At 41.1% G+C, this 48,143-nt stretch carries 48 protein-coding genes and 2 tRNA genes (1 of these 50 cut by a window edge); 23 read left to right on the top strand and 27 right to left on the bottom strand.

Going from position 1 to position 48,143, the window contains the following annotated elements:
* Positions 1–199: 199 nt before the first annotated feature.
* The 7 genes from BACPLE_RS19395 to BACPLE_RS00855 all read left to right on the top strand — a co-directional run bounded on the left by BACPLE_RS19395 (position 200) and on the right by BACPLE_RS00855 (position 4,544).
* Complete coding sequence (locus BACPLE_RS19395; RefSeq protein WP_007558000.1) at positions 200–364, top strand: hypothetical protein; 165 nt, start codon at positions 200–202, stop codon at positions 362–364.
* A 201-nt stretch (positions 365–565) separates the two neighbouring features.
* Complete coding sequence (locus BACPLE_RS00880; protein WP_007557998.1) at positions 566–1,867, top strand: reverse transcriptase domain-containing protein; 1,302 nt, start codon at positions 566–568, stop codon at positions 1,865–1,867.
* 1 nt (position 1,868) lies between these two features.
* A complete protein-coding gene (locus tag BACPLE_RS00875) occupies positions 1,869–2,357 on the top strand; it encodes a hypothetical protein (protein ID WP_040312291.1) in 489 nt (162 codons plus the stop codon).
* Between the two features lie 254 nt (positions 2,358–2,611).
* Positions 2,612–2,920 carry a hypothetical protein gene (locus BACPLE_RS00870; protein WP_007557993.1) on the top strand — a complete coding sequence of 103 codons (309 nt, stop codon included), beginning with the start codon at positions 2,612–2,614 and terminating at the stop codon, positions 2,918–2,920.
* On the top strand, positions 2,920–3,378 hold the full coding sequence (locus tag BACPLE_RS00865; RefSeq protein WP_007557990.1) for a phage holin family protein: 459 nt from the start codon (positions 2,920–2,922) through the stop codon (positions 3,376–3,378). The genes BACPLE_RS00870 and BACPLE_RS00865 overlap by 1 nt, the downstream gene beginning before the upstream one ends.
* Positions 3,375–3,968 carry an N-acetylmuramoyl-L-alanine amidase gene (locus BACPLE_RS00860; protein ID WP_007557988.1) on the top strand — a complete coding sequence of 198 codons (594 nt, stop codon included), beginning with the start codon at positions 3,375–3,377 and terminating at the stop codon, positions 3,966–3,968. Before BACPLE_RS00865 ends, BACPLE_RS00860 begins: the two co-directional genes overlap by 4 nt.
* 6 nt (positions 3,969–3,974) lie before the next feature.
* Positions 3,975–4,544: a DUF6549 family protein gene (locus tag BACPLE_RS00855; protein ID WP_007557986.1), complete on the top strand. Its 570-nt coding sequence runs from the start codon at positions 3,975–3,977 to the stop codon at positions 4,542–4,544.
* Positions 4,545–4,581: 37 nt separating this feature from the next.
* On the opposite strand, the gene BACPLE_RS00850 is transcribed toward BACPLE_RS00855, so the two are convergent.
* From BACPLE_RS00850 to BACPLE_RS00765, 18 genes are all read right to left on the bottom strand, one after another.
* Positions 4,582–5,088, bottom strand: coding sequence for a VRR-NUC domain-containing protein (locus tag BACPLE_RS00850; protein ID WP_007557985.1), 507 nt, complete (start codon positions 5,086–5,088; stop codon positions 4,582–4,584).
* A 291-nt stretch (positions 5,089–5,379) separates the two neighbouring features.
* The gene (locus BACPLE_RS00845) at positions 5,380–5,811 is read right to left on the bottom strand and encodes a YopX family protein (RefSeq protein WP_007557983.1); all 432 of its coding nucleotides are present in this window, start codon (positions 5,809–5,811) and stop codon (positions 5,380–5,382) included.
* A gap of 2 nt (positions 5,812–5,813) precedes the next feature.
* Positions 5,814–6,227 carry a DUF551 domain-containing protein gene (locus BACPLE_RS00840; protein WP_007557982.1) on the bottom strand — a complete coding sequence of 138 codons (414 nt, stop codon included), beginning with the start codon at positions 6,225–6,227 and terminating at the stop codon, positions 5,814–5,816.
* A 115-nt stretch (positions 6,228–6,342) separates the two neighbouring features.
* Entirely contained in the window at positions 6,343–7,008 is a 666-nt protein-coding gene (locus tag BACPLE_RS00835) for a DUF3560 domain-containing protein (protein WP_007557980.1), read from the bottom strand.
* Between the two features lie 10 nt (positions 7,009–7,018).
* The gene (locus tag BACPLE_RS19235; protein WP_007557978.1) at positions 7,019–7,165 is read right to left on the bottom strand and encodes a hypothetical protein; all 147 of its coding nucleotides are present in this window, start codon (positions 7,163–7,165) and stop codon (positions 7,019–7,021) included.
* Complete coding sequence (locus BACPLE_RS00830; protein WP_007557976.1) at positions 7,162–7,590, bottom strand: SH3 domain-containing protein; 429 nt, start codon at positions 7,588–7,590, stop codon at positions 7,162–7,164. The genes BACPLE_RS19235 and BACPLE_RS00830 overlap by 4 nt, the downstream gene beginning before the upstream one ends.
* A gap of 23 nt (positions 7,591–7,613) precedes the next feature.
* Positions 7,614–8,144 carry a sigma-70 family RNA polymerase sigma factor gene (locus BACPLE_RS00825; protein WP_148374646.1) on the bottom strand — a complete coding sequence of 177 codons (531 nt, stop codon included), beginning with the start codon at positions 8,142–8,144 and terminating at the stop codon, positions 7,614–7,616.
* A gap of 10 nt (positions 8,145–8,154) precedes the next feature.
* Entirely contained in the window at positions 8,155–9,831 is a 1,677-nt protein-coding gene (locus BACPLE_RS00820; RefSeq protein ID WP_007557972.1) for a DEAD/DEAH box helicase, read from the bottom strand.
* A 51-nt stretch (positions 9,832–9,882) separates the two neighbouring features.
* Positions 9,883–10,488: a hypothetical protein gene (locus BACPLE_RS00815; RefSeq protein WP_007557971.1), complete on the bottom strand. Its 606-nt coding sequence runs from the start codon at positions 10,486–10,488 to the stop codon at positions 9,883–9,885.
* 171 nt (positions 10,489–10,659) lie between these two features.
* Positions 10,660–11,085, bottom strand: a complete 426-nt coding sequence (locus BACPLE_RS00805; RefSeq protein WP_007557967.1) for a hypothetical protein — start codon at positions 11,083–11,085, stop codon at positions 10,660–10,662.
* 21 nt (positions 11,086–11,106) lie between these two features.
* A complete protein-coding gene (locus tag BACPLE_RS00800; RefSeq protein WP_007557965.1) occupies positions 11,107–11,763 on the bottom strand; it encodes a PD-(D/E)XK nuclease-like domain-containing protein in 657 nt (218 codons plus the stop codon).
* Positions 11,763–12,965: a hypothetical protein gene (locus BACPLE_RS00795; protein ID WP_007557964.1), complete on the bottom strand. Its 1,203-nt coding sequence runs from the start codon at positions 12,963–12,965 to the stop codon at positions 11,763–11,765. Before BACPLE_RS00795 ends, BACPLE_RS00800 begins: the two co-directional genes overlap by 1 nt.
* Before the next feature lie 18 nt (positions 12,966–12,983).
* Entirely contained in the window at positions 12,984–13,943 is a 960-nt protein-coding gene (locus tag BACPLE_RS00790) for a recombinase RecT (RefSeq protein ID WP_007557962.1), read from the bottom strand.
* A 10-nt stretch (positions 13,944–13,953) separates the two neighbouring features.
* Positions 13,954–14,184: a hypothetical protein gene (locus BACPLE_RS00785; RefSeq protein WP_007557960.1), complete on the bottom strand. Its 231-nt coding sequence runs from the start codon at positions 14,182–14,184 to the stop codon at positions 13,954–13,956.
* Positions 14,181–14,483, bottom strand: coding sequence for a hypothetical protein (locus BACPLE_RS00780; RefSeq protein WP_007557958.1), 303 nt, complete (start codon positions 14,481–14,483; stop codon positions 14,181–14,183). The genes BACPLE_RS00785 and BACPLE_RS00780 overlap by 4 nt, the downstream gene beginning before the upstream one ends.
* Before the next feature lie 75 nt (positions 14,484–14,558).
* Entirely contained in the window at positions 14,559–14,945 is a 387-nt protein-coding gene (locus BACPLE_RS00775) for a helix-turn-helix transcriptional regulator (RefSeq protein ID WP_007557955.1), read from the bottom strand.
* Complete coding sequence (locus BACPLE_RS00770) at positions 14,923–15,183, bottom strand: helix-turn-helix domain-containing protein (protein ID WP_007557953.1); 261 nt, start codon at positions 15,181–15,183, stop codon at positions 14,923–14,925. The genes BACPLE_RS00775 and BACPLE_RS00770 overlap by 23 nt, the downstream gene beginning before the upstream one ends.
* Before the next feature lie 113 nt (positions 15,184–15,296).
* On the bottom strand, positions 15,297–15,659 hold the full coding sequence (locus BACPLE_RS00765) for a hypothetical protein (protein ID WP_007557952.1): 363 nt from the start codon (positions 15,657–15,659) through the stop codon (positions 15,297–15,299).
* A gap of 184 nt (positions 15,660–15,843) precedes the next feature.
* Between BACPLE_RS00765 and BACPLE_RS00760 the strand changes: the two genes are divergently transcribed.
* The 6 genes from BACPLE_RS00760 (at position 15,844) to BACPLE_RS00735 (ending at position 19,355) form a co-directional block, all read left to right on the top strand.
* Entirely contained in the window at positions 15,844–16,236 is a 393-nt protein-coding gene (locus BACPLE_RS00760) for a helix-turn-helix domain-containing protein (protein ID WP_007557951.1), read from the top strand.
* A 12-nt stretch (positions 16,237–16,248) separates the two neighbouring features.
* On the top strand, positions 16,249–16,605 hold the full coding sequence (locus tag BACPLE_RS00755) for a hypothetical protein (protein WP_007557950.1): 357 nt from the start codon (positions 16,249–16,251) through the stop codon (positions 16,603–16,605).
* Positions 16,606–16,632: 27 nt separating this feature from the next.
* The gene (locus BACPLE_RS00750; protein WP_007557949.1) at positions 16,633–17,070 is read left to right on the top strand and encodes an HI0074 family nucleotidyltransferase substrate-binding subunit; all 438 of its coding nucleotides are present in this window, start codon (positions 16,633–16,635) and stop codon (positions 17,068–17,070) included.
* A gap of 1 nt (position 17,071) precedes the next feature.
* The gene (locus BACPLE_RS00745) at positions 17,072–17,380 is read left to right on the top strand and encodes a nucleotidyltransferase domain-containing protein (RefSeq protein WP_007557948.1); all 309 of its coding nucleotides are present in this window, start codon (positions 17,072–17,074) and stop codon (positions 17,378–17,380) included.
* A 132-nt stretch (positions 17,381–17,512) separates the two neighbouring features.
* Complete coding sequence (locus tag BACPLE_RS00740; RefSeq protein WP_007557947.1) at positions 17,513–18,427, top strand: hypothetical protein; 915 nt, start codon at positions 17,513–17,515, stop codon at positions 18,425–18,427.
* A 286-nt stretch (positions 18,428–18,713) separates the two neighbouring features.
* Positions 18,714–19,355 (top strand): helix-turn-helix transcriptional regulator, encoded by a 642-nt coding sequence (locus BACPLE_RS00735; protein WP_007557944.1) that lies wholly within the window; start codon positions 18,714–18,716, stop codon positions 19,353–19,355.
* Positions 19,356–19,360: 5 nt separating this feature from the next.
* Here BACPLE_RS00735 and cysK read toward each other — a convergent pair whose 3' ends face one another.
* The 3 genes from cysK to BACPLE_RS00720 form a co-directional block, all read right to left on the bottom strand.
* Positions 19,361–20,308: a cysteine synthase A gene (cysK, locus tag BACPLE_RS00730; protein ID WP_007557943.1), complete on the bottom strand. Its 948-nt coding sequence runs from the start codon at positions 20,306–20,308 to the stop codon at positions 19,361–19,363.
* A 114-nt stretch (positions 20,309–20,422) separates the two neighbouring features.
* A tRNA-Met gene (locus BACPLE_RS00725) sits at positions 20,423–20,495 on the bottom strand.
* A gap of 15 nt (positions 20,496–20,510) precedes the next feature.
* Positions 20,511–20,583, bottom strand: a tRNA-Met gene (locus tag BACPLE_RS00720).
* Positions 20,584–20,824: 241 nt separating this feature from the next.
* Here BACPLE_RS00720 and BACPLE_RS00715 point away from each other — a divergent pair.
* From BACPLE_RS00715 to BACPLE_RS00705, 3 genes are all read left to right on the top strand, one after another.
* Positions 20,825–21,433, top strand: a complete 609-nt coding sequence (locus BACPLE_RS00715; protein ID WP_007557942.1) for a TetR/AcrR family transcriptional regulator — start codon at positions 20,825–20,827, stop codon at positions 21,431–21,433.
* 16 nt (positions 21,434–21,449) lie between these two features.
* Positions 21,450–22,196, top strand: coding sequence for a 3-oxoacyl-[acyl-carrier-protein] reductase (gene fabG, locus BACPLE_RS00710; RefSeq protein WP_007557941.1), 747 nt, complete (start codon positions 21,450–21,452; stop codon positions 22,194–22,196).
* Positions 22,197–22,278: 82 nt separating this feature from the next.
* Positions 22,279–22,950 carry an RluA family pseudouridine synthase gene (locus BACPLE_RS00705; RefSeq protein WP_007557940.1) on the top strand — a complete coding sequence of 224 codons (672 nt, stop codon included), beginning with the start codon at positions 22,279–22,281 and terminating at the stop codon, positions 22,948–22,950.
* 290 nt (positions 22,951–23,240) lie between these two features.
* Here BACPLE_RS00705 and BACPLE_RS00700 read toward each other — a convergent pair whose 3' ends face one another.
* The 6 genes from BACPLE_RS00700 to BACPLE_RS00675 all read right to left on the bottom strand — a co-directional run bounded on the left by BACPLE_RS00700 (position 23,241) and on the right by BACPLE_RS00675 (position 31,879).
* The gene (locus BACPLE_RS00700; RefSeq protein ID WP_007557939.1) at positions 23,241–24,593 is read right to left on the bottom strand and encodes a sigma-54-dependent transcriptional regulator; all 1,353 of its coding nucleotides are present in this window, start codon (positions 24,591–24,593) and stop codon (positions 23,241–23,243) included.
* 40 nt (positions 24,594–24,633) lie between these two features.
* A complete protein-coding gene (locus BACPLE_RS00695; protein ID WP_007557938.1) occupies positions 24,634–27,162 on the bottom strand; it encodes a hybrid sensor histidine kinase/response regulator in 2,529 nt (842 codons plus the stop codon).
* Positions 27,163–27,165: 3 nt separating this feature from the next.
* Entirely contained in the window at positions 27,166–28,491 is a 1,326-nt protein-coding gene (locus BACPLE_RS00690; RefSeq protein WP_007557936.1) for an MATE family efflux transporter, read from the bottom strand.
* Entirely contained in the window at positions 28,488–29,726 is a 1,239-nt protein-coding gene (locus tag BACPLE_RS00685; RefSeq protein ID WP_007557934.1) for a M16 family metallopeptidase, read from the bottom strand. The genes BACPLE_RS00690 and BACPLE_RS00685 overlap by 4 nt, the downstream gene beginning before the upstream one ends.
* A 12-nt stretch (positions 29,727–29,738) precedes the next feature.
* On the bottom strand, positions 29,739–30,578 hold the full coding sequence (locus tag BACPLE_RS00680) for a peptidylprolyl isomerase (RefSeq protein WP_040312289.1): 840 nt from the start codon (positions 30,576–30,578) through the stop codon (positions 29,739–29,741).
* 383 nt (positions 30,579–30,961) lie between these two features.
* Positions 30,962–31,879 carry an aspartyl protease family protein gene (locus BACPLE_RS00675; RefSeq protein ID WP_007557928.1) on the bottom strand — a complete coding sequence of 306 codons (918 nt, stop codon included), beginning with the start codon at positions 31,877–31,879 and terminating at the stop codon, positions 30,962–30,964.
* A gap of 464 nt (positions 31,880–32,343) precedes the next feature.
* Here BACPLE_RS00675 and BACPLE_RS00670 point away from each other — a divergent pair, with 464 nt between their 5' ends.
* The 7 genes from BACPLE_RS00670 to BACPLE_RS00640 form a co-directional block, all read left to right on the top strand.
* The gene (locus BACPLE_RS00670; protein ID WP_050792043.1) at positions 32,344–35,118 is read left to right on the top strand and encodes a ligand-binding sensor domain-containing protein; all 2,775 of its coding nucleotides are present in this window, start codon (positions 32,344–32,346) and stop codon (positions 35,116–35,118) included.
* Positions 35,119–35,393: 275 nt separating this feature from the next.
* A complete protein-coding gene (locus tag BACPLE_RS00665; protein WP_007557922.1) occupies positions 35,394–37,670 on the top strand; it encodes a family 20 glycosylhydrolase in 2,277 nt (758 codons plus the stop codon).
* A gap of 181 nt (positions 37,671–37,851) precedes the next feature.
* Complete coding sequence (locus BACPLE_RS00660; protein ID WP_007557920.1) at positions 37,852–40,185, top strand: GH92 family glycosyl hydrolase; 2,334 nt, start codon at positions 37,852–37,854, stop codon at positions 40,183–40,185.
* A gap of 2 nt (positions 40,186–40,187) precedes the next feature.
* Positions 40,188–40,982, top strand: coding sequence for a basic secretory protein-like protein (locus BACPLE_RS00655; RefSeq protein ID WP_007557918.1), 795 nt, complete (start codon positions 40,188–40,190; stop codon positions 40,980–40,982).
* Between the two features lie 16 nt (positions 40,983–40,998).
* Positions 40,999–43,314, top strand: a complete 2,316-nt coding sequence (locus tag BACPLE_RS00650; RefSeq protein WP_007557916.1) for a GH92 family glycosyl hydrolase — start codon at positions 40,999–41,001, stop codon at positions 43,312–43,314.
* Between the two features lie 35 nt (positions 43,315–43,349).
* A complete protein-coding gene (locus tag BACPLE_RS00645; RefSeq protein ID WP_235777879.1) occupies positions 43,350–46,649 on the top strand; it encodes a SusC/RagA family TonB-linked outer membrane protein in 3,300 nt (1,099 codons plus the stop codon).
* 11 nt (positions 46,650–46,660) lie between these two features.
* Positions 46,661–48,143 carry the 5' portion of a RagB/SusD family nutrient uptake outer membrane protein gene (locus BACPLE_RS00640; RefSeq protein WP_007557913.1) on the top strand. 473 nt of this gene lie beyond the right edge of the window, so the window shows 1,483 of its 1,956 coding nt (coding positions 1–1,483); the start codon lies at positions 46,661–46,663; its stop codon lies off the right edge, out of view.

Raw genomic sequence — 48,143 nt, 5'->3', positions numbered from 1 at the left:
CGGCTCGCGTCTGGCCTTCCGCGGTCGGCTCGTCAAGGCGGAAAGCGTGGAAGCATATAAGGCGTTGTCCGAAATAGCTTAATCGAAAGCGGGAGCGAAGCGACAAAGCGAAAAGCGGCTTCGTTCTCGCTTATGTGAAGTGATGCAAAATAAAAACGGGCGTAAGCCCGTCGAAAATATTATTTAAAACAGTTTTCAGATGAAAAGTAATACCTTTGTAATTAAAAAGGTGGAGTTTCCTATAAGCCGTGTGGTTTATCGTGGGTACAACAATGCGAATGCGAATGGTGGTGTATCGAATGCGAATACGAATAACGATGCGTCGAATTCGAATACGAATGTCGGTTCCCGTCTGGAAATCTAATAAATCGGCGTACAGCACGGGGACGTGTCCCCAAGGCGGAGCCGAGGGAAACAAGCCGCAGCAATAGCACCTTTAAAGGTGGAAAGCTGAAAAATCACGCGTCGGGTGGAGTTTGGTAGGCTGTTATCAGTTCGAAGAAGTCAGACCCGGGGAAAGGAAGGCCCTTATCTTCCATGTTTATTAACCAATAGCTGAATTTGTATGCGCAGGGAAGGATATATCATCGAGGAAATTATCGAATACTCCAATATGTCGGAGGCATTCGATACAGTACTGCGTGGTACAAATCGTAAAAGGTCAAAGCAAGGACGATATTTACTCGCTCATAGGGAGGAAATAATCATTGAACTTACGACTGCTATTGCGGATGGTTCATTCCAGCTTGGCGGTTACCATGAAAGAGAGATTGAGGAGTACGGTAAGAAACGTACTTTACAGATACTTTCCATGAAAGACCGTATTGCTGTGTTTGCCGTAATGAATGTTGTAGACCGTCATTTGCAGAAACGCTATATTCGGACAACCGGAGCAAGTATCAAAAGGCGTGGCACACATGACCTAATGAATCGCATACGTGCCGATCTGCAAAAAGACCCGGAAGGCACGTTATATGCTTACAAGTTCGACATCCGTAGGTTTTACGATAATGCGCGGCAGGACTTTGTTATGTGGTGCTTCCGCAGGGTATTCAAGGATGAAAGGCTGTTGGTGCTGCTGGAGCGGTTCGTGACATTGCTGCCGGAAGGTATCAGTTTCGGACTGCGCAGTTCACAGGGGGCGGGAAACTTGCTCCTGTCTGTATTTTTAGACCACTATTTGAAAGACAAGTACGGTATCCGATATTACTATCGCTATTGTGATGACGGATTAGTACTCGGTAAAATGAAAGCGGAATTGTGGAAGATTCGTGATGTTATTCATGAGCAAGTAAAGAAAATAGATTTGGAAATCAAGCCTAATGAACGGGTATTTCCGGTAGAGGAAGGCATTGATTTTCTCGGCTATGTTATTCGCCCTAACTATGTAGGATTGCGGAAACGCATCAAACAGAAGTTTGCTCGGAAGATGCACGAGGTAAAAAGTAGAAAAAGAAGGCGGGAACTGATTGCTAGTTTCTACGGCATGACGAAACACGCCGATTGTAATAAGTTGTTTAAAAAATTAACAGGCAAAAAAATGAAATCATTTAAAGATTTAAATGTCGCTTACAAGCCGGAAGACGGTAAGAAGCGATTTTCGGGTACGGTGGTAAGTATCCGTGAGTTGGTAAACCTTCCTATCATAGTCAAGGATTTTGAGATGGGAATAAAGACGGAACAAGGCGAGGACCGTTGTATTGTGGCTATAGAACAGAACGGCGAACCCAAGAAGTTCTTTACCAACAGTGAGGAAATGAAGAATATCCTCAAACAGATTGAAGAAATCCCTGACGGTTTTCCGTTTGAGACCACCATCAAGACGGAAACTTTCGGGAAAGGTAGAACCAAGTATGTATTCAGTTAAGATGAAAAGAGTAGAAGGTACAGCCGATGTGAAACTGATAGAATGCGTCAGTCCGGCAAAGAATAAATGGCGTGTCCGTTGGGATATCCAAGAACATGAAGACGGTTCCGCCGACTATATGGAAGCGGAGTTTCTGAATGGCAGACCGTCAGATGAAGTAGTTAAGGCTTTGATTATGGATTGGTATAACCAGAAGGTGGACGAAACTATTTTGAAAGGATTTTCATACGAGGGTGTGCAGGTATGGCTTTCAAGAGAAAATCAGTTCAACTACAAAGCTGCATACGATTTGGCCGTACAGACAAATGGTGCAACCCTTCCGGTTGTATTCAAGTTTGGTACAGATGAAACGCCCGTTTATCGGAAGTTTTCGGCATTGAACGAATTGACAGACTTCTATACCAAAGTCATGTTACATATCCAAAAAACGCTTGCTGACGGTTGGAAAAAGAAAGATACGTTCAGTCTGAATAAATATCAAGTTGAATAGTATGTGAATATTCCTTTTTGGGGGAAGGAAAGAAAAAAGCCCCCGGCCTGTTAAAAATCATCTCACCTACTTTTAACACATAACGAGCGAACCCGAATGACCGGGGGCAAATGCCACCGTTCTCAGGTTCGCTTTCATGTGTTGTAAGTGAGATGTTGCAAAGATAATCATTAAAAGTTAAAGCAGTCGAATTCCGGCTGCTTTTTTTATGCTTCAATTTCTCTCTTGGCTTATATTTTAGGAGAAAAGAGTTTATGAAAGCGAGTAATGATTTGGTAGAAAAGTATGGCTGGGATAAAATTATCCACGGCTTGGTTGGTCTCTTGATTGTGGCTATTTGTGTGTTGGTTGCTGTATTCTTGTTTGGAAATAAGTTTGTTCCGGTATTGGCTGGTGCTGCTATTGGTACAGGATGCGCTTATATTGTAGCAAAATGGAAAGAAGCGCAGGATGATATTCCTGATGAGAAAGATGTCAAGGCGACTTTACGTGGCGCTTATTTAGCAGACCTTATTATTGGTGTTGTTTATGTTTTTTCATGGATAATTAATACTGTATTCTAATGGTCGAAGTGATTGAACAGATAGGCGGGATAAAGTTTGCAGACTTACGTTTGTATGCAATCGTATTGTTTACATGCTGTATCTTTATTGTCGTTTCTTCATTCGTGGATATGTGGAGTGGCATTGATGCAGCAAGAGTAAATAAAGAAAAAATTGACAGTAAGGGGTTAAGAAGAACTGTAGCTAAAGTGGTTGATTATTTCCGCGTATTGATATTCGGTACAATGGTCGATGTCTTGGGACTGTTCATTTCCTGGTATGTAGCTCCTTATTGCATGATTTTGATAACGGTGGGTATTATTTGCATAGAAGGTCGCTCTGTGTTGGAAAACAGCCGCAAAAAGAAGTCTCATGCTGCCGATGTAGCCGATATGGCACAAAAGATAGTAAAATGTATTAGCAGTAAGGATGCAGAAGATTTAATTGAACAGATTAAAACTAAAGTTGAAAGAAAATGAAAGTACTAATTGATAACGGCCACGGTGAGAATACAAAGGGCAAGCGCTCTCCTGATGGAAAATTGCGGGAATATGCTTGGACTCGTGAAATCGCAGATATGCTTGTTCTGGAATTAGGCAAAATGGGTATTGATGCTGAAAGGGTTGTAAAGGAGACAATAGATGTTCCACTATCAGAGCGATGCCGGCGTGTGAATGAGATTTGTGGCAGATTGGGTACATCTAATGTAATCTTGATTTCCATTCATTGTAATGCTGCAGGTTCTGGAATAGATTGGATGCAAGCAAGAGGCTGGTCTGCTTACACGAGCAAAGGAAGTACAAAAGCCGATGTATTGGCATCATGTCTGTACGCATCGGCTGCTGAATGCTTTCCGGCCGGGATAAAAATACGCAGCGATTGGTCGGATAAAGATCCTGACTGGGAAGAAAACTTCTACATCTTGCAGAAAACGAAATGTCCGGCAGTTCTTACCGAAAACTTTTTTCAGGATAATAAGGAAGATGTTGAATTCTTACTTTCCGCTGATGGGAAAGCGCGAATTGTAAAGGCTCATGCCATTGGAATAGCTAATTATCTTAAGGTCTAAGATTATATGAAAAAATGGTTGTTTATAGGTTTAGTAGCACTGGTATCTGTTACTATTGGCTTGATTAAATCTAATCGGAAGCTGCAAAAGGAATGTGAGCGTCAATCCGGTAATATTGCAGTCTTAATGAAAGACATAAAGTCCTATAAAATTCGGGATAGTTTAAATGCAGTTTCTGTGTCGGCATTGAACTTGACTATTGATGAGCTGAAAGAGTATCGTGCCGATGATGCTCAAACAATAAAAGAACTCGGCATTAAAAACAAACATCTTGAGGCTTTGGTTAAAACCGGGATTCATTCAACAGAAACAATCTATGCAGACCGTTGGCATCCACTTCCGGACAGGCCGGATTGTTTAGAGGTTAATAGCAAATGGTCTCATGTGATAGCTTGCTTCAAGGATTCTACGGTTTATTATAATATTCGTGATAGTTTGGCGGCTGTTGTTCATCGAATACCAAAACGAAAATTCTTGTGGTGGAGTTGGGGCACAAAGGGGTATAAACTGGAATTGGTTAATTTTAATCCCAACACAAAGATTGATTACAATGAATTTATAAAAGTCTCAAAATAGCAGTGAGGGGGTCTCGTGAATAGCGACCCCCTCATCTTTATAGCAGATACTCCTTTAGTGCGTCAATGCCTTGTTTGACACTGCGGGCAATAACATACTTATTTCGGCAGTTTTCCGCTTGCCTCTGAAATTCTTTTTGTTCTTCCGATTGGATGCCTTTCTTTGTCTTAAACTCTATACATAGCGAAGCGTAGCCTTTCTTTGGGATTAGTAGGATAACATCGGATACGCCGGAAGTTACACCTTGCCGTTTGAGATTAGCGGCTTCCCTTATATGGCGGCTTCCACCATTCGGAACAGCGAAGAGAAGCTTATTGGGTAACTTTGGGAATATCTTTTCCACTTCTTCAAAGAACTTGCATTGCATACGTTCTTCCTCGTTGTTTTTCTTCCTTTTTCTTTTGGATGGATTCTTTTGCTCAGCATAGCAGTTGTAGCAGATATAGCCTGCATCAGTCTTAATGACTGATACAGTTTCTTTTCCGCATACAATACATTTTTCTTTAGTCATTTTTGCTATAAGGTGTCTTAGGTTTGATTCCATATTTTTGCAGTAACCGTTTACTTAAATATATAATGGACAGATTTATTGCATTACAATTACAAGGTTGCTCCCATTAGGCATACGGAATGCTTTATTAAATAGTTTCTGGCATCGTTTGGGTGGATTGATGTATGGTTGGTGCATTTCATTGAAAAGCGTACAAATTCCTCGACCTTTATTTGTGCAAAGATGTGTTGAACCACTAAAGAAGAAAGGGCATGAGCCGCAACTACCGGGTTTGTCATAGAATTTTCTATCATTGATTATTACCATTTATTAATCCTCCAATAACTAATGATTATCATATTGATTACCAATAATCTCGCCGTTTAACACCCCTTCAATATGATAAAATTCTCCTTTTTTGAATCTACCTTTGTCGTGAAGAATACAAAGTATAGAATGATTATATTCATCTGTATCTATTACAGCTAGTAGTTCATAATCTGTTTTAACATAACCAGAACCGATAATATTTAAGACTTTTGGGGTGAATCTTACAATATCACCAATATAGGCCTCTTTCCCATTCTTATCACGCAAGCCTATGTATTGCCCAACAGTTTCAGACTGAACAAAAAAAGTACCTATCGTCCCGTAAGTCGTATGGATTGCTGGACATTTAGTCATTTTCCCTTTAGGTGTAAGGCTTGTTATCAAATCGCCATCTATCCATAGCCCATTATTAAAGCATTTTCCTCTGAATTTTATTTCATGTTTCATACTCAATCCTCCACTTTTTCAAAGTACACATCTTGTTTATCTTGTCTTTCAAACTTGTTGACTTCAAGTATCTCATTGAAAGACGGGATGGGCATCCAGGCTACAACATTATAGGTTTGCAATCCATACAAGAAGGAATTAGCATCTTTTGCGTAGTCTTTTTCTGTCCTATGAGATATATATACTTGTTTCCCATTATAAACTATTACTTTTTGGTTTAAAGAAGGCAGTTTATCTTCAACGCTTATCCAAGGAGATTGCTTTGCCTGCCATTCTGCACCACATTGAAAATCTTCCATACAATCAGATTTCCGACTAACATAGTTATCTGGATCAACCTCCTTTAAAACCTCTTTTCTAAACTTTGTTTTATTAGTAGCATAGTCGTATGCTGCTTCTTCTAATGTCTGTTTCATAACTGTCCCGTTTTTAATTAATCTTCTTTATTTTCTAAGTCTCTGTATGCCACGCAATAGTCAAGTAAGTTTAAATCTGGTTCATTCATCAAACATTCGTTCAATCGGGCGCAGTTCATACAACACCATTCGTCAGATAATCTCCCCATAGTTTTTTAGCTAATTCGTAATTCTTTTGTGCTTCATTAACAGCTTTCTTGGCATAAGTGAGAGTATAAGCGTGTTCACGTGGATATTTGCCAGACTTAACACCCTCATGATATTCTTTCGCTTTCTCTAACTTGTGTTCGTAGAAATCGATACTTTCCGGCATAGAAAGATTGATAGTGTTTGCCTTTTCTTCCCAATATTTGGCAATTCTTTCGTGTTCGGCAGCCTTGTCGCTAAATTCAACACTTTTTCCCATATTGTTCCAAGCATCATCAATCGCTTTTCGATGCCGTTTCTCGCTATGATGTCCGACTTTGATTGGCTCTCCAAGAGAAAGAAAATCTTTGTCTTTGTTCGAGCGGTTGAAATATTCATTACTTTTTTGTCCGGCAGACTGGGCCCAATCATGGCGGCGCTCGGCTCTTTGTTTGGCCCATTCTTGCACATTAAATCCGTCAGCTCTGACGATGGAGTAATAATAAAAGCCTTCACGTTCATAGATGAGATTGAATACAATACATTCATTCTCTTTGCCATATTTGGTTGTAACTTCAATAACTTCTCCTTTTTCGTGTTTCTCACTGCATTTTGCGAGAAAAACATTAGGTACATATTTGCTATACGTATTCATATCAATATAATTATCGGTTAAAAACTTCTTTGTGTACTTGATTTATAGTGCCATTGATTATTAAAGAACCTTTAGCGGCACGGATTTTATTACCTTTTTCTTGAACTTGATAGCCGGCTTTTTTCAGCCGGTCTATTTTTTGCTGTGGTGTCATCATTTAAGTTTTTTGTTTGTAGGATGTTTCCTTGGGATTGTAATAAAAGGACTAGAGGTGATAATCTTGAAAAATTTATTTCCGTTGTATTCTGTTGCTTCTTTGGCAACAAGGAATGTTGCATTACAATTCGTCTTGGTGGCATTTAGTACGGAGTTGCAGATAAATTTGCTTTGAACACGGGCACCTGCTCTACTGGAATGCAGGACAAAACCATATTCATCATTTGTTTTACCGATAAACCAGTCTTTTTTGCTTTCTTCATCATTGGCGAATATAATCTTATCGCCATCTTTGAGTTCCATTTCCTTTGCTAGAAATCTAGAGATATAAATAACCCCATTGCTTTGATTAAATCTGATTGTTCTTTCTTTTGATTTCTGCCCCAAAGGTAAGGCATTCATTTTGTTATAAACTACAAGTTTCATGTCTTTAATTATCTATAGGTTAGTTATATAATAGCAATAGATGAATACTGCTTGCGAAAAAACTGTTCTTGTTGAACTGTTCGGATGATGGAGTTTATTTTTCGATAAACTATATTGGGAGATAGACCTGTATATGCCGATAAATCTTGGTATGAACAATTTGTGTCATAGACTTTTAATTTAAATAGCCTATAGTCTATAGCTGAATTTTGCTTCTTTATGAAAGACAGAATGCTATATGCCAGTCTATCAGGTTTACTAAGCTCTTCTATGTCTAATTCTTCATCGGCTTTTATTGATTGGAAGAAAGACATATCAAGTTTGCAATATCGATTTTCTTTGGTTAAATTTTTCTGCCTATTTCTTTTGTAGCACACAATAAAGAAAGGTTCGAAGTCTATTAATGAAACATTGTTTGTCTTGATAATATTTCTAATATACAGGTATGTATCATGAAATATATCTTCATTAAAAAATGCTCCATAGAGCTTGTTGCGCAGTTCTTGATAATTATGAGAAAACCAATAATCAAAACGTTTAATATCTTTTTCCATAGCTTTACCATTAGAAACCTTCATCATCATAATCTGTGCTGAAAATATTCGCTACCATATCAACGATATTTTCCTCTATATCTTCTGTGGAACCGGTAACATCCTTGGCAATGGCTTTCTTATTTTGAATAATACGGTAAACTTTCTCGTCAATGGTACGTCGGCCGAGGAAATAGTAACAGGTTACAGAATCCTTTTGCCCTATACGATGCGCACGGTCTTCGCATTGGCAACAATCGGCATAAGTCCAGGGGAATTCAACAAAGGCAACATTGCTTGATGCTGTTAGGGTAAGTCCGACTCCTGCAGCTTTAATGGAACAGATGATAATATCTGTTTTGGGATTGTTTTGAAAAGAATCCACTGCTCTTTGTTTCTCATCTTGTGAGTCCCTTCCAGTTACAGATACAGCCGTAGGAAAATAGCTTTTCAGTTGATCTACCACTTCGTGAAGTGAGCAAAAGAGGATGATTTTCTTTCCATTCTCACGAAAGTCTTTTACGAACTCAATTACATCACGTACTTTCCCTCTGGCTGATATTTGGCGGAGGATATTAATACGTACCATGACTTCACCTCGTAATGCTTTCTCTATCTTTTCATCATCCGCTTCTTTGTATTTTTGTAGGTACATGATAAGATCACGCTCTGCGTCGATATACTCCTTGCGGTTAGTTATCTCACAAGTATTTACTTGTCGTATTTTATCGGGAAGGTCTGTCAGCACCAATGACTTTTCACGCCGGAACATACATTTAGTCCATAGCATATAGTTAAGTTCTTTCAGGTTTGATGCTTCATTCTGACCGGAACAATATCTATTGACGAATGTCTTATATCCTCCAAAATCTTCCATTCTGGAAAGGATAGATAACTGCGGAATTAAATCTTTAGGCTTATTGACAACTGGAGTTCCGGTAAGTTCAATAACCCATTCCTTACCATTGCATATACCTTTACAGAATTTAGCCTGCTGAGTGGATGATGATTTGCAACGGTGGCTTTCATCAATGATTACAGATTTGAAAAGTTGGATGCTGTTTCTGAATTCCACATCTCTTAAAGTCCAACCAGATTCTTTTTTGATACGTTGTACAAAGTATTTTTTAAGCGATTCATAATTAACGATGAATACCTGATACATGCCAGTCTGATAAAAGAAAGTCCATGTATCTCGTACTTTATCCGTCAGTACCATTGCCTTTTTATCTGTGAACTTATGCCATTCTCTTTCCCAATTAACCTTTAAGGCAGAAGGACAAATAACCAAACAAGGAAAGGCATTCCCAAGATTAATAGTTGCAATGCTTTGCAGTGTCTTTCCAAGGCCCGGCTCGTCGCAATTCATGAATCGTTTGAGCTGTAATCCTCTTGCAATTCCTTTTAATTGATAGGGATATGGGTTTACTTTTAGTAAGTGGGGAATATCAAGCTCCGGCAGTTCCGGTATATTGTACGCAACTTCTTCCTCTTCTTGTTTCTGTTGTCCTGTAACCCATTGGATATTTTCAAATGGTCTGATTTGATAGACCATTTTTTCAAGTTCGACACGACTGGAAACAGGAATAAGCCATTTCTTTCTGCTTCCGTCATATCTCTTGCCTGTGATTTGACGTATTCTGTCAACAATAGTGGGCTTGTACTTGAAAGTAACTTCAAAAACGTTTCCTTTTAATTCTATAATCATGACTTGTAATTTAGAGTTTTATGGGGCTGACGAAATCAGCCCCGAATTTGATTAAGCGGCAGGAGCTATAGTTTTGGTCTTTCTGCCTTTTCTTTTAGGCTTTTCTTCTTCTGCAGGAAGTTCTTCTGTATCGGTAACAGCTTCATCGGGGATATCGCTATCAAAGTCTAACCGCTCTTGCTTAATGCCCCATTTCTCTTCAAAGAGATATGCTTCCACTTCCGCATCGCAAGCTGCTGCATCTATTTGTAGTTCTTCTGAAAATTTATATTCTTCGTCTCCGAATGGAGTAAAGATTTTCAAATCCACAATTTTACCGGATTGTAGTAATTTGCCTCCCATTATGGTTATACCCGGTACTCCATCGTTGCTATCATTGGCATATCCGGTAATGAAGTAGTTATTCAGAGTTTCATCAAAGCCCGGTGATGTAAAACTTGATTTGTAGATTTTTTCCGCTTCGGGTTGCTCGCATAATACCACAAGATGCAGTTTCAAGTGATTAAAAATCTCCTTCAGTTCGGAATGTACGATTTGGTCGCAATTCTTGGTAACCTTGTTTGTGTAGTTGGCTTCTGTGAATCGCTCGTTGTACACAACATTTAATCTGTCTTTTTTAATGACAGCCTGCTTGATGTCAATTTTTGCAGTTTCCATTGTTCTCTTTTTTAGGCTCATCCTTTGATGTAAGAATAAGCATGTTAATAAATAGATATATGATTATACCGGCTCCCATGATGAATGGGAATCCAGTAATGTTTTCGTCTAATCCCATTAGGATAATGGCTATAAAAAGCCAAAGCAAGTATTTGGGTGCTTCTTGGTCGTTTAGCATTTTTGTCTGTTGTTATTGTTGTACATACCAGCCATTTTCATTTCTTCTTTGGCTTTGCTTATTACTGTCACGCACCATGATAACTGATGTGTTGCGGTTCGATTGCACCGTTCACACCAATCGACCAAATATCGTTCTTCCCTGCAAAGGGAGTTTACTAAAGCGTTTATTGCCGTAGCTGTAGCCTTGGCATTTTTTGCTGTTTCGGCAAGTGTTTTCATTGTTTCGGAATTCATGGCTTCGTTAAGCCAATATTTAGCATCAGCTAATAACTTTCCTGAACGGGCGACATATACGGCCAAGTCATTTCCGCGCAATACGGCTTCTTCTGCATTTTCGCTCATTGTTATATTGAGGAATGAGTCAATATCTGTAAGTTCCTTGCAGATTTGTTCTTTGGGTGTGATAAGTATGTTCATATCGTTTTCGATTAAAATATATCAAGAAAAGAGCATCCACCATTTAAAAGCCAATTCATCATATTTCTCTTTTCCACGTTTATAGGTATCATCGTCGCGTATAATGAACGCTTTGAATATTTTCAGGTTCTTCTTGCTGATGGCATAGATAAAGTCCTGTTGGCTTCCTGCTATATCCATATACCATGCTCTGGAACGGTCCCAATCAAAAAAATCTATAGCTTCATTGAACTGGTTTTGTGATTCTGCAAAAGTGGTCTTTAAATCTCCACCAAATCCAAAACCAGGTAACCACCAATCCCATTTACACCGGGTATCAAGAGTGTACTCGAAGTTTCCGTAGAGAAATCGCTGGGATTTGTTTACCATGAATTTCTGGGTATCGGAGTTGGAAAGAACGGCTCTAAGGAACTCGTCTTTTCTTGCCTCTTTTCTTAAAGCTTCCCTCATGGCAAGGCCTAACTCGAAATCTTCCCGTGAATAGGTTACATCATCCACCATGCGCTTACTATAATGTACCCGTTCGTTTTCGGTAATAAGTGCATCTACCAATGTCCCAAACTTGAAGGCTTTTTCTTTATCCCCATACTGGGTACGGGGATAAAGATAGTTTTTGAGTTCTGTCAGATCGGAGTTGCTGACTTCTGTACGCAAGTAATATGAATCCAGATTTGCCATTACTTTCCTGCTTTAACTTCTTCTTCGTATCGGATATATTTTGATTTGATTTTCATTTCATCATCGCTGTTAGCTTTCTTTTCGCAGAAGGAAATCATCTTTTTGTGGATTTTTTCAAGTTCTTCTATTGTCAGATTCTGACCTTCATTTATCCACCACATCTGATATACTTCCAAGAAGCCGGCAGGGTGTAGTATTTTAATCCTTTCAGTCACTTTGGCTTTGCTGGCTCTTGTTGTAACAGAAGCGGCAGCTGTTGCAAACAGACTATTCATTTGTGCGGATTGTATAGAAGACTCCGCTTTTTGTTGCTGCTCATGTTCTTTTTGCTGTATTTCAAGTTCCCGTTGTTTTCGCTCCTCTTCTTCCCGTTGTTTTCTTTCGGCTTCCGCTTTGGCAGCAGCTTCAGCATCTTTCTTGCGCAATTCTTCTTCCTCAATAAGTTCTTTCTTTTTGGAGGAAAGACGGTCGATAAATGACTGACGTAAATCTTCCATATCAAACTTATACTGTTGAGAGAAAGCGGAATATTTATTGCTTAGAATTTCAGCCTTGATATTCGCTTTGGTTTGTGCGTCCAGATAATAAGTTGTGATGTCTTGATTGAAAGTGTCGAAGTGCTCACGAGGGTACAGAGTTGACCAACCTCTAATACTCTTTTCTTTCAGTTCAAATGTAGCCAGTGTAATGCTTTCCCAAATATGGCTCAGATTCTTCTGTTGTTCGGCAAAATAGGAACTCATGTGCGTATTGATAGCTTGTTCAATAGCAAACCGATACGTTCCTTTTTCCTTTTCGATATTGGCTTGTCGTTGCATCTCCTGCTGCTTCCTTCTTTCTTCTTCACGCTTCAGTGCTGCATATCTATCACGTTCTGCAGCTATTTTGCCCGGAATTGTTGATTTGTCTTTTGGGTCAATAGCTTTTTCATCTGTCGTGAAAATGGACCGGATACGGTCGAATAGTTGGGTAACAGGCGCACGACGGTTCTTCATGTTGGTAATTGTAACATTAACTTTCTTCAGATACTCCGCAGCTTTGGCATCCAGTTCATCAGTCATGCCTTCTCCTTGAATCGTATCTAAGATTGCCTGTCCCGCTGAATTACAGTTGGCTATTGATTTTTGGTTCTTGCCTAAGGCGTCAGGGGCACTTTTCATTAAAGAGGTAAACTCTTCTACTTTTATTAATTCTGTTGACATAGCTTTAAGTATTAATGGTTAGAATCCTTCTTCTTCATCTGCTTTGCTGACATTTACAGATACCGGTTCCGGTGCGGTGAGCTGTTTTTCTTCACCGAAAGGAATGTTTGGGTCTTCCTGTGCAATATTGGCATCTTCCACAATTCCATAATCGATGATTTCTTCTTCCTCCTGGTCGGTTGCCATAATGGTATATTTTCCGGTACGTACTTTAGGGTATGCGTCGAAGGCGTGTTTAATCATTTTGTTTTCAAGGAAACCGGGGTCAATACCGCCATTATTGGAAGTGTATAAAGCATTGGCATTACCAAGTTCTCTCCGTCTGGTCTGCTCATTCCATTTGGAATTTGCTTTTTCGCTATAATGCTTCAAGCGTTCAATATCCCCTTGCATGAGCCATTGATAGTCCACTGAATTATCATTGCGTACAATGCGTATGAATGCTGCAATAACCTTGGTTGATGTGCGGGGGCATTGTGCTTCATACTCGATGTTTTTTACTCCATTGACTAAAGATGCCTTGAAATGGTCTCCCTCATAAACGACGACGGGGTTGTCAGCATATTTAATTTGGCCGGCACGCATACGCATGGTAAGTTCACCGTAGCCGGTAACTGAAACGTATGCACGTTTTTCGTAAATATCGTTCCCATGTTCGTTTTTGTACCCAGTTTTGCAGTTGCGACTCAGAATATAGCAGAGCGGATGCCCTGTCTGGTCTAATGTTAGTCCATTGACTGCGATATCAAGGAAACAGCCATAAAGGGACATTTTGCTTGAAGTGGATACATCGGGGTTATCTCGAAGTAATTTTTGAAAATTGAATACTTCTTTGTGGTACATCTGCTCACCCTTATCCGTACCCCAAATTGCATTGTACATTTGAATAAACTTTGCTTGTACACCTTCATTTTCGACAATTTTCGTTGCTGGAAGCGCATTTAGCTCTTCCATCTTAACTTGAATAATACTGCTCATAATGAGAATTTTAGTTGTTAATATTAAAATCTGCTTTGTCTAACCGTACCCAGACTGATTTGCCGGGACTATTAAACGATTGTTCTAAATCGACATCAACAAGCACCTGATTATAGCATTCCAATTTGCGTATAACCACTCCGGTAATAATGGCGTAGTCCACATCATCCCCATAATGTCCGCACCGGAAAAAGAATCCGGCTGAAATGTTCTGCCCTATTTGTATATCTTTTGCAGTCATGGTACTTGCATTAATACTTTGATTATGTTGGCCGGTACTTTGTTATGAATATCCATCATGGCACTTGCTGTTTCCAGTTCGGACATTTTCACATAATACTTGCCGCGTTCCTTGTTCTTTGCAGGATAAAACTTTATCCATTCCTTACTACGCCATTCTGTAATGAGACGACGTCCGTATATCTTTTCTGCTTGGGAGATTGTTACCACCTCCGGCAGTAGCCCTAATGCTTTAAGCGTCTGAATCGTTCCGATTTTTATGCCGCTTGCTACAATTCTTTCTAAATATCTTTCTCCCATTTTAGCTGTTTCTTTGGTTGGTTAATTATTGGTTACGAGCTTTCTTCACTATCTGAAACACATTGCAACTCTATGCTATGCTGCCTGTTTATAATTAGGTTGAGATATTTCTTCGGTCTTGTATCTTTGCGTTCTTCCTCTTCTTGTTCGGTAGTAATAATCGTGATGATTATCTACTGAAAATTGGAATATTGTTATTCCCAAGAAGCAAAGAGCTATAATCGTCTTTTGTAGCTGTTGAAAATCTATGTTTAGAGTAAATACTCTATTGGCCCACCATGACCCCAGTTCATTTAATTTGCTGGTTCCGGTCTTTTTGTATGCTTTGTCGAGCAATACGTTGATAGTCCCGTAAGCCACGTGAAGCCTGTCTGCCATTTCTTTCTTTGCGAGTCCGCAAAAGGCAAGTCCGGCGATCTGATTTTCACGCTTGGTTAATTCATTGTTCGCTTGTAGTTCCATTTTGCAATGTTTCTAATTCGGCTGCCGCTTTAGAAACTCCTTTTGAGGCTTCCAAGGCTTCTTTAGCCATTCTGGTTGCTATTGTGAGAACTTTAGCCTTATAAGATGAACGGGCAGATGCAGGCTTGTTGTTTAGGATATTATGTACTGTGCCTTTTGAACATCCTGCTTCTTTTGCAATGCTCCCCTCATAGCCATAAGGGAGATTGGATTTAATAATTTCTAATTGATTTTCCATATACCTGATATTATTTCTGAGTTCCCCGCAAGGTGGTCAAGCCCGGCCGAGATTGATTATCTACTTTTTGTTATCGACTAATTTCTTATGAAATATCTGTGCTGTTGTTCATATCATTCTTCATCTTCCCATTCTTCATCTTCGTCAATATCAGGAAAGCCTTGGTCGGGGTCTGATTCGGGTGCTTTACCTCCGAAATACTCTCCATTCTCAGTTATTGATGGATGCTTGATATTTGGATTTCTGCCGTTAGGGGAATTTTCAAAAGCAAGTTCGATTCCCTTGGCTCTATCTGAACCTAAGCCGTTCATTTCTGCAAGAAGTTCGTAGTAGTCTTTGCCTCCGAATTCCCCATAGCCTTCATAGCATTGTTCTACATACTTGTGTCCTTTATCATCAGTCATTACGACTTTGTAATTCTCGCCATTTACAATGCGATGATTGGTGTCTTGTGTAAACCAACTAAATTGTCCCATATCTTGTCTTTTTTAGAGTGAATAATCTATTTTGCTGTTTTTATTCCAACTTTATTTTGCTGTTATTGCACTTTTGCACTAACTTTATGGTGCAAATTAAATGTTTTCTTGAAATATAAACAAGAAAAACTTGAAATATTTTTCAAGAAAACAATGAATATGATTAAATAAAAACTTTAAATGTATGAAAATTGGGTTGGTAATCAAAGAGTTAATGCTTAAACAAAATATTGAAGTTGCAGATTTGGCAAAACGATTGGGTAAGACAAAACAAGCTGTATATGATATGCTTGATAAAGAAGATGTTAACACCTCATTGCTTCGTGAGCTTGCTGCTATTTTTAATGTTCCAATAACTATTTTCTTTGATAATTCAGTAAATAACAATCAATCTAATACAGGAAATAATAGTATCGTTTTAGGTCAGAATAACAATGTGGATTCTTTAAACTTGGATTATAAAGAAAAACTTGAAAGTGCATTGGTTGAGATAAAGCATTTGAAAGAAGTTATCGATGCGAAAGATAAACTTCTTCAAGAGAAAGAGAGATTGATTAATGTATTAATGAATAAATAATGATTTAAAGTTATGGAAATTATTGGAGTTATATCTTTGTTGGCTGGTATTATCCAGTTGGTAATATTGATTATAATTATTGTCAAGTTTTTGCTTTTAGTCAAAGATGTTAATGAGATAAAAGAAAAAATGACAATACCGTCTTGTGATTTTAAGACTGAATTTTATAAATGGTATTCATGTGGAAATGTAGAAAAAGCAAAAGAGGTTCTTGTTAATGAGATAGGAAAATCCTACGAATTTGAACAGCTTGTTGCTGGTGGTAATCCAAAATACATGGATGACATGAAAGAACAATTAAAAAAGAAATATCAGACAGAGATAGCTCTTTCGGGTATTGAGTTAAACTTGAATTGCTTAACCAAATAAACTGGGTACTGAAATATCTTAATTAATATGGAACAAGATATACGTTGGCTTCAAAGATACGACAGCTTTCATCGCGCTAATAAGCGTATTCAGGATATAACAGAATCTGATAAGAAAGCGGATGATTTGTCTGAATTGGAAATGGAAGGGTTGATACAGCGGTTTGAATATACTTTCGAACTTGGCTGGAAGGTTCTTCAAGACTTATTAAAGTACAAAGGCTATGAATTTGTGCAAGGTCCGAACGGTACGCTTCAGAAGGCTTTCGAGGATGGCTTGATTGCCGACCACGACGGTTGGCGTAGAATGGCGAAAGCCAGAGTAACCACTTCACACACTTACAATGAAGGTGATGCCATTGAAATCGTCCGTAATATATATGATGAGTATTCCCATTTGTTGCAGCGATTGGACGATAAACTCAATGAAGAAAAGTTACGGCTTGAAATGAATACATTGTTTTGATATGTACGGATTAAGCGATACGGTAATAACGGATATCTGCGGTGTGTTCCGGCGTTATCCCAATATAGAAAAGGTGCTTATTTTCGGTTCCCGTGCCAAGGGTACGTATTCCGAGGGATCGGATATTGACTTGGCTGCGGTAGGGGATGGGCTTACCTTTAATCAGCTAATGGATATCAATATCCAGATAGAGGATTTGGGTTTGTTATATAAGGTTGATGTGGTTGATTACAATAAGAATATAGGTACTCCTATTGGTGAGCATATAAATCGTGTGGGAAAACCTTTTTATGAAAGGAATTTAGCTTGATTTATTTCCCTATAACGGTATCAATATCATAATATACATATTGTACTTTAACTAGCTGTGAAATCAATCTGTGTCTTATTAAACAATAAACTAAATTATCCATACCTTTTTTTCAATAAAATATAAGTAAAAATGGATATTCACTATAGAATACATAAGGGAGTAACAAGAAAGCTTCAGCCTTTGGATCCTCAAAAGCAGTCTTGTGCTATGTATGTGGAGGATATTTGTGATTTTGTAGATAAATGTTTTGATAAGGATGATTTGATTATTCATCCGTTTGCTTTTTATCGGCAATACACACGTAATCAAATCCAGTTGATGATGAAAAAGAAAGATATATACGTTCTTCCGACAGAAGAACTTTGTGCTTTCTTAGATGAGCTTATTTCAGACAAATCTGCTATTGAAATAGGTGCTGGAAAAGGTTATTTGGGACGAGAACTTAGTATTCCCATAACTGATAGTTATGCTAAACGTGATCCTTATCCAATGATGATGGATAGAATATGTGGTGTACCAACAATAATTTATCCGCCAGATGTTGAAAAATTAGATGCTATTAGCAGTGTAAGGAAATATAGACCACACACAGTTATAGCTTCTTTTTTGGTTCATGAACAGACTTATAAAGACGGTAGCAAAAAATTTGGCTTAGATGGAAAAAAACTTCTCCATTTATGTAAGCGATATATTCATATTGGCAATTTGGGTATCCATTGTAATAACCCAATTTTGACTATTCCGCATACTGAGATAGAATTTCCCTATTTAATAACAAATATAATGTCTCCTTTAACGGATCGTATTTTTATATGGGGACAAGACGGAATGAGTGATTTTGAGAAAAACTCCAGTATAGAGAAGTATATTGTCAGATATGAAGCAAAAGATAAAGGAATATTTGAAATCGATTTTATGTCTTCTAATAATAATATTGAAAACCGTGCTCGCTATTGGATTGAAGTCGATTTGCATACGCGTTTTATGACCGGGAAAATACCATTTAGATTAATTAGCATAGAACAGCATGAACGACAAGGATGAACTGATAGCTTCCTTTCGGCAACAGCTACGGGAAGCATTGCGAAAATGCAGTGCTCAGGAGCAGGAAATCGCTCTTTTGAACCATGAGATAGAGTTGTTAAAACAGAAGTCTAATTTGAAATAGTTTATAACAAAAGCAGCTTGCTCTGATAATTGTTTGTGAGATAATTAGTTATGTGCCAGACTTTTCTGCCTTACAAGCAGAGGGTCGGCGGTTCGAATCCGTCAACGCCCACTTCAAGCTTCGCAATTTTGCGGAGCTTTCTTTTTTTAATATCTTTCTTATATGCAAACATTAATTCTGGCAGATAACCAAGATGTGACTCGTTATGGTATGAAGGCTATTGCTGCCGGATTGTATCCGGTATGTGCTTATGTGGAAGCTTTGGATTGGAAGTCCTTGGCGGAATCGTTGGCTGAGTATCCTGAAGCATGTGTGGTGCTGGATTATACCTTGCTTGATTGTTCGGTGGAACAGCTGCTGGTATTGCATGAGCGTTTTCCGAAGGCTGACTTTGTATTGTTTAGTGATCAGCTGGGACGAGATTTTGTGCGTAGAATGCTGCTTGCGGGCTCGTCATTTCATGTGTTGATGAAGGATGCGCCGCTGGCGGAGGTGAATCAATGTCTGCGTGATGTGAATGGAGGGTGTCAATTTGTTTGTGGTAAGGCGAAGGATCTGCTTCGTGAGGAAGAAAAGGAGCAAAATAGAATGGCCCCACTGACGCAGACGGAGAAAGAGATTCTACGTGCTATGGCGCTGGGGAAGAGTACAAAAGAGATTGCAGCGGAGCGTTTTCTGAGTATATATACGGTGGCGACCCATCGTAAGAATATTTTCCGGAAGCTGGAAGTAAACAATGCGCACGAAGCGATTCGTTATGCGCTCCGTGCGGGAATTGTCAATACGGTAGAATATTGTATCTGATTTTGTTAAAGAGGGTATTCTTCAAAGGCGAATAGTGCTGTGGATAAATATCGTTCGCCGGTGTCAGGAAGCAGTACTACGATATTCTTTCCGGCATACTCCGGTTGTGAGGCTACTTGCAGGGCAGCATAGGTGGCTGCTCCCGCGGAAATGCCCGTTAATAGTCCCTCTTTTAGAGAAAGTTCTCTTCCTGTACGGATGGCATCATCGTCGGTTACGCGGATGATTCTATCTACTACATTGCGGTTGAATGTTTTGGGGATAAATCCGGCACCGATACCTTGTATCTTGTGCATACCGGGTTTCTCGCCTGAGAGAACGGCCGATGAATCCGGTTCTACACCGATAATCTCAATTTGTGGATTATGCTGTTTCAAGCCTTCGCCTACTCCGCTTAATGTTCCTCCTGTGCCTACTCCGGCGATGAATACATCTACTTTTCCGTCCATGTCTTCCCATATTTCCTGTGCGGTGGTATGTACATGTGTGCGAGGATTTGCGGGATTCTCAAACTGTTGCAGGATGACTGCTCCAGGAGTATTGTCTCGCAGCTCGTTGGCTTTTTCAATGGCTCCGCTCATTCCTTTGCTTCCTGGGGTGAGGACAAGTTGGGCTCCCAACGCTTTCAGCAGGTTTTGCCGTTCTATACTCATGGTTTCCGGCATGGTGAGTATGGTTTTGTAGCCTTTTACGCTGGCTACCCATGCCAGGCCTACACCGGTATTTCCACTGGTGGGCTCAATGATGGTGGCTCCTTCTTTCAAAAGGCCTCTTTTTTCTGCATCTTCAATCATAGCCAATGCAATGCGGTCTTTTACGCTGCCGCCGGGATTGAAGTACTCTAACTTGGCGATAATACGTGCTTGGGCATTATGGGCCTTTTCTAAACGTTCAAGTTCTAGTAGGGGAGTATGTCCGATAAGTTCTGTAAGTTGTTTTTTTACCTGTGCCATAATTGCTTTATTTTTTCTTTTGGGCAAAGGTAGGAGGAAAAGAGAGGGGAGGCAATACCCTTTTTAGGGTATATTATGGCATAAAAAAAGAGAAACCTGAAGTTTCTCTCCTAGTTGCGGAGGCCTGACTCGAACAGACGACCTTTGGGTTATGAGCCCAACGAGCTACCAACTGCTCCACTCCGCGATGTTTCATTTGTAGTTGCGGAGGCCTGACTCGAACAGACGACCTTTGGGTTATGAGCCCAACGAGCTACCAACTGCTCCACTCCGCGATGTTTATTTCTCAAATGCGGTGCAAAGGTACGGAGATAAATCCATATAAACAAATGTTTATGCGAAAAATATAGAAAGGTTTGCTTTTGTTTAGAATAATAAAGGCTTTAAGTCATATAATTGAAGAATCTAAAGAGAGGTAAGGGGCTTTTTCAGATGAATTTGACACCTTATATTTGTGTAGTATGAAGAAAAACAGTACTTTTGCTCAGATTTTTATCAGTTGTGCAATAAGGAAAGATGACAGTATTAAAGACGAGAGCCAAATTGGTAGACGTTGCCCGACAACTTTTTGCGAAGAAGGGGGTGGAAGATACCACGATGAATGACATTGCCCAAGCTTCAAAGAAAGGAAGACGGACCTTGTACACTTACTTTAAGAGTAAGGAACAGATTTACATGGCTGTGGTTGAGTCGGAACTGGAGATGCTTTCCACTCAGATGGAGAAAGCGGCAAGCAAGCCGGTATCTCCGGATAAGAAAATTCTGGAACTGATTATGACCCATCTGGATGCGATAAAAATGGTGGTATATCGTAATGGAACGTTGAGAGCCGATTTCTTTCGGGATATTTGGAGGGTAGAAGCCATGCGAAAGGAGTTCGACCGGAAGGAGACAGCGTTGTTTCGTCGCGTACTGCATGAGGGAAAGGAACTGAACCTTTTCGATATAGACAATGTGGAGATTACAGCTGATATTTTGCATTATTGTATAAAAGGTATTGAAGTGCCCTATATTCGCGGTCAGATAGGCGAAGAGCTGGACGATGAAACGGGCTGGCGCTATGTGGCCAAGATTGTGTATGGCGCATTAGGGTGCAAGAAAAAAGAAAATAATCATATCGTTTAATTAAAAAATAAAGAAAATGGGATTATTAACTGGAAAGACGGCTATTGTTACCGGTGCTGCACGTGGTATTGGTAAGGCCATTGCATTGAAGTTTGCTGCAGAAGGAGCAAACATTGCCTTTACGGATTTGGTTATTGATGAAAACGGCCAGAATACAGAAAAGGAAATTGCTGCTTATGGCGTAAAAGTAAAAGGATATGCTTCAAATGCCGCAAGCTTTGAAGATACTGCAAAGGTGGTAGAACAGATTCATAATGACTTTGGTTCTGTTGATATCCTGGTGAACAATGCAGGTATCACAAAAGACGGTCTGATGATGCGTATGAGCGAAGGACAGTGGGATGCTGTGATTGCAGTCAACTTGAAATCTGCTTTCAACTTCATCCATGCATGTACACCGATTATGATGCGTCAGAAACAGGGAAGCATTATCAATATGGCTTCAGTAGTAGGTGTACACGGTAATGCAGGACAGTGCAACTATTCAGCTTCTAAGGCTGGTATGATTGGTTTGGCTAAGTCTATCGCACAGGAATTGGGTTCTCGCGGTATCCGTGCCAATGCCATTGCTCCGGGCTTCATCATTACAGAAATGACTGCTAAGTTATCTGACGAAGTGAAGGCTGAATGGAACAAACGTATTCCTTTGCGTCGTGGCGGTACACCGGAAGATGTAGCTAACATCGCTCTGTTCCTGGCTTCTGACATGTCTTCATACGTATCAGGACAGGTCATCCAGGTTGACGGTGGTATGAACATGTAATGTAATAATGTTAGTATAGAGTGAAGAATGGGGAATAGGGGAGAGTTTTCTTCAGTATTCTCTGTTCTTCATTTTTTTGTGTATGACAGTAGTTTACGAAGATAATCACATCATAGTAGTCAACAAGACTGCTTCAGAAATAGTACAGGGCGATAAGACCGGCGATATTCCCTTGTCGGAAACCGTGAAGCAATATCTGAAAGAGAAATATGCCAAACCGGGAAACGTGTTTTTGGGAGTTACTCACCGACTGGACCGTCCGGTAAGCGGACTGGTGGTATTTGCCAAGACCAGCAAGGCATTGAGCCGTCTGAACGAGATGTTCCGTAATGGCGAAGTAAAGAAAACGTATTGGGCTATTGTAAAGCAACAGCCTAAGGAAACGGAAGGAGAACTGGTGCACTATCTGGTCAGAAACGAAAAGCAGAATAAGTCGTATGCCTACGATAAGGAAGTGAAAAATTCCAAGAAGGCTGTACTGAACTATCGTTTGATTGGTCGTTCAGAAAACTATTATCTGCTGGAAGTAGATTTGAAGACCGGACGCCATCATCAGATACGCTGTCAGCTGGCGAAGATGGGATGTCCAATTAAAGGTGATTTGAAATACGGTTTTCCGCGTTCTAACCCAGATGGAAGTATCTGCTTGCATGCCCGTAGGGTACGCTTTATTCATCCGGTGTCCAAAGAACCGATAGATTTGGTAGCTCCTCTTCCTGCAGGCAATCTGTGGAATGGTTTCGGTATGGAATAAAAAATAAGAAGGAAACGCTTCACAGCGTCCCCTTCTTTTAACACATAGGCATCTTCATTTTATCTGAGATTGTAAAATAATTGAGAATTCAATTAAATGAGGTAAACAATCTCTGAACTTTATTCTATGGGGTTGGGTTTAGCCTAGTTTGTTTTGGTTGTTCATTGTCTTTGTTTATCTATAAGTAAACAAACAAAACCCGTGCCAAACTCGTAGAAAGCCTTGTAGAAGGGATTTTTATACAGAACGCTGTGGAATAATTGTGGAACGTGTGGAAATTTTCCACACGTTTATTGTGGAATTTGATAGAGCTTTAATTTGTTGTATAAAGTTTTCCGGTCAATTCCCAATAATGTAGCAGCTTTGGTTTTATTATTTCCGGTTTGTTGCAACGCTTTTAAAATCCGGTGTTTTTCGGTTTCTTCATCATGCAGGGCGAAAGTTTCTTCCATTTCCGGATTTTCGCATACCGTTTTCCGTTCGTTTATTTCTTCTCCTAAATCTTTAGCCGTGATAAATTCACCTTGAGCCAGCAAGGTAGCCCGTTTGACCACATTCTTCAGCTGGCGCAGGTTACCCGGCCATGGATATTTCTGCATCGCTTCACTGGCTTCTGCATCGAATCCTATCAATGTACGTTCCAGCTCATGGTTGGCCTGGTCCAGAAAGAAGTTGGCAAACAGCAAAATGTCTTCCGGACGCTCTTTCAAGGAAGGCATCTGTAGCGTAAACTCATTGATACGATGATATAAATCTTCACGAAAATTTCCTTTTGCAATGGCCTCTTTCAGGTTTTCATTCGTGGCGCTGATAAGACGGACATCTACTTCGATTTCTTTGGTAGAACCAATTCGGCGGATACGTCGTTCCTGCAATGCACGTAACAATTGTACCTGCACTTCGTAGCTGAGGTTCCCGATTTCATCCAAAAATAATGTACCTCCATTGGCCTCTTCAAATGCACCGGCTTTATCATTCAAGGCACCGGTAAACGAACCTTTCACATGACCAAAGAATTCAGAAGCCGCCAGATCCTTAGGTATAGAACCGCAGTCAATGGCGATGAAGGGCTTTTCCGAACGTTTGCTCAACTGGTGAATGCGGTGGGCCACATATTCTTTTCCGGTTCCACTGGCTCCGTTAATCAGTACTGACATTTGTGTAGGAGCTACCAGTCCTACGTAGTTGTATAATTTTCGAGCCTCTTCACTTTCTCCTTCCAAAAAACCATGAGCTGTTTGTGCAGCGTTTTTTTCTTTTCCGCTTTCTGCAGGAGTTTTCTCCTGATGAATAGCCTCTTTGATTTTTTTCAGTAATTCGTCAGGTTGTACCGGTTTCGAAATATAATCAGTGGCTCCTTCCTTCATGGCGCGTACGGCACTTTGAATTTCCGCATAGCTGGTCATGATGATGAAGGGCACCTGATTGCCCTGCTCACGAAGCCATGACAACAGGCTTAGTCCGTCCTGGTCGGGAAGACGTAAATCAGACAAGATAAGGTCGAAGTCGCGGGTGCCAATCTGCTTACGTGCCTTGGCCTGCGTACTTGCAGTCTCCACTTCGAACCCTTTTTTCCCCAGCCATGTTTTTAGCATGGTAGAAAAAGTCAAATCATCCTCAACGATTAAAATAGACGGAACCATGTGATTTTTTGTTTAATTGATTTTACAAAGATACTATTTTTTACGATACCCTTTCTATGTCTTTTAATATTTTGCATGCGAGCACCTGCTTTGTTTCTGCAATAACGGTTTCTGCCGCTTGTTCTGCTTCCGGGGTATAGCTCTGTGTGCCGCGTTGTTGCTCCAGCCATTTCAATAAGGGAATGGCCTTTTGTGCTTCAATCATCAGGAAGGTAGGCAGCATTTTGTGGGCGGTGGCACACAGGGCTTCCATATCTTTGTTGCTGATGGCAGTTTGTAACTTTTCCATATTTTTTTGTGTTTCCTGTGCAAAGGTGCGCAGAATCTCTTTGGCAGCTTCCGGGTCATCCTCCGAGAAAGCCGTCAGCGGAGAAAAGTTATAAGGCTGATCTGTGTGTGGCGAAGTTTCGTGTGTGTCCTTTTGAACCGGCAAGGTGTCAGGAATATTGTCCGATACGGTGAGGTGGTTCAGTGCATTTTTTACTACCTTCTTCAGTTCCGACTGGTTAAAAGGTTTCTGCAACATACCGGCAAATCCTTTTTGCTGAAAATCATTCTCATTCATATCCCCTCGGGCTGTGATGGCAATGACCGGAATGGACTGGGCCTGGGCAAAATTCTGGTTACGAAGGTGATGAAGCAGTTCAAAGCCGTTCATGGCAGGCATCTGAATGTCCGTGAATACCAGATCGAACGTACGGTTCTTGAGTTGTTCGATAAGCTCTTCCGGCTGTTCGCAGCATACCGTTTCTACTTTGAAGCCTTTCACTTCTTCTGCGGCATTATGTAGCATGGCTTCCGTCAAATGCATTTGTATCCGGTCGTCATCGATGATGGCAATTCTCAGATGGATTTTAGGAAGAGTAAGGGCCGGTTCCTTTGAGCCGGGAGCTGGTTTGGGTGAAATGGAAGGTAAAGGCATGGATACCTTGAACGTACTACCTTTTCCGGGAGCACTTTCGATGTCTATTCTTCCTAACAGAAGTTCTACCAGCTTGCGGGTGATGGACAATCCCAGTCCGAATCCTTCTTGTCCTTGTGCACTGCTCAGGCGGGTGAATTCTTTGAATATGCGTTCCTGTTCACTGGCTGTCATGCCGCATCCGGTATCGGATACGCTGAACACGAACTGATTGCCGTGGTATTCTGCCTGTAGGGTAATACCTCCTGCGGCAGTAAATTTCAGGGCATTCGATAGCAGATTTTCCACAATCTGGCGTATGCGGAATGGGTCACCTTCCAGGGTGAGAGCTTCCGGAAGTTTTTCCTTGAAATCCAGTTGCAGTTGCTTCTTTTCTGCTAAGGGCAGGAAACTGTTATAAATATCTGTCAGTAGCTCATGAGGATTGAAGGCTACCGGATGCAAGTCCATCTTACCTGCTTCCAGGCGGTGGTAATCCAGCAGGGAAGTGACAAGTGCCAGTAAGTGCTGTGCAGAACTTTTCATGTTCGACAAATAAAACTGCTGTCGCCGGTCGTTTACCAGGCGGATGAGCAGGTCGATGTAGCCGATAATGGAGCCGGCGGGGGCCTTGATATCATGGGTGATGGTCAGCATCAACTTTTCACGGGCAACCAGCAAGTTCTCGGCATACGACTTCGCTTTTTCCAGTTCCCGCCGGTAATGGTTGTTACGGGTGATGTCGCGTGCAATGACAATGGAGAATACTAGTACCAGTACAAAGGCGGCAATGGCAATCTTGGCCATGGTTTCCGCGGCCTCTTTCCGTATCTCTTCCTCCTGCATCAGTTTGGTGCGGGCGGCTTCCTGTTCATCGTGCTCAATGTTTTCCAGTAACTGGTTGACACGCTGGCTCAGCCCGCTTCCAATGACGCGCAGGCTGCTGATGCGAGTGTTCAGCATCTCGGTTTCCTTCTGACGGGTCTGGAATACCTTGTGCTGAATACCTGTAATCATACTGCTGATGGTATCAATCGGGCTGTATACTTCATCCAGTGTATCCGTGTATTCTTCCTGAATTACGTTGCTCACCTGGGTGGAATCTTCTTTTCCTGGTGCGAATACGTCAGCCAGTCTCTTGAAGAATCCTTTCTTCTTGTGATGGATAGTGTAGGAGTTATGGTGCGTAATGACTTTTCTGCGTATGTGCGGCGTACTGAGCAAAGAATCCTGTTGAGCTATCAGGCTGTCGAGCTGTTCCTGATAGATCTGGTCGGTCGGCGTATTCCGCATGGCTTCCAGCACCGCATACATGTTCCATTGCTTGTTCTGTAACAAAGTTCTTACGGTGTCCAGACGGGCTTGCTGCAGGGTGTCCGTCAGAATCGTTTCCAGTGTATCAATCGAAGCGTTCACTTCTTTCATCGCTTTCAGGTAGTGATAATACTCGTTCAGCTTTCCGGTGCGGAGAGTCTGCCCGATGATTTCCGCGTCATACAGCTGGCTGATGATGCGGTGAGTGATGTGGCGCCGGTGGTCGAGCTGGTCTCTCAGGCTGGTAGGAGTAGTCAGCAGGTTCATCTGCTGCATGGTATAGGTGAAAGCTCCTATCAGAAGCCCCACCAGCAATATGTAGCCGATAACGATTTTGAAAGAAGTGGAGAACATGGTTTAGCGGATAGATTTCGTTTTATATCTGAATCGCAGGTAATACATGATTCCGGCACTGGTAAGTCCGAAAGGAAAGGCTGCCCAGATACCGATGGCTTCCCAGCCACAGACAAATCCGAAGAGATAGCCTGCAGGCAAGGAAATCAGGAAATAGGCGATGAACGAGAACAGCATCATGGGACGTACGTCGGCAATACCTCGCAGCGCGTTGGCAAAATTGATTTGCAATCCGTCACCAAACTGATACAGCAGGAAGGGGATAATCAGTTGTGCCACCATCAGACTGACGGCTTCGTCGTTGGTAAACCAGCCGCCGATGTAGTGGCGGAGCAGGAAGATAGGAATACCTGTAATGACAATCATGGCCAGAATGATGTGGAATCCGCTTTTGGCCGTGTGTCGTACATTGTTCAGGTCGTTCTGTCCGAAAAAGTAGCTGATGCGTACCGATACGGCCGAGCCCATACCATAGTACATCATGAAGCAGACCTGCGACACTGCCATCATGATTTGATACGAGGCAAGTGCGGTACTTCCCAGCCAGCCCACCATGATAGCACTGAGGCTGAAAGAGGCCGTTTCCATTCCCATTTGTCCGGCGATGGGCCATCCTAACTTATTCAGCAAGCCGAAATCGGACTTGTTGAGGCTGCCCTGTGCAAATCCTTTTCGGAAGGTGGCATAACGTGAGGTTCCGAAAAAGAGAATCAGGTAGGTGATAACCATCAGGATGCGTGAAGTCAGGGTGGCAATTCCGGCTCCCAACAATCCTAACTCCGGAAATCCGGCCTTTCCGTAAATCAAAAGGTAGTTTCCTATGATGTTCAGCACGTTACCCCCTAACAGAATCCACATGGAGATACGTGTGTCGGTAATTCCGTCGGTAAATTGCTTGAAGCCGTTGAACCACAGTACAAAAGGAAGCGAAGCCAGCAACACGAGGTAATACGGTCGCATGGTGGGAAGCAGTTCTTCCGGCTGCCCTAATTTATCGATGTTCCAATAAAGTACTGCCATGACTAGACACACGATTGCGGCCAGCAGCGTATTGGCTGCCAGACTGTTTTTCAGGGTACGCCCGACTTCTTCACAACGGTTTTGTCCGAACAGGCTGCCCACGATAGGGGTTAGTCCGTAACTGAAACCCGTACTGAAAATAATCGCTAAATTGAACATGTTGTTCACAAAGCTGGCTGCCGCCAGTTCATGCGTACTGTGATGCCCAATCATCAATGTGTCGGCAAAGCCTAAGATGATGACTCCAATCTGTCCGATGACAATGGGAATGCCCAGCCAGAGGAGTGCACGGTAATTTGAATGTCTCATGAAATAGCCTTATAGTAGAGTATGCTGCAATTTTCGGGAACGAAGCAACGGGCCGAAGTCGCCTGAATCTGTTCGGCAGTTACGGCACGGTATTTTCCTACCTCCTCGTTGATGTCTTCTGCTTTTCCTGTCAGTTCAAAGAAAGCCAGATTAGTTGCCACGTTCAGGTAGTTGATGTTGTTGAAAATCTGTTCGCTTTCGTAGCGGTTCTTTACCTTTTCCAGTTCCTGTTCGCTCACTGGTACGGTCTTCATTTTCTCTAGTTCCTTCCAGATGGCCTCTTCTGCCTGTTCCAGAGAAACACCTTCTACCGGTTTACCGGTAACATGAAGCAGCCCTTCATCCAGACTGCCTGAAATATAGGCATCGATGGAAGTAAACAACTTCTGTTCCTGCACCAGCGACTGGATGAACCGTGAAGAACGACCGTTCGACAGAATGTCGGTAATCATGTCGTACACGTAATAATCCGGATGCATGCGGTTGGACATGTGGAAAGCCATGTAGATGGCATCTACTGGTACCTTCCGTTCCACCGTCTTGCGGCGTACAGCCGTCTGGGGCTTTTCAGCCGGAAGCTGCCGGGGAGAAATGTTCCGTGCTGGAATCGGCCCGAACCATTTCTCTGCCAGCCGGATGGTTTCTTCGAACGAGATATGTCCCGTCACGGCCAGGATGGCATTGTTCGGTGCATAAAAACGGTAGAAAAAGTCTTTCACTTCCTCCAGTGTAGCCTGAGCGATGTGTGCAATTTCCTTTCCGATAGTCGGCCAGCGGTATGGATGCGATTCGTATGCCAGTTCACGCAACAGGTGCGATGCATCCCCGTAGGGCTGGTTCAGGTTTCGCTGCTTGAACTCCTCAATCACCACCTGGCGCTGCACTTCCAGACTTTTCGGACTGAAATCCAGGCTGAGCATGCGGTCGCTTTCCAGCCAGAATCCCGTTTCTACGTTCTGGTGCGGCAGGGTGATGTAATAGTTGGTAATGTCGTTGTTGGTCCAGGCATTGTTTTCCCCTCCGGCATTCTGTACGGGAGTATCATAATCGGGGATATGAAGGGAGCCTCCGAACATCAGGTGCTCGAACAGATGGGCAAATCCCGTGTGCGACGGGTCTTCATCGCGGGCTCCCACGTCGTACAACAAGTTGAGGGCGACCATTTGTGTGGAGTCGTCCTCATTGTGTACAATCCGCAGCCCGTTAGCCAGTGTATAACGGTTTACTTGAATCATGCGGAAATCAGATTATTCAATCACGGTTGCTTTCAAAATGCGTACGTCTGTTTCCGGACGGTCGGCACGGTTGGTCTTTACAGCCTGAATCTTGTCGATGACGTCCATACCTTCTGTCACCTCTCCAAATACAGTATACGCTCCGTCCAGATGAGGTGCACCTCCTACGGTAGTATAAGCTGCAATCTGTTCACGGCTGAATTTCAGAGCCGGTTCCTTGGCTACGATGCCACGTGCCTGTGCTTCCAGGCTGTCCTGCAATTCCAGCAGACCGTCGTTGTCGCCGGCTTTGCGCATCTTGTAGATTTCTTTCATGTGCTTGCGGGCCAGTTCGTTGAACACTGTTTCCAAACGTGCCTCATTCAACTGGTTCTCCATGCTGATCATCTGTGCTTCAGAGAATTTGCGTCCAGTTACAATGTAGAACTGACAGCCTGAAGATTCCTTGTTCGGGTTTACTTCGTCACCCAAGCGGGCAGCAGCCAGCGCACCTTTCTTGTGGAAGAATTTCGGGTTGAATTCAGCCGGCAGTGTGTAACCTACATCTCCGTTACCCAATGTAGTGGTATCGGTAGCAGTCTTGCTCTGCGGGTCGCCTGCCTGAATCATGAAATTCTTGATTACGCGGTGGAAGAGCGTACTGTCGTAAGTACCCTCTTTCGCCAGTTTGATAAAATTGTCCCTATGCTTGGGAGTTTCATTATACAGTTTGACCGTGATGTTTCCCATGGTCGTTTCCAGACGTACAAGTGTTTCGTTTCCTGTTTCCATATCGGTTGTCTTTTTCTGACCGCCGCTGCATGCCATCAGGCAGCAGGCCATCAATGTGAATAAAATAGATAATTTTTTCATGTGAAGAAAGTTGGTTTTGCAAAGGTACAAAAAAACTCTTTATCTGCTGCTTTATAAAATGTTGCTCTCAGTCTTTTTCTTCGGTAGTGACGGTTATGTGGGTGCTGCACCTACGCTGTCTTTGGAATTGTATGCTTGTCTTGGGTGTTTTACCATAGAAACAAGCTTTTATAAAATCCCTTTGAATTAAGTAGTAAGGCTTTCTTTATAGTTGATGTTTTCCATGGCAAAAACCTATGTTTCTGTCATGGAAAACGTAGAGTTCTGCTATCGGAAACATAGGGCTCTGATAAGGAGGATATAGAATGTTGTTTTGTCTTTCCGTTTTAATTCACGGCTGTTTTTCTTTTTACGAGTAATTGCTGTTTACAGGAATAAAAACATTAATAGATTAAGAAATCATAGAACGGTTTGTATAAAAGATTATTGGGCTGTAAGTAAATATATCCTTCTTGCAGATTTAATGTGAGATGGAAGCGTTGCAAAAAATTGTTTCCAAGAACCCCATCCATTTTGTCACTGGCTTGTACCCCAGTTGTAAGAGTTGAAAAGGCTCCTGGAATACATGGGAGAGAGAGATTGCCAAGTTTTACCTCATCGAAATATACATTGTATAATTTTCCTTGATTAGCATCCGAACTGGTAATTTCTGAAATGGCAAACGGGGTTTGTGACTTTTCTAGGTCGTGTTGGCGGACGAAGGGGGTATTTAAATCAAATACGCGGTCTGATCCCATGTCGATTTCTGCCCGTACTTGGTAGTCTTTCCCGTTGATGCGCACTTGTAATGGAACGACAGGGACTCCTAGTTCATATTCTACCTTCAACCGGATGGAAGGACTGGGAGGAGTGAATGATTCTTTCTCGTATAGATAAATTTGACGGGTTGAATAATCAATACGTATGGGATAACGGGATATGAAACTTAACCCTACAACTCCGTCCCATGAATCGGCAGGGTAGGAAATACGTAAGAAACGAAGTGCTTTGATGGAGGTTTTTCCTATGGTAAAGGTGTTGGAAGAACTGGAAAGTACAGAATTACTTCCAGTAGCTCCTTGGTTAATGATTTGTTCATTCCAGCTGATTGAGAAATTACTTCGGAGGGAATTGGGATTGAGTACCATGTCCGTTGCTCCCGTATCGAATAAAAAGCGTAGTGTGTCACTATCATTTACACGGCAATGTATGTATACACGATTATCTTTTCCTAATTCAAAGGGAATGCTGTCCATTACTTGTGCATGGGCGAATAAAATGGATAGGCATTCTGTTAATAGCACGAGTATAAATGATTTCATGATTCTTGTATGATAGAAATAAGGTTTTTGACTTTTAGTCTTTGGAAAGGGGGCTTTCTGCAAACTATCAAAGATTTGTGGCAAAAGTAATTATTTGTTTTAAGATAGTAAAGGGTAAGTCTAGGAAAGCATGTTTTTATTTTTAATAGAACGATGGCTAAATAATATCACAGGACAGGCTGATAGTGTTACTGATTATAAAGTGATAGGGGAGTCTTTATTCGATTTTTTTGTTTATTTCTTTGTTTTTTCGTCCAAATAGTATAATATTGTATATATTTAAGATTAATGTATGCTATTTTCCCGATGAAGCTGAAACTATTCATATTTTTATTTTTTCTGTTTGCAATTGTACATATCAAGGCTAGTGTCAATGATAAATACTTGATAAACAATATAACTTCAACAAATGGACTTTCTAATAGTGCCGTATTGACTATTTTTCAAGACTCTGATGGGGGCTTATGTGGTTCGGAACATACGATGGCTTGAATTGTTATGATAGTAAGACCATGAGTGTGTTTCGCTCGAAAAGCCCTTATAATGAGGATTTTACTTTTAAAAGCAATATTATCCACAAAATTTGTCAGGCTGATAATCAGTGCCTATGGGTGAAAACGTTCTTGGGAGTAGCTCGTTTTTCCTTGGTAAAAAGGGAAATAGAAGAAATATATACTGATTCGGAAAATTATGTAGTGTATTCTAATGCAAAAGGTGATTCTTGGGTTGTAAACGGCTCCGAATTATTGTATTTTAATACAACTTTAAAGAGGTTTGTTTCTTTGGGAAATATCATACCTGATGCTGAAAAGTGTACGCAGGCATTGGTTACAGATTCAGGTGAGATATGGTTATTGTATGCAGGCTCTTCAGATGTGGTATGCTTTAAGATTCCTTCTTTCTCAGTTCAAAAGTCAATAAAGATAGAATTGGAAAAAGAACTGATTAAGTTGCACAATGTTTCTGTAAATCGCTATTTCGTACAAAACGATTCATTTAGTTTTATTGATGCAGAGAATAACCTTTATCTTTATGATGTCGCGGCTAAGACCAAGGTATATATCAGGAATATATCCGATTTGATGCAGCAGTACGGGAAAATTGAAAATATAACTTCTTTGCAGGAAGATGTCATTATTGCTTTTCATCTGAACGGACTTGTATCCTTGAATTCTTCAAAAGAATATAGGGAAGAGGTGATAGACCGTAGTGTTCGGATTTTTTCGATGACTAAAGATCGGTATAATGATATAGCCTGGGTAGGCACAGACGGACAGGGTGTCTTAATGTTGACAAAAAATAATTCAATAGCTCAGACTCTGGAGCTGACACGTTTGTCTCCTTTACTGAAGCGTCAGGTAAGAAGTATTGCTACTGACCGCTATGGAGGATTGTGGTTTGGTACAAAAGGGGATGGACTGATACATATACCTGAATATGAAAAAAATTGGGGTAAAAAGGAGGCGGTGGAATTGTATTCTGGTAGTTCCCGTCAGGCCTTGTCTGATTATCTGCCATGGGAAAATGATAATCGTGTATTTTCGATTCATGAAAGTCAGTTTCATGATGGAATGTGGATTGGGGGAACCAATGCGAACTTACTTTATTTCTATTCATTTGAGAAATCAAGAATGATTGAGGTGGAAGGTTTCGATACGAAAGGTAATACTGTAGAAATAAAAGGAGTATATGAGGAAGATGCTTCTACGTTATGGGTTTCGGTCAATATGCTTGGACTTGTCCGCCTGAAAGTGGATTTTAAAGGAAATCGGATTTTAATAACCGACCAAGAAGAAAAAATAATTTCTAAGGATAACAATGATGTGTATCTTGTCTTCTTTTCCATGGCTAATCAGGGTGATTCTGTATTGTGGTTAGGTGATAGAGGCAAAGGGCTTGTCAGATATAATATAAAAGATAACACGTATAAGCTTATTTCATTTCAACAGAAGTTAAATCGTCCGGTAGATGATGTCTTGTCCTTCTGTCAATATGATGAGAATAAGTTCTATATAGGTACTTCTACAGGAGTTGTTTCTATGAAATATGAGGAAGACAGTGTACGGGCAATAAGCTATATCGGACAGGAACATGGCCTTTCGAATGATATGATTCATGGAATCTTACCTGATAAGAATGGTTTTCTTTGGATGAGTAGTAACAAAGGATTGAATAAATACAATCCTATGAATGGAAGAATTCATACTTTTTACGGGAATGGCATACATATTGAAGAGTTTAGTGATGGTGCATATTATAAATGTCCTTATAGCGGACGACTTTTCTTTGGTGGGGTAAACGGATTGTTGTATCTGTCTGATAATTCTACGGCTGTTTATAGTCCATTTCAAAATATAGTTCTACGCGATTTTTGGATAGAGAATAAAAGAGCTTTCTCACCAAATTATGAGGAAGATGGTCGGAATGGATGGGAAATAGATGGTGAAAAGGTATTTTTCAGATTTAATTTTATTGTACCTGATTTTGTCGGGGGAGAGAATATTGAATATTCCTATATGTTGGAAGGATATGACGCGGATTGGTCGATATTTAGTAAGACAAATGATGTAACCTATTCGAGTGTTCCTCCTGGTAAATATATGTTTAAGGTGCGTTATAAGAGAGATATAAATGAAAATAATGAGAAGATATTGATGATTCCTATTTATATTACTACGCCCTGGTATAAATCTCCTTTGTTATATATAGGACTAGTTATTTTACTATTCCTTCTTGTCGGAACTATATTACATTTTTTCCCTTCTTTTAATCCGGTTGATGTTTTTGTGGGAAAGGGTCATATAGATGATTCTAAAGTGGATATCGAAGAGACGTCTCAGGAGGTGATGTATTATGGTGTACGGTTTACGATACATAGTGTGGAACAGATGGATGTGTTGGAGAAATTTGTAGCGATAGTGGAAAATAATTTGGATAATGAAGAATTAGGAATTCCATTTATTGCGTCTGAATTGAATTTGAGTACTCGTCAATTCTATCGTAAGTTTAATGAAATGACAGCCGATATCTCTCCTAATGAATTCATAAAATTGTGTCGACTTGAAAAGGCTGCTGACTTATTAAAGAATACCAGTTTATCTATATTGGAAATTATTTCTATGATTGGAATTAATAGTCGCTCTTATTTTTACAAAGAATTTATCAAGAAATTTGGTTGTACTCCGAAAGATTTTAGGAATACACCTTCATTGGGTGATGAGACAAATGATAGAAAATAGAAATAATTCTGTCATTTCTTTGATTTTATATCTGTCTCAAAAGAGTATTGTAATGTGCTCTTTTGAGACATTATTTTTTTATTTAATTGACTATCAGTTGTGTAAAAGAGGACAAGTTGGTTATCATGATATTTTTATGACATTTTAAAACTTCTCTCTTTTTTGGCAGTAAGCGGGACATTGAACGGGCTTGTTTTTCGTTTCTTTGCATCATAAGAAAGAATCATGCATGATGGATTCTGACACTTAGCGTAAGCAACCCAAAATTTAATAATATGAAAATATCTCTTCAGTCTTTTTTATTAGCAATTAGTGTATCTGCTTTGATATCGTGTGCTCAAAAGAATTTATCTACAGAGAAAGATATAATCCCTTCTCCGGTAGAAATAATAAAGAGCGATGGACTGTTCACTTTTAAATCTGGAATGTCATTATATATTAATGATAAGAATTTAGCTCCAGCTCATACGCTTTTGCAAAATTCTTTGGAAATAGATTTGGTGGAGAGTCATGAAGAGCTATCAGCTTCCATTGTATTGCGAATGATTGAAGGAATGAAAGAGGGGGGGTATCATCTTTCAGTAAATAATGATAGACTTCTTCTTGAGGCCTCAGATTATTCGGGTATTGTGGCTGGTATTTCTACCATACGTCAGCTTTTGCCGATAGAAGCAGAGTCGGGTTTGTCTATTCCTAATGTAGAAATAACTGACTATCCTCACTATCAGTGGAGAGGGATGCATTTAGATGTTTCCCGGCATTTTTATTCTAAGAAAGAAGTAATGAAACTGCTGGATCTGATGTCCCTTTATAAGTTTAATAAATTTCATTGGCATCTGACGGATGATCAGGGATGGAGAATTGAAATCAAAAAATATCCTCTATTGACAGAAAAAGGAGCCTGGAGAAAATATAATGACCAGGACCGTACATGCATGCAATTAGAGAAATCGATGCATAATCCGGATTATGCTATACCGACAGACAAAACATCTGTCATTGAAGGTGATACTATTTATGGAGGTTTCTATACTCAAGATGAAATCAAGGAAGTGGTAAATTATGCGGCGGAAAGGGGAATTGACGTAATTCCAGAAATTGATATGCCGGGACATTTCTTAGCTGCTATACAGCAATACCCTGATATTGCTTGCGACGGACTTATTGGCTGGGGGCAAGTATTCTCTTCACCGATATGTGTGGGAAAGGATTCTACACTGGAATTTTGCAAAAATATCTGGCGTGAAGTTTTTCAAATGTTTCCTTATGAATACGTGCATTTGGGGGGAGACGAGGTAGATAAAACCAACTGGAATAAATGCAAAGATTGCCAGAAAAGAATGAAATCTGAGGGGCTGGCTACTCCTGAAGCTTTACAGGCATGGTTTGTCAGGGAGATGGAAGCCTTTTTCTTGCAAAACGGGAAACGGCTCGTTGGCTGGGATGAAGTGGTAGAAGACGGTTTGTCAGATAAAAGTGTGATTTCCTGGTGGAGAAGCTGGTGCACGGATGCGGTTCATAAAGCTACAGCTGCTGGTATGAAAACGATAATCTGCCCGAATTCTCATTTGTATTTTGATTATGAGCAAAAATCTGATTTCTTGAAGAAAATATATGACATGGATGTGGTGCCTTCTGGACTGTCGGATACACAGAAATCACTCGTGTGGGGAGTACAGTGTAATGTCTGGACAGAATGGATTCCGACCATGGAACGGATGGAGTATATGGTTTTTCCGCGTATGATGGCGGTGAGTGAGATTGCCTGGTGTGAGAAATCCAGATTGAATGATTATAAAACTTTCGAACAGCGAGTAATGAATCAGCTGAAACGCCTTGACAAGCTGAGTGTGAATTATCGGATTCCTGATTTGACAGGTTTTTATGATCGTAATGTATTTGTTGATAAAGGAGAGTTTAAAGTCGACTGTATCATGCCGCAGGTGGAGATTCGCTATACAATGGATGGAACTGATCCTTCCAGTGAATCAGCATTGTATACCACTCCTGTTACCGTAACAAAGGATACTGAATTCAAATTCAGGGCTTTCCGTCCGGATGGTACATTCGATAAATTATATACAGCCAGTTTTGTGAAAGAAGCTGTTCGTCCGGCGTTGAAGGTTACAGAGAATTTAAAACCTGGTTTGAATGTGGCTTTGTATGATTTTTCTGGTAATAAATGTGCCGACATCGCTTCTTCTAAGCTGATTAAGACTTATGTGAGTGAACGCATTGCTTATCCGGAAGGAAAAACCGGTAATTTGGCTATGGTATATAATGGCTATCTGGAGGTTCCGTCAGACGGTGTTTATACATTCTCACTGCTTTCGGATGATGGTAGTATCTTGAAATTGGATGATCAGGTGTTGATAGAGAATGATGGGTTACATTCTCCTGCAGAACGTAGCGCGCAGGTGGCACTTGCTGCAGGTAAACATAAACTGGAACTTTCTTATTTTGATTATTTCGGCGGTGTGTTGACGTTGTATCTCATTAATGAGGAAGGAGAAAAAACTGAATGTCCATCAGAATGGTTAAAACATGAATAGAGTAAAGTTGTAGCAAAGGCCTGAGTTATAGGGAAGGCACATTGTTTAAGTTCGCATTGTATATGAGTTTTTTTTGATAGGTGTTTTTAATATATTGATAATTATCTGATTATGTCGTGGTTATAGTCTGGTTATAGTGCTATATGATGACATGAGAAGGAGTTTAAACCTTATTTTTAGTATGTTTCGGAAAATATATTTTTGCTTGCTTGCCGGACTGCTCTCTTCTCCGGTATTTGCTCAACAAAAGGCAGTAGATTATGTAAATCCAATTATTGGGACCAATGGGATGGGACATACTTTCCCTGGCGCTTGTGTACCTTTTGGCTTGATACAGCTTAGTCCGGATACTGATACCATTCCTCATAATGTAAATGGAGAATACCAGAAGGACGTATATAAGTATTGTGCCGGTTATCAATATTCAGATCCTACTATTGTAGGGTTTAGTCATACACATTTAAGTGGTACGGGGCATTCCGACTTGGGGGATATGTTGATTATGCCGACGGTGGGAGAGCTGAAACTGAATCCGGGACGTGCTTCTCATCCGGATGAAGGATACCGTTCGCGTTATAATCACTCCACTGAGCACGCATCGGCTGGATATTATGAAGTAGAGCTGGAAGATTATCAGATAAAGGCTCAGCTTACAGCTACTCCTCGTGTCGGTATTCATAAATATACTTACCCTTCCTCTGACGGGCGTATTGTTCTTGATTTGAATCATGGCATTTATAATTATGATGGAAAGGTGCTCTGGAGTCATCTGAGGGTGGAGAATGATACGTTGCTGACCGGTTATCGGATAACCAACGGATGGGCCCGGACGAACTATACGTATTTTGCCATTTCTTTCTCACAGCCGATAAAAGATTACGGGTATGTAGATAAAAAGAAACCGGTTTATACGGGTTTCTGGAGACGTTTTAAGATGGATCGTAACTTCCCGGAAATAGGCGGACGTGCTGTGGTTTCTTATTTTAATTTTGACACTTCTTCCGATAAGGAGCTGGTGGTAAAAGTGGCTCTTTCGGCTGTCAGCACGGAGGGGGCGCTGAAAAATTTATTGGCAGAAGCTGGTGGAAAAAGCTTTGAGCAGGTAGTAGCGGAAGCATCAGAAGCCTGGAATGAAAAGCTGGAGCAGTTTGAAATAGAAGGAACGGAAGACCAGAAGGCCATGTTCTATACTTCGCTGTATCATACGATGATTAACCCTTCCGTGTATATGGATGTGGACGGGCATTATCGCGGGCTTGACCATAATGTGCATCGGGCGGATGGATTTACCAATTATACGATTTTTTCTCTGTGGGATACCTATCGTGCGGAACATCCGTTCTTGAACCTGGTAACCCCTTTGCAAAATGCAGATATGGTAAAGTCCATGATTGCACATCAGCAGCAGAGTGTACATAAAATGCTGCCGGTATGGAGCCTGATGGGAAATGAAAACTGGTGCATGAGTGGGTATCATGCCGTGCCTGTACTGGCTGATGCCATAGCCAAGAAGGTTGTAACGGAGAAAGAGGCAGCCTTGCAGGCGATGGTAGAAACATCGAATGTTGATTATTATGACCATTTGGATGACTACAAGAAACTTGGGTATATCCCTTTTGAAAAGAGCAGTACGGCAGTTTCCTCTACCCTGGAGTTTGCGTATGACGACTGGGCTATCTATCAGACGGCCTTGCAGGCTGGCAAAGAAGATATTGCCAAGAAATATTATGCCCGTGCCTTGAATTACCGTAATGTGTTTGATAAGAAAAGAGGCTTTGCCTGTCCACGTGATGCAATAGGAAACTTTAAGTCGGATTTTGATCCTTTGCAGACACATGGGGAAGGATTTATTGAAGGAAATTCATGGAACTTCTCTTTTCATGTACCTCATGATGTATACGGTGTGATGGACTTGATGGGAGGAGAGAAAGTTTTCCTGAATCGTCTGAATGAGCTTTTTGAGATGCATCTTCCAAAAAAATATTATGAAAAGAATGAGGATATTACGGAAGAAGGTCTGATAGGCGGTTATGTACACGGCAATGAACCCAGTCATCACATTCCTTATCTGTATGCCTGGACCTCACAGCCTTGGAAAACACAGTTCTGGACACGTGAGATTGTAGACCGGATGTATCGCAATGATATCAACGGGTTAGGAGGAAATGATGACTGCGGTCAGATGTCAGCCTGGTACATGTTTACGGTGATGGGCTTTTATCCTGTTTGTCCTGGAACGGACCAGTATGTACTTGGAGCTCCCTATTTCCCTTATCTGAAACTACATCTTCCTAATGGAAAGACGCTGGAAATCAAAGCTCCTGGTGTAAGCGACAGCCGGCGTTACGTACAGTCACTGACCATTAACGGAAAGAAATACGAAAAACTGTATGTCACTCATGCAGACCTGCTGGAAGGCGGTGTATGGGAGTTTAAGATGGGAGCCTCTCCGAACAAGAAAAGAGGACAAAAAACAGAGTATAAACCTTATTCATTAACTAACGGAATTAAATAAGTATGAAAGCACAATTGTTATTGGCCGGTATAGCCTTTGGGTTGGCCGGAATCTCGGCCTGCACCGGGCATCAGTCAAATTCAGAGGAGAAAACGGTGGATATCTGGAAGGATTATCCTGTAGGTTATATTGTATTCGATGACCAGGCGCCCGAGACAGAAGGCTCAAAGGTCTACCATCGTATTGTGACTCATCCGCAGGATTACATTGCAGAACAGGCTCGTACGGTGTTAGCCACATTGTATGATGCTCCGTCGGACAGCATTGTTCCAGTAGATACCATTCACTATTCGTTGCAGGATATAGAAGGAGTCTCGGCTAAGGATGGTGGAAATGGGGTAGTAAGTATCTTCTATAGTACCCGTCATATCGAGAAATCGTTTGCTGCTAATGACACGGCAAAATTGTTTTTCGAAACCAGAGGTGTTCTGCTGCATGAACTGACTCATGCCTATCAGTTGGAACCGCAGGGAATAGGAAGCTATGGAACCAACCGTGTGTTCTGGGCCTTTATTGAGGGTATGGCTGATGCCGTACGTGTGGCAAATGGTGGCTTTACTCCGGCTGACCGTCCGAAAGGAGGAAATTATATGGACGGATATCGTACTACAGGATATTTCTTTGTTTGGTTGAAAGACAATAAGGACAAAGATTTCTTGCGCAAGTTCAATCGGAGCACGTTGGAGGTCGTTCCCTGGTCGTTTGATGGAGCGATTAAGTATGCGTTAGGAAATGAGTATGATATAGACAGCTTGTGGCATGAATATCAGGTGGCTGTAGGCGATATTCAGGAATAGTAAAAAACAGTTGGTTATGAAGCGTATTCTTAAAATATTCTTTTTGTGTACAGCTTTTCCGGTGTGTTCGCTTTCAGCTGAAAGTCTGACACAGTATGTCAATCCGATGATCGGAACTGATGGTTACGGCAATGTTTATCCGGGTGCACAGATTCCGTTTGGAGGCATACAGATAAGTCCGGATACGGATGCCAAGTTCTATGATGCAGCGGCCGGATACAAGTATAATCACACTTCCATTCTGGGATTCAGTCTGACACACTTGAGCGGAACAGGAATTCCTGATTTGGGTGATTTCTTGTTCATACCTGGAACCGGGGAGATGAAACTCGATCCGGGTACACGGGAGAACCCCACAGAAGGTTATCGTTCGCGCTATTCTCATGAGAAGGAGTGGGCTTCTCCTAATTATTATGCCGTAGAGCTGTCTGATTACGGTGTGAAAGCTGAAATGACAGCTGGATTACGTAGTGGCATGTTCCGTTTCACCTATCCTAAGTCGGACAAGGCATTTATCATGATTGACATGAACCATACCCTTTGGCAGAATTGTGAATGGTCAAATCTGCGTATGGAGAATGACTCTACCCTGACAGGTTACAAGCTGGTAAAGGGCTGGGGACCGGAACGTCATGTCTATTTTACCGCAGTATTTTCTAAGAAACTGAAAAACCTGCGTATCATGCAGGATAAAAAACCGGTTATCTATAACACTTCCCGTTTCCGCAGTTGCTATGAAGCGTGGGGAAAGAATCTGATGGCTTGTATCTCTTTTGCAGCCGAAGAGGGAGAAGAAGTGATTGTGAAGACATCGGTATCGGCTGTCAGCACTGCTGGAGCGACACTGAACTTACAGGAGCTGAACGGTATGACATTCGATGCTTTACGTGAAAAGGGAGTCGGTCTGTGGGAAAAGGAATTGTCCAAGTATCAGATTGAGGCCCAACCGGAAGTGAAGGAAGCTTTTTATACGGCTGCCTATCGTGCAGCGCTGCATCCGTTTGTTTTTCAGGATGCAGACGGCCAGTTCAGAGGGTTGGATAAGAACATTGAGAAAGCCGAGGGTTTTACCAATTATACCGTCTTCTCATTGTGGGATACATACCGTGCCTTGCATCCCTGGTTTAACCTAGTGCATCAGGATGTCAATGCAGACATCGCCAATTCGATGCTGGCCCATTATGACAAGAGTGTGGAGAAGATGCTGCCGATATGGTCTTTCTATGGCAATGAAACCTGGTGCATGATTGGTTACCATGCTGTATCCGTACTGGCAGATATGATTGTGAAGAGCGTAAAAGGTTTTGATTACGAACGTGCCTATGAGGCCATGAAGACTACGGCGATGAACGAACACTATGACTGTCTGCCGGAATACCGTGAGAATGGCTATGTTCCTTTTGACAAGGAAGCTGAATCTGTTTCAAAGACACTGGAGTATGCTTATGATGACTACTGTATTGCGCAGGCTGCCAAGGCATTGGGTAAGACAGAGGATTATAAGTACTTCCTGAACCGTTCGCTTTCTTACCAGACCTTGGTCGATCCGGAAACGAAATACATGCGCGGAAGGGATAGTAAAGGTGAATGGCGTACCCCATTCAGTCCGATAGCCTATCAGGGCCCGGGTTCTGTACATGGATGGGGAGACATCACTGAAGGGTTTACCATGCAGTACACCTGGTATGTACCTCACGATGTACAGGGATATATTAATCTGGCTGGAAAGAAACTTTTCCAGAAGCGGCTGGATGAATTGTTTACTGTAGAATTGCCTGAAGATATTCCTGGCGCTCACGATATCCAAGGACGCATTGGCGGATATTGGCATGGAAATGAGCCTTGTCATCATGTAGCCTATCTCTATAACTATTTAGGTCAGCCTTGGAAATGTCAGTATTGGGTGCGTGAGATTGCCTCCCGTTTCTATGGCAATGAGCCGGGCTCGCTGAGTGGAAATGACGATTGCGGCCAAATGTCGGCATGGTATATGTTCAACTGTCTGGGATTTTATCCGGTAGCTCCTTCCAGTAATTTTTATAACATCGGTTCGCCTTGTGTCAAGAGTCTGACGGTGACATTGAGCAATGGCAAGCAGATAAAGATGACCACGGAAGGTTGGTCAGAAGAGGCAGTTTACGTAAAGGACCTGTATGTGAACGGACAGAAATATACGAAATCCTATTTGCCGTACGACATGGTAAAAGAGGGAGTAACACTACATTTTGTCATGAGTGAAAAGCCTTCTTACAAAAGAGGAGTGGCTAAAGGAGATATTCCTCCTTCTATTTCCTTACCAGGGAAAACAGATGTATATCAAGTAGAAGAATGAAATAGTTTTTAATGTTTAACTTTAAAAGTGAACCTATGAAAGATCTAAAATTAAAAAGAAAGCAATTCAGGTGTATGCGCTTGGTGTATCCGATGGCCTTTCTGTGCTTGTTCTCTTCACCTAGTTGGGCTATTGACAGTTCGGCTATGGCACATGGAGTAGAGCAGTCGAAAGGGATAGTTGTAAAAGGAACAGTCATTGATGAAGATAATCTACCTGTGATTGGAGCTAATATTATGGTAAAAGGAACTAGTTTAGGAACGATTACGGATATGGATGGTAACTTTACGTTGACAGTTCCTTATGAAGATGCGGTATTGACAGTTTCTTTTATTGGATATACAACAAAGGATGTTCCTTTAAAAGGACAACGTCAGGTGAATGTTACTTTGGTAGAAGATTCAAAGACATTACAAGAAGTAGTGGTGATTGGTTATGGTTCACAGAAGAAAACGACTTTGACAGGTTCTGTGGCTTCTGTAAATGTGAAAGAGCTTTCTCAAAGTCCGAGTGCTAATATCACCAACGCGTTAGCTGGCCGTTTACCGGGTTTGACAGTGACTCAGTTTGGTGGTGGTGAACCTGGTAAAGACGTCGCAAGTTTTGCCGTACGCGGTTTGTCATCATATAATTCTGGAGCACAATCTCCTATTGTGATTGTGGATGGTGTAGAAAGAAGTCTTTCTAACTTGGACCCGAATGAAATAGAGACATTCTCTATCTTAAAAGATGCTTCGGCTACCGCTGTATATGGTATTCGAGGTGCAAATGGTGTGGTAATTGTGACTACAAAGCGAGGTGTATCGCAGTCAAAGCCGACCGTAGAGTTTAAGGCACAAGTAGGTCTGGCAGAACCTGTATCGTACCCTGATTATCTTGGATCGGCCGATTATGCCCGCTTGTACAATCAGGCACTGAAAAATGACAACCCGGGATGGGAAACAGATCCGGCTGTTCAGTCTAAATTATTCTCTGATGAAATGATCAACAATTGGGCACGTGCTAAAGGTGACAATACCGATGGCTTAGGTTATAATATTGATTTGTTTGACTATGCCTTCCGTCCGGCTATTCAGCAGAATTATACCTTGTCGTTACGTGGAGGTAGTGAGCGTGCTCGTTATTTTGCTATGATTGGTTATTTTAATCAGGATGGAAACTATCGGTATTCAGACTTGAATGATGCTTACAGTACGAATGGTGGTTTTAAACGCTATAATTTACGTACAAGTTTGGATATTGATATCACTAAGAATTTCTATGTAAGTGTTAACCTTGGTGGACAGATTACAGATATGAATGAATCGGGAGGAGGCTCTGGAAATATCATTTTTACAGCTAACACCACTCCTCCAATTTATCCAGTAGTATTGGAACGGAATGGTCATCCGAGCAATGAAACTTACTATACGGATCATCCGAATGGTCTTTTATTTGGTGATAGCCAGTACACAAAGAACATTTTAGGAGAAATTGCTTATATGGGTTACAAGACGACCCATAAGATTAATTTCCAAGGAAACTTTGTAATTGGGCATAAACTGGACTTTATTACGAAAGGTCTGAAAGTAGAAGGTATGTTCTCTTATGACATTGAAGAAACTCATGCCATTGACCGGTCTATTCCTCGAAAAGTAGCTAATAATGAAGAGTATGGTGGATATGCCACATTCTATCCAAGTGAAGGACTGGGTATTTATGCTACTCCAGATAGAGTAAGATATAGCGGTGCTTATACTCCGGCTATATCTAACTTTACAGTAGACAATACGAAACAGAACAGCTATCAGGCTAGTATGGCTATTGCACGTGTATATATGCAGGCAAAGTTAGATTATCAGCGTAGTTTTGGTGGTCACAATGTTTCAGGAATGTTTACGATGCATCGTTCACAGCGTACAATAGGAAATGAGGTTGCTTACCGTTATCAGGGATTTGCAGCACGTGCTACCTATGACTATGAGAATAAATATTTGTTTGAAGCTAATGTCGGTATCAATGGTTCTGAGAACTTTAGCAAGGCACATCGTTACGGCGTATTTCCGTCATTCTCTATCGGATGGGTGCCAACGGAAGAACGTTTTATGAGTGGTACTAAAGGATGGTTGGATCACTTGAAACTAAGAGGTTCTGTCGGTTGGGTTGGTAACGACCAGGGAATTGGGCGATTCTTGTATGTTCAATATTATAATGGAACCAACGCAAGCTCTTGGAATACAGGAACAAACTATAACCAGTCTATGGGAGGTGGTTTGCAGGAAGGCGATTTAGCAAATCCTGATTTGACATGGGAGCGAGGAATTAAGTATAATGCAGGTATTGACATGAATATGCTGAATAACCGTTTAAGCTTGTCAATTGATGCATTCTATGAGAAACGTTGGGATATTATTACGAATACGGGAGGTAGCGATGTAGTGGGTATTCCTGATATCTTCGGAAAAACATCTTCTTATGTAAATGCAGGAACGGTAATTAATCGTGGTTTTGATTTGGAATTAGGATGGAACGACAGAATAGGACGTAATTTTAACTATTATATCCGTTTTAATGCAGGGTTTGCCCGTAATAAAATCTTAGATATGATGGAAATTGACCGTGCTGTTCCTTGGATGCAACGTACAGGACATCGGGTAGGTGAATATTTTGTATACGAAGTAGACCATTTTGTAAAAGATCAGGCTGAAGCTGATAAACTGAATGCAATGAATGATGGAGCTGGATTCCAGCCTTGGGGTACATTATCACCAGGTGATGTGGTATATAAAGATTTAAATAATGATGGGAAAATAGATGATCAGCATGATATGAAGGCAATGGGAAATCCGAAGACTCCAGAATTGCAGTTTGGTATTCCTTTGGGTTTGTCTTATAAAGGCTGGGATTTGAGCGTGCTTTTCCAAGGAGCAGCTTTGACGTCATTACAGTTAAGTGGTCCGGCTGTATGGGATTTCCCGGTAATGGGCGCGCAGGGTAATAATATGGGTAAAGTAAAAGCTATGCACTTGGATTCATGGACACCAGATAATCCGGATGCATCGTATCCAGCCCTTCATTTAGGCAACCATCCGAACAACAAGAATGCATCTAGTAGTTTATTCTTGTATGATGCTTCTTACTTGCGTCTGAAAAATATTGAAATAGGTTATTCTTTGCCGCAGAAGTTGATTCAAAAGGCACACTTGCAGCAGGTACGTTTCTATGTACAAGGTATGAACTTGCTGACCTTTGATAAACTGGGTGATGTGAATATGGATCCGGAAACGGGTAATGGAAACGGTTCATGGTATCCTATTCAGAGAATCTATAATTTTGGAGTAAATGTTACATTCTAATTTGAAAAGCAATGAAATTTAAGAAATATATATTAGCTTGTCTTACAGTGGGAGGATTATGCTTATTGACCCCTTCATGTAGTGATTATTTGGAAAGAGAAGACGATGGAAAGCTTCAGGAAGCTGAAGTGTTTTCTCGCTATACTAAGGTAAATGAGCTGGTTACACAGTTATATACAGATATGTATCTGAACAGCTTGGGGTTTAATACAATTTATAGCCACAATATCGGAACATTATGTGATGAGTTGGAGTTTAATAAGGCGGATGCTGATGCACCTTATAAAATTCTGAATGGAGAGCTAAGTTCTGACCCGACTTCAATAGGTAACATATATGGTGGTTCTGGATTTGGTTGGTGGTGGACCTTCTATCAGTCTATACGAAAAGCAAATAAGATTATTTGGGGGGTTGAAGAATATAACACACCAGATCATCCTTCTTCTCCGGGTCTATTAAGTAAGCGAATAGGTGAGGCTTATTTCTTTAGGGCGTATTATCATTATTTGATTCTTCGCTGGCATGGAGAAATGGTGTATAGTGATCGGTTGTATTCTTTGGAGGAGGATCCCTCTACATATGCGGTGCGTGAATCAGTTCATACAAGTGTGGAAAAATTGTGTGCTGATTTGGATGAGGCTGCGAGTCGTTTACCGGTTAGACAAGAAGGTGAAGAGTTCAATCGAATTGATAAAGGAGCTTGTTTGGCGTTAAAAGCAATTGTACGTTGGATTGTAGCACAACCATTATACAATGGCGGTCTTAGAGATGCGGATGGTAATCCTACCGGTATCTCTCCATTGGGTGATTCAGATACCCGTGTAGGTGCTCAGGAATATAAAGAATATAAACAGGAACGCTGGCAGAATGCATTGAAAGCTGCCGAAGAGTTTATGGAAGTTGTAGATATGGGTCGGTATAAACTCTATAAACAATACGATGAAACAGAGTTTGTGGCTAATTCTGGAGATAAAGTATACAAACGTCTGGAAGAAATGTTCAGAGATAACCTTTTCTATAATAATGAAGTTATTTTGACATTATTGAATAGTAAAGATACACGTTGGATTCAAGATAACATACCGGAGTCGTACGGAAGCGGGCAGACACGAAATCAACCTACCCAGGAGCAGGTGGATCAATATGAGGTGATTGATGGCGATTATGGATATGATATCTATACATCTTCTAGTTATGATGATAAAAATCCTTATGTAAATCGTGACCCTCGCTTTTATAGAGATATTGTTTATATGGGTGCTGTGCTGATGGGCAAAGAATATAATGTGGCTGAAGGTAGTGCTGATGCATTAGTGAATAGTTCAGTACGTGATACTCGTAGCACTCGTACAGGGTATGCTTTACGTAAGTTTGTACAAAATGACTGGACTATTAATGCCAATATCTCAAGTATGCATTTCCCATTGATTCGTTTGCCGGAGTTGATGCTGATTTATGCGGAAGCTTTGAATGAAACTGATGGAGATGTGAATA

Origin of the sequence: Phocaeicola plebeius DSM 17135, assembly GCF_000187895.1 — a bacterium.
Taxonomy (GTDB): Bacteria; Bacteroidota; Bacteroidia; order Bacteroidales; family Bacteroidaceae; genus Phocaeicola; species Phocaeicola plebeius.
This window is presented reverse-complemented; position numbering and strand designations above follow the sequence as displayed.

Excerpts from the sequence above, each read along its gene's own strand:
- BACPLE_RS00715 (WP_007557942.1), top strand. The coding sequence starts at position 20,825 with ATGACAGTATTAAAGACGAGAGCCAAATTGGTAGACGTTGCCCGACAA.
- BACPLE_RS00850 (WP_007557985.1), bottom strand. The coding sequence starts at position 5,088 with ATGGAATCAAACCTAAGACACCTTATAGCAAAAATGACTAAAGAAAAA.
- cysK (WP_007557943.1), bottom strand. The coding sequence starts at position 20,308 with ATGGCACAGGTAAAAAAACAACTTACAGAACTTATCGGACATACTCCC.
- BACPLE_RS00785 (WP_007557960.1), bottom strand. The coding sequence starts at position 14,184 with ATGACTGCAAAAGATATACAAATAGGGCAGAACATTTCAGCCGGATTC.
- fabG (WP_007557941.1), top strand. The coding sequence starts at position 21,450 with ATGGGATTATTAACTGGAAAGACGGCTATTGTTACCGGTGCTGCACGT.
- BACPLE_RS00765 (WP_007557952.1), bottom strand. The coding sequence starts at position 15,659 with ATGGGACAATTTAGTTGGTTTACACAAGACACCAATCATCGCATTGTA.
- BACPLE_RS00865 (WP_007557990.1), top strand. The coding sequence starts at position 2,920 with ATGGTCGAAGTGATTGAACAGATAGGCGGGATAAAGTTTGCAGACTTA.
- BACPLE_RS00805 (WP_007557967.1), bottom strand. The coding sequence starts at position 11,085 with ATGAACATACTTATCACACCCAAAGAACAAATCTGCAAGGAACTTACA.
- BACPLE_RS00680 (WP_040312289.1), bottom strand. The coding sequence starts at position 30,578 with ATGAAAAAATTATCTATTTTATTCACATTGATGGCCTGCTGCCTGATG.
- BACPLE_RS00855 (WP_007557986.1), top strand. The coding sequence starts at position 3,975 with ATGAAAAAATGGTTGTTTATAGGTTTAGTAGCACTGGTATCTGTTACT.
- BACPLE_RS00775 (WP_007557955.1), bottom strand. The coding sequence starts at position 14,945 with ATGGAACTACAAGCGAACAATGAATTAACCAAGCGTGAAAATCAGATC.
- BACPLE_RS00820 (WP_007557972.1), bottom strand. The coding sequence starts at position 9,831 with ATGATTATAGAATTAAAAGGAAACGTTTTTGAAGTTACTTTCAAGTAC.
- BACPLE_RS00875 (WP_040312291.1), top strand. The coding sequence starts at position 1,869 with ATGAAAAGAGTAGAAGGTACAGCCGATGTGAAACTGATAGAATGCGTC.
- BACPLE_RS00740 (WP_007557947.1), top strand. The coding sequence starts at position 17,513 with ATGGATATTCACTATAGAATACATAAGGGAGTAACAAGAAAGCTTCAG.
- BACPLE_RS00700 (WP_007557939.1), bottom strand. The coding sequence starts at position 24,593 with ATGGTTCCGTCTATTTTAATCGTTGAGGATGATTTGACTTTTTCTACC.
- BACPLE_RS19235 (WP_007557978.1), bottom strand. The coding sequence starts at position 7,165 with ATGATGACACCACAGCAAAAAATAGACCGGCTGAAAAAAGCCGGCTAT.
- BACPLE_RS00745 (WP_007557948.1), top strand. The coding sequence starts at position 17,072 with ATGTACGGATTAAGCGATACGGTAATAACGGATATCTGCGGTGTGTTC.
- BACPLE_RS00770 (WP_007557953.1), bottom strand. The coding sequence starts at position 15,183 with ATGGAAAATCAATTAGAAATTATTAAATCCAATCTCCCTTATGGCTAT.
- BACPLE_RS00760 (WP_007557951.1), top strand. The coding sequence starts at position 15,844 with ATGAAAATTGGGTTGGTAATCAAAGAGTTAATGCTTAAACAAAATATT.
- BACPLE_RS00750 (WP_007557949.1), top strand. The coding sequence starts at position 16,633 with ATGGAACAAGATATACGTTGGCTTCAAAGATACGACAGCTTTCATCGC.
- BACPLE_RS00755 (WP_007557950.1), top strand. The coding sequence starts at position 16,249 with ATGGAAATTATTGGAGTTATATCTTTGTTGGCTGGTATTATCCAGTTG.
- BACPLE_RS00800 (WP_007557965.1), bottom strand. The coding sequence starts at position 11,763 with ATGGCAAATCTGGATTCATATTACTTGCGTACAGAAGTCAGCAACTCC.
- BACPLE_RS00825 (WP_148374646.1), bottom strand. The coding sequence starts at position 8,144 with ATGGAAAAAGATATTAAACGTTTTGATTATTGGTTTTCTCATAATTAT.
- BACPLE_RS00645 (WP_235777879.1), top strand. The coding sequence starts at position 43,350 with ATGAAAGATCTAAAATTAAAAAGAAAGCAATTCAGGTGTATGCGCTTG.
- BACPLE_RS00670 (WP_050792043.1), top strand. The coding sequence starts at position 32,344 with ATGTGGTTCGGAACATACGATGGCTTGAATTGTTATGATAGTAAGACC.
- BACPLE_RS00840 (WP_007557982.1), bottom strand. The coding sequence starts at position 6,227 with ATGAAACAGACATTAGAAGAAGCAGCATACGACTATGCTACTAATAAA.
- BACPLE_RS00690 (WP_007557936.1), bottom strand. The coding sequence starts at position 28,491 with ATGAGACATTCAAATTACCGTGCACTCCTCTGGCTGGGCATTCCCATT.
- BACPLE_RS00860 (WP_007557988.1), top strand. The coding sequence starts at position 3,375 with ATGAAAGTACTAATTGATAACGGCCACGGTGAGAATACAAAGGGCAAG.
- BACPLE_RS00845 (WP_007557983.1), bottom strand. The coding sequence starts at position 5,811 with ATGAAACATGAAATAAAATTCAGAGGAAAATGCTTTAATAATGGGCTA.
- BACPLE_RS00880 (WP_007557998.1), top strand. The coding sequence starts at position 566 with ATGCGCAGGGAAGGATATATCATCGAGGAAATTATCGAATACTCCAAT.
- BACPLE_RS00815 (WP_007557971.1), bottom strand. The coding sequence starts at position 10,488 with ATGGAAACTGCAAAAATTGACATCAAGCAGGCTGTCATTAAAAAAGAC.
- BACPLE_RS00835 (WP_007557980.1), bottom strand. The coding sequence starts at position 7,008 with ATGAATACGTATAGCAAATATGTACCTAATGTTTTTCTCGCAAAATGC.
- BACPLE_RS00685 (WP_007557934.1), bottom strand. The coding sequence starts at position 29,726 with ATGATTCAAGTAAACCGTTATACACTGGCTAACGGGCTGCGGATTGTA.
- BACPLE_RS00790 (WP_007557962.1), bottom strand. The coding sequence starts at position 13,943 with ATGAGCAGTATTATTCAAGTTAAGATGGAAGAGCTAAATGCGCTTCCA.
- BACPLE_RS00830 (WP_007557976.1), bottom strand. The coding sequence starts at position 7,590 with ATGAAACTTGTAGTTTATAACAAAATGAATGCCTTACCTTTGGGGCAG.
- BACPLE_RS00655 (WP_007557918.1), top strand. The coding sequence starts at position 40,188 with ATGAAAGCACAATTGTTATTGGCCGGTATAGCCTTTGGGTTGGCCGGA.
- BACPLE_RS19395 (WP_007558000.1), top strand. The coding sequence starts at position 200 with ATGAAAAGTAATACCTTTGTAATTAAAAAGGTGGAGTTTCCTATAAGC.
- BACPLE_RS00735 (WP_007557944.1), top strand. The coding sequence starts at position 18,714 with ATGCAAACATTAATTCTGGCAGATAACCAAGATGTGACTCGTTATGGT.
- BACPLE_RS00660 (WP_007557920.1), top strand. The coding sequence starts at position 37,852 with ATGTTTCGGAAAATATATTTTTGCTTGCTTGCCGGACTGCTCTCTTCT.
- BACPLE_RS00695 (WP_007557938.1), bottom strand. The coding sequence starts at position 27,162 with ATGTTCTCCACTTCTTTCAAAATCGTTATCGGCTACATATTGCTGGTG.
- BACPLE_RS00665 (WP_007557922.1), top strand. The coding sequence starts at position 35,394 with ATGAAAATATCTCTTCAGTCTTTTTTATTAGCAATTAGTGTATCTGCT.
- BACPLE_RS00870 (WP_007557993.1), top strand. The coding sequence starts at position 2,612 with ATGAAAGCGAGTAATGATTTGGTAGAAAAGTATGGCTGGGATAAAATT.
- BACPLE_RS00675 (WP_007557928.1), bottom strand. The coding sequence starts at position 31,879 with ATGAAATCATTTATACTCGTGCTATTAACAGAATGCCTATCCATTTTA.
- BACPLE_RS00705 (WP_007557940.1), top strand. The coding sequence starts at position 22,279 with ATGACAGTAGTTTACGAAGATAATCACATCATAGTAGTCAACAAGACT.
- BACPLE_RS00780 (WP_007557958.1), bottom strand. The coding sequence starts at position 14,483 with ATGGGAGAAAGATATTTAGAAAGAATTGTAGCAAGCGGCATAAAAATC.
- BACPLE_RS00650 (WP_007557916.1), top strand. The coding sequence starts at position 40,999 with ATGAAGCGTATTCTTAAAATATTCTTTTTGTGTACAGCTTTTCCGGTG.
- BACPLE_RS00795 (WP_007557964.1), bottom strand. The coding sequence starts at position 12,965 with ATGTCAACAGAATTAATAAAAGTAGAAGAGTTTACCTCTTTAATGAAA.